Genomic DNA, 57671 nt, shown 5'->3' with positions numbered 1-57671 from the left:
TAATGATGTAGACCGTCGGGAGCGTATTGAAATTATAAATAACTCTATAAACAACCTGGGCGAAACATGCCGGAAAATCTTAACTTATTACTATTTCGATAATCTATCGATGAGTGACATAGCCGAGAAAATGGGGTTTGCCAATGCGGATACTGCGAAGACGAAAAAATATAAGTGTAAAAAAGAGCTTGACGAATTAATTAAATCGAAATACAAGGCCTCGGATTTCCTAGACTAAAATATGAACAAAGGATTAAACTACTCGGAAAAGTTAGAAGCGTACATCAGAAACGAACTTACAGAAAAAGAACGACTGGAGTTGGAAGAACAATTGCGGCAAGATCCCCTTTTGCAAAATGAACTTACCTTGCAGAAAGACATTATTGCCTCTATTAGTGATTACCGGAAAAATGAATTAAAGCAGCGGTTGAATAAGATTGATGTGAGTAGCAAAAGTTCACCAGGCGACTTTACTGTAGGAGGTGCTATTCTGGGAGGTATTGCCATTGTTGGTGTAGCCGGCTTTCTAATTTTTAAAGACTCAGGGAAGGATCTGTCATCTACGCAGCTTTCCGGTGCCGTTTCTCAAATGCCTGTGGATTCACAACATGCAACCAACCCTAGTGAAGTAACTTCTGAAAATACTATTGCTTTAGCAGACACTTACGACACAGCAGACAGTAACATGCCTGAAACGGTAACAAGTCCTGCAAATGTTAATCCTGCGCCAAAAAAAACAACACCTGCAAAAAATACACAAACAACCATAGCTCCAGTAGTAGTTGAAGCTACCCAGGCTATCGTTGAAGAAGAGGAAATCCAAAAAGATGATAAACTAGTACTCCCAGAAAGTGGTGTAACAAAACCGGCTGCCAGTGCCGAACCAACATTAATTATTGTTGATAATAATACATCCAAATATAAATTGCAGTATAAGTATACCAACGGCCAGTTGTTTTTATATGGCTTTGAAAAACCTTATAAAATTATTGATCTACCAGACCAGACTCAACGCTTTTTGCTATATGATGGCAAATTTTATAAGCTAAACCGCAATCAGCCTCAGATCTCTCCTATACAATTAGTAGATGACCAACAGGAGATAAAAGCACTTGAGTCTTATAAGTCAAATAATCCATAAATGTCATGCGCTCATACACCTGATCCAATAATAAGTACAGGCATTGAGGTAAAAAGAGTATACATATTTTAAAAAAACCTTTCCTCGAATCAGGAAAGGTTTTTTGCTTTTGCCCCATCAATGGAAATAACAATAGAAATAAATTCTTACCTTTGCTGCCTGATTTTATTCAATGCAAGTACAGGAAATAACATATAAGCGAAAAAAAAGATTAGGCAGTTACCCGTTTTTTACTGTTGTTTTTAGCCTCACCATGGCTTTGTTTGTGATTGGGTTAGGCGGTCTATTACTTTTACATGCCAGCAAACTTTCCAGTATTGTCAGGGAAAGTATAGAAATTCAAATCTACCTGGACAGATACCTTTCGCAAGAAGAAACAGCTAATGTGGAGAAAGCTTTACAGAAGCGGCCTTATCTGGAAAAAAAGGAGAATACCCCTCAGATTCAATTTGTGCATAAAGACGAAGCAGCCAAAAAATTTATAGAAGCTACCGGAGAAAACTTTATGACCTTGCTAGGTGAAAATCCATTAAGAGATGCGTATTTAATTAAGATTAAGCCGGAGTTTTACGACAACCGTAAAATGCAACTGATTAAGCAGGATGTAGAGAAAATACCAGGTGTTTTTGAAGCTACGTATGTAGAGAACCTAGTAGAGGAAATTAATCGCAATATCTACCGGATATCGTTTGTCTTGCTGGTTTTTGCGGCCTTGTTGCTTTTTACCATAACCATCCTTATTAACAATACTATTAAGCTGGCTTTATTCTCGCAACGATTTCTCATCCGCAGTATGCAGTTGGTGGGCGCCACCTCCTGGTTTATCCAGCGTCCTTTTTTATTCCGCTCGTTGGGGCAAGGTTTTCTCAGTGGGATTCTGGCTGCGGTTTTACTGTATGTGTTGCTGCAATATGCAAATACCCAGATAAAAGAATTGGTAATGTTACAGGTACAGGAGCAAATATTCCTTCTTCTGGCTGGGCTCTGTATACTCGGGCCACTTATCTCGTTATTCAGTTCATACAGATCCGTAAACAAATACTTACAGATGTCTCTAGATGAACTCTATTAATAAGGCTGCTTGCAGAAATAACAATTTAATAAAAATATAGCTATCTAACATATAATTCAATCGGTGTATTTTTGAACAATAACTTTTAGCTTATTACTCCTCATTCCGCTCTTCATTTCAACCATCAAACACGTGTATGGAAAATAAAAGTAAAATGGCCTTTGGCAAACAAAATTACATACTTATGCTGGCTGGCATAGCTGTACTAATTCTAGGCTTCATCATTATGTCCCTGGATAAAGAACCTTTCGGTTTTGGTGTATTAGGCTTAACGGTTGGCCCCATCATCGTCATGATCGGATTTATAATTGAATTTTTTGCCATCTTACGTAATCCAAAAAAATGAATGTAATAGAGGCCATTATTATGGCAATAGTTGAAGGACTTACCGAGTTCTTACCCATTTCCTCTACCGGACATATGATTATCGCCTCTGCAATGATGGGGATCAATGAGGAAGAGTTTACCAAAATATTTACCGTTAATGTACAATTTGGCGCCATACTTTCAGTGGTTGTGCTATACTGGCGGCGTTTCTTTCAATCTTTTGAATTTTATTTAAAACTATTTATTGCTTTTATTCCATCGGCCATTTTCGGACTGCTGTTTATTGATATAATTGATGCCTTGTTAGAAAATGTGGTGGTAGTTGCGGTAATGTTGTTAGTGGGAGGTTTTGTATTGATTTTCATTGACCGCCTGTTTAATAATCCGGAAAATGAACTAGATCAGGTAAATCACAAAAAGGCATTTACCATTGGGTTGTTTCAGTGCTTAGCTATGATCCCCGGCGTTTCGCGCTCGGCTGCTACCATTATTGGTGGCATGACTCAAAAATTAAGCAGGAAAGCAGCAGCAGAGTTCTCTTTCTTTCTAGCCGTGCCTACGATGTTTGCTGCCTCCGGATACAAGCTGTTAAAAGATTACAAATACATAACCATACAGAACATTGATACCTTACTGATTGGCAATGTGGTAGCATTTATCGTAGCTATGCTGGCTATCAAGTTTTTTATCTCTTTTCTAACGAAATATGGATTTAAGGTATTCGGATATTACCGGATTGCCCTTGGGTTGCTGCTGTTGATCTTATTTATGATGGGGGTAGACTTAGAGGTCTGATCCGGCAATAGGCTGCAGGGACTAGTCCTTTCATCCTAGAACTATTTTACTTTACACGTATCAACTGAGCAAATCCAAGGCTCAGTTGATTCAACTTATTCCCTTTCCATATGCCTTATCACTTTGAAGAAGGAGAAGTGCTGCTGATTGATAAGCCCTACCGCTGGACTTCCTTTGATGCAGTGCGAAAAATCAGAAATACCATAAAAATAAAGAAGATAGGACACGCCGGCACCCTGGACCCCCTGGCAACCGGCCTGTTAATTCTTTGTACAGGCAAAAAAACAAAGAGTATAGACCTGTATCAGGCGCAGGAGAAAGAGTATACCGGCCAACTGGTACTTGGTAAAACCACGCCATCTGTAGATCTGGAAACAGATTTCGATCATTCCTATCCCATTGAACATATTACTCCGGCCATGCTTCAGGAAGCAGCCAGTTCGTTAACTGGTATGCTTCAGCAGGTTCCTCCTGTATATTCAGCCATACAGGTAAATGGACAGCGGGTGTATAAAAAAGCCCGTAAAGGGGAAATAGTGGAGTTAAAAGCGCGTGAAGTGTATGTGCAGGCATTTGATATTACCCATATTGACTTTCCTGTGGTACATTTTCGTATTATTTGTTCTAAAGGTACCTATATTCGCAGTTTGGTACGGGACTTCGGACAATATCTGCATTCGGGTGCCTACTTATCTGAGCTGCGCAGAGTCAGAATTGGAGAGTTTACTGTAGCAGAGGCATTAACCATCGAACAATTTATACAATCACTTGGGCAAACACATGAAGGTACACCAGGGACTTGATCATTTTACCAAATTACCTTTTGCAGTCGTTACCAGCGGCACATTCGATGGCGTACACGTAGGTCATCAGAAAATACTTGCCCGTTTACGGGAGGTGGCCCGGTTGCATCAGGGAGAAACCGTAGTGATTACTTACTGGCCACACCCCAGGCTCATTGTATCTACAGATAGTGCAGACCTTAAACTACTTTCTACCATAGATGAAAAAATAGAACTTCTGGACAAGCATCAGATAGACCATCTGGTTATTATTCCTTTTACCAAAGAGTTCTCACAACTAAGTTCTAAAGAATTTATTACCCAGATTCTGGTTGAAAAGATAGGCACCCAAAAACTGGTGATTGGCTATGACCACCGGTTTGGAAAAAACAGAGAAGGGAGCTTTGAACACCTGATCCAGAACGCCTCTACCTATGGGTTTGAAGTAGAAGAAATTCCCCGTCAGGATATTGATGATGTGGGAGTTAGCTCTACCAGAATCCGCCATGCACTGATGGAAGGCAATATTCATATCGCTAATGAATACCTGGGGAGTCCTTATACACTGAGTGGCAGAGTTGTCGCAGGAGATCAGATTGGCCGCCAACTGGGATTTCCCACAGCAAATATTCACCTTGAACAGGCATACAAATTAGTACCCATGGATGGCATTTATGCAGTTAAAGTGGCTCACCTTGATAAACTTTATCAAGGAATGCTGTATATCGGTAGTCGTCCGACCATAGATGGCAAAATGAGAAGCATTGAAGTAAATATCTTTGATTTCAATCAAACCATTTATGGAGACAGGTTGGCTATTTATTTTATGGAACTCATCCGGAAAGATCAAAAGTTTGACAACATGCATGCTTTACAGGTACAACTTCAGAAAGATTACCACCAGACGGTTGAGCTTTTTAAAACTATCATCTCCTAATTTCTGCTTGTTGTATGAAAGATAAAGTTGTTATTATAACCGGAGCATCCTCAGGCATTGGCTCAGCCTGTGCTGAAGAATTTGGTAAAAACGGGGCGAAAGTAGTCATTACTGGCCGGAGCCAAACGAGCTTACTTGAAACCGCAGATTACCTGCGTTCATCCGGTATAGATACTCTTCCTATTGTAGCCGATGCGAGTTTACAGGAAGACAATAAACGCATGGTGGAAGAAACCATTAGGCACTATGGCAAAATAGATATATTGATCAACAACGCCGGTATCTCTATGCGAGCCCTGTTTGCTGAACTTGATTTGCAGGTATTTGAAAAAGTAATGGACATTAACTTTTATGGTACAGTGTATGCCACTAAGTATTGTCTTCCGTATATTCTTGCCACCAAAGGGTCTGTTATCGGTATTTCTTCTATTAATGGATACAGGGGCACACCAGCCCGCACCGCTTATACGGCTTCTAAATATGCTATGCAAGGCTTTCTGGAATCGCTACGGACAGAAGTAATGAAAAGCGGAGTACATATATTAGTAGCTTGTCCGGGTTTCACAGCATCTAACATCCGGAATGCTGCCCTTCTGGCCAATGGTCAACCTCAAGGCGAGTCACCACGGGCAGAAGAGAAGCTTATGAGCGCTGAGGAAGTTGCCCGGCATATCTACAAAGCTACCATCAGCCGGAAACGCGATCTGATTTTAACCACACAAGGCAAACTGGCTGTATTCCTCAACAAATGGATACCAGGTATCATGGATAATGTAGTGTATAATGTAATGGCTAAAGAAAAAGACTCTCCTTTTAAATAAAAACTATTCCACCAGCCACACATTTTGCTTCCGGACATAGGCAATTTGACCGTTCCATTGCACCTGCACCCAGATATCCTGTTGCTGTTGCACATCTAACCGGTGTCCCTTCTGAGCAATATACACTAATTCGGCTCCTGCTGAGGGAGCACTCATCAGGTATACATTATCCTGCGAAATAATTGCCTGCTGGTCTGCCTTTTGAATATTGAGAAAAAGTAATACTAGCACCAAAAAAAGCATGCAACCAGCCAGATGCCGGGCAGGTAAGTACTCTCTCCGGACTTTTCGGACAATTAAGGATACTATCCAAATAATGCAAATTACTAATATGGCCGCTGCCAGATAAGTATAATACCGCTGATAGAGAATTAGAAAAAGGTCAACGTCCCTGAATTCATAGCCTTGCAAATTATAGGTGGCAGCTATTTCCTTCATTTTATTAACAACTTGCAGATTGGGCCGCTGTAAGTAATACAGGCTAAGAAAATATAAGGCTTTGGTATAATTGCCGTTCCCTTCCTCCACATACGCCATTTTCAACAGCATAGCAGGGGAAGCTTGCCCGGTTTGAGAAAAAATTTGTTCATACTGATGCAGCGCCTGCGTATACTTTTGCTGAACAAACAGTGTATCTGCCTGAGCCAATAACAATTTAATATCCTGGCTATAAGCCAGATGGCTTAAAACAAGGCATCCCCATAAAAAAAAAGCTATTTTTTTTAAATCTATATTTTGCATTTAAAACCTGAACATCTATATTTGCAACGCAATTAAGGAAACACCTTAGACACTTGCAAAAGTACAAAAAGATTCCGTAGCTCAGTCGGTAGAGCAATACACTTTTAATGTATGGGTCCTGGGTTCGAATCCCAGCGGGATCACTGAAAAGCCTCTAATTTTAGAAATTAGAGGCTTTTTTCTATTAGGGGGAAATTATAGGGCAAGTGCATTAATAATTCTAATATTTAATTTATGTCAGAGACTATATATAAATTACTTCGAAGAGTATTTAGATAAAATTCAGTCTATATTAGAAAGTAAAAAAACACTTTCTAATATAGAGGTCAAAGAGAAGAATCTTGGCAACTTGTGCCTAGTCCAATAACTTAGCTTTGCTTAAGACAGAAACAGGATTATTGGCAGATTTTAAAAGAAGGATGTTGCCTTTCTTGCCCCGCTTATTAAATATAGATTTAAAATTAGAATTACTGGCATTAGCTCAACATCATGATTTACCCACAAGGCTGTTAGACTGGAGTGAAAATCCTTCCTATAAGAAAGGTTTATACAAGTTTGTCTGCCCGGACAATGTTAGAAATTCAGTATTAAATAGAGTAGATTCCTACGGAATAAATATATATGCTATATATCCAGATTTGGTTGGCTTATCTAACTATTTAAAATGGAAATATATTGAATCCATTAAATAATTTGTGTCGCATCCTCCCCCACTTCCAAATCTTCCTGCAAGGAATGGCTCAACATTCACCTACTTGGCCAGCCAGGAAATACTGGATAAAAAGGAATAGAAAAGAAAATAGGTATTAGGAATTAATTTGCCTCAGAATTATCTTCAGGCTTTTCAACCGCTTTATATGCTTACTATCTTCCAGCTTCAGCATCTCCCCTTACACGATCAGGTTCAATATGTTTTGGAGAATGGGGAGTTCTTAGCTACTCAAATTAAAGAAGATTGCATAATTAACCTATATTGGGTAGGCAGCGTTCATGCAAAAGTTTTCCTGGGTGATGAAGCCGATAGTTATGTTGAAGTTATATTTAGTGAAGAGTCCTTTACTGATTATTTATGACTATCTTCTTACTTGCCTCGAATTAATACATGCTTAGGTATTTTGCAGATGCCAGCATATTGTGGAAGTAAATATAGTTGGCTCAAGTAATAACCAGTAAAACAGTAAGGCCAGAGAATATTCTCTGGCCTTACTGTTTTACTGGTTAAGATCTATATTTAGTAGCAACCTATTTGTTTCGACAAGTGAATTCCCTGTGATCCAACTTTGTTGAGGCGCTTATTTGCTGGCGGTTTCAGATTTGCCAGCCACCAGTTTCAGATTAATAGTAAAGGTATCGTCAATAATTTTGTCTGCTGCAGTGCCAATAATAGCTGCCCGGTATTTAATATCATACTTTGTCCGGTCTACGTCAATCTTGGCTGTAGCTTGCGCACTACTTGTAGTCAGATTTACAACGGCAGGGAAGGTTACCGAATTGGTAATGCCTTTAATGCTTAAATCTCCGGTAATTTTGTAATTAGCCTCTCCTGCTTTAGCATTGGCTATAGGCTCTGCTTTGGTAATTTTAAAAGTAGAAGCAGGATTTTTCTCTACGGAAAAGAAATCTTCTGACTTTAAATGGTTGGTTAATTTGGCGTTCATGCCTTCATCCGTAATATCGGTAACTGAGATGCTGGTCATGTCCATAGTAAAGGTGCCTCCGGTTAGCTTGTTTGCATTGACTGTCAAGCTGCCTTTGGCTACTTTAACTTTGCCGGTATGTTCTCCGCCTACTTTTTTCGCATTCCAGGTAAGCTCACTTTTTGCAGGGTCTACTGCCAAGGTTGAGGCCTTAGCTGCCTTAGATTTGCCAGGGTCCTCACCTGCTACCAGGTTTACCTGATTGAACAACAAAGTGAATACGATTACGCTTAACAAGATTTTTACTGTTCTCATACTGTTTTCGAATAAATAAGTAAATGTGATGATAATTTATACCTAAACTAGTTTAAATAAACAGGGACTGGTTATACCTATCCACTATTCATTTCTATCCAAAGATAGCATAAGAATTTGAAGCAATCTTGAAGAAAAGTATTTTAACAAACGGGTATTGATGGCATTACAAAACACGCTAGCCAGTATCTGGCAACCGATTGTGAAAGGATAATGCTACTTTTATTGCTCTATCGCGGAAAAAATCGCTACTTTACCAAGTAGCTTTTATCCATTTTACCAAGAACTTTCCATCATTGCAGTTTCTACACTTCAAGATTACTTCAAAAAGTACGTATATTTTGAAGGGTATGATAGATAGTATTGATAGTAAAATGCACGGCGACCTTAAAATTCATTTACCTATACCATTATGAAAAACTTCATTTTTTTTCTTCTGTTTTCAAGCCAGCTAGTGTCGCTGGCTGTAGCACAAACCCCAAGCGGGACAACCAGTGGCATAAACCGCGTTACAATAACAAACGGCACCCTGGAAGGTGTTATTGAAAAAAGTGGCATCCGCGCTTTTAAAGGAATACCCTTTGCTGCTCCACCCGTAGGTGAACTGCGTTGGAAGGAACCGCAACCGGTAAAAAACTGGCAGGGAGTGCGCAAAGCTGACAAATTTGGACCCATGGCTATGCAGCGGGCAGTTTTTGGAGATATGAACTTTCGTTCTGATGGCATGAGTGAAGATTGCCTGTATCTGAATGTATGGACGCCAGCTAAATCAAATAAAGAGAAGCTGCCGGTACTGGTCTATTTCTATGGAGGAGGTTTTATGGCCGGAGATGGATCAGAGCCACGGTATGATGGGGAAAATATGGCCCAGAAAGGCATAGTTGCTCTTACCGTGAACTACCGCTTAGGTGTATTTGGTTTTATGGCACATCCGGAACTTACCAAAGAATCAAGTAAGAATGCCTCTGGTAATTATGGCCTACTAGACCAGTCGGCTGCGTTACGCTGGGTTCAGCAGAATATTACCGCTTTTGGTGGAGATCCTAAGAAAGTAACTATTGCCGGTGAATCAGCCGGTTCATCCTCAGTTTGTGCCCAAATGGCCTCTCCATTATCCAAAGATTTAATTAGTGCTGCTATTGGAGAAAGTGGATCGTTGTTATCCTTATTACCAGCTACAACGCTTGCCCAGGCAGAAGAAGCAGGCGTAAATTTTGCTAAAATCGCAGGTGTAACTTCCCTACCTGATTTACGAGCCATGCCAGCTGAAAAGTTGCTGGAAGCTACAGCTAACCCGGAAAGCCCGCGGTTCAGACCTATTGTGGATGGGTACTTCTTACCCAAATCTGCAATGGCAATATTCCAGGCCGGAGAGCAGGCAAAGGTACCTTTACTGGCTGGCTGGAACTCGGAAGAAATGAATTACCGGTCCATTCTGGGAGAGGAAGCTCCTACCCCGGAAAACTACCAGAAAGCCGTAGAGAAACTCTTTGGTGACCATGCGGAAAAAGTACTGAAACTGTATCCGGCTTCTACCCAGCAGGAAGTAATGCAGTCAGCTACGGCCTTAGCCGGCGACCGGTTTACAGGCTACAGTACCTGGAAATGGATAGATGTACATAGTAAAACAAGTGGCAAATCTGTATACCGCTACTACTATACACGGCCACGACCTCCTATGACTCCCGAAATGGGCGATGCAGCTCCAGGGCTAGCTGGAGGTGTAGTACGAGGCACGGATGCAGAGGCTATGAAAGTGCCTCCAGCACAAGGGGCAGTACATTCAGCGGAAATTGAGTATGCCATGGGTAATCTCGCAACCAATAAAGTATACGCATGGGCACCAGAGGACTACAAAGTATCCCAGCTGATGCAGGAGTACTTTGCTAATTTCATTAAGTTGAAGAATCCCAATGGCAAGAACTTACCTGACTGGCCAGCTGTCAGTGGAGATAAGCCGGCTCAGGTAATGCACATTGATGTAAAATCCGGCGCCCGGCCTGATCAGCAGCGGGAACGTTTTCTGTTATTAGAGCAAGCAAATATGAAGTAAGCAATTACGAACAGAAACGAACATGGACGAAATCAAAAAAGAAGCCATTAAACAAGAAGTATTTGACCTCTACGATGACTATGCCCATAACCGGCTAGACAGACGTGAGTTTATGCAAAAGCTTTCTACGTATGCGGTGGGAGGCATTACGGTAGCTTCACTCATGGGTTTTCTGATGCCAGATTACAAGGGTGGTATTCAGATTAAAGCAGACGATCCTCGATTAAAATCAGAATATGTCAATTACGAATCTCCCAAAGGCGGCGGAAAGATGAAAGGTTTATTATCTATGCCTGCAGACTCGAAAAAGAAGCTTGGAGGCATTGTGGTGGTTCATGAAAACCGGGGACTAAATCCCCATATTGAAGATGTAGCCAGAAGAGCTGCCCTGGCAGGATTTGTATCGTTTGCACCAGATGCCTTAACCCCTTTGGGCGGCTACCCTGGAAATGATGATGAAGGCCGTACACTGCAAAGTAAACGGGACAGAAACGACATGCTAGAAGATTTTATTGCTGCCTATGACTTTCTGAAAAGCAACAAAAGCTGTAATGGCAAAATTGGAGTAGTAGGCTTTTGCTTCGGTGGCTGGATTGCTAATATGATGGCTGTACGCATTCCAACGTTAGCGGCATCTGTTCCATTTTACGGAGGGCAGCCTGCCATAGAAGATGTTCCCAAAATAAAGGCTCCACTCCTTTTGCACTATGCAGAATTAGATACGCGGGTAAATGAGGGTTGGCCGGCCTATGAGAAAGCATTGCAAGCGAACAAAAAAGACTATAAAGTTTATATGTATGCCAATGCCAACCATGGCTTTCATAATGATACAACCCCCCGTTACGACAAAGCAGCGGCTGAACTTGCCTGGAAACGCACCGTCGATTTTTTTAATGCAGAATTGAAGTAGCAAACTACGAGTAGCATGCTTCTTTAAAAGCTTTTATTGTCTGATGGCTGGCAGCGTATGTGTACAATAGAAACAGTGTACACATACGCTGTCTTCGTTTTCAGCCTTATTCCTTGTATTATTGACTACTAGCCTGCTATGTTTATTTGTGTATTCTGAGTACCGGATGGTTAAAATCAATATTCGAGACATTGAATACATAGAAAGCCTGGAAGACTATATCCGTATCCACCTGATGGGCTCTAAGCCGGTAATGACCTTGATGCCTATAAAAAAAGCAGTAGAAAAACTTCCATCCGGAAAACTTAAATGGATACACAGAAGCTATGTAGTGAGAATTGATCAGGTAAAAGCCATCGGTAAGCGGAAGGTAGTGCTCGCTTCTGGCAAAGAATTACCTGTAGGCGAAAGTTATGAAGGCTTTAACAAAGAGTGGATGCACGCCTAATGATTTTTCAAATTTCAATGCCTGATTGCAAGTACCAGTAAGTTAATATTTCTTGGAAGAAACACGATTTCGCCCCCGTAATCCGTTTTACAAGAAAGAGTTAACTGTCATCCATGACAATCTATGAAATAAATGTATTGTCTACCCCTTGTGGTCGGCCTTCGGAAGTTTTCTCAGCGTGGGTGCATTTAACGGTTTCAATAAGTATCTATAGCAGATTTGTCGATTGATTTTAACTTCTTATCGAGAACATGCATAGTTCGGCAAGGTTTTTACAGGATGTATGTAGGTGGCCATTGCACAATCAAAGGTTACACGTTTACTTAAGCAATCTAGCATATGAAGACAGCGAAACGAACCGGCATCCTGGGCATACTGCTCCTATGGATGTGTATACTAGCAAGTTATCAACAGGCCAAGGCACAAGGGGGAGGCAGCATTTCTTTCCAGACGTTTTACGACGAACTGGCTCCTTATGGACAGTGGGTGGTGCATCCTCAGTATGGCTCCGTATGGATTCCTGCCGTGGAGCAAGACTTTCGTCCGTATGCCAGTAATGGCCATTGGATTATGACGGAATATGGCAACACCTGGGTATCAGACTATGTATGGGGATGGGCTCCTTTTCATTACGGCCGCTGGTTTTATGACGACTATGATGGTTGGGTATGGGTTCCTGGCGACGAATGGGGACCTGCCTGGGTTGCATGGCGATCGGGAGGTGGGTACTATGGATGGGCTCCCCTTGGTCCGGGAATGAATATTAATGTATCTATAAATATTCCGGCTATACACTGGGTATTTGTTCCGCAAATACATATTGCCAGCCCTTATATTTACAGATATTGTGCACCCAGACCACGGATCGTTCATATCTACAACAGAACTGTCTATATTCGGAATACCTACCGCTACAACAATCGTGTATATGTCTGTGGACCTTACCGCCACGAAATAGAAAGAACTACCCGAAGAACTGTACCCGTTCACCGGATAGAGTCTACGAGTAGGCCTGGCCGTCCGCTCTCTCGCAATGGTTCTATTGCGATGTACCGCCCGGAAGTTAGTTCACCCCGGCAAGTATCCGGCAGAGAAACGGATCATTCGCAAGGTAACAACAGGCAAACACCAGGCAGGGCAGATAGAAATAGTAGAATAGAAAGCCAGGAAACTCCTTATACCCAACATACCCCTGCTAACAATCCCAGAGGAAATAGCGCGAATCAACCCAGAGAGAATAGGGCTAGTAATTCAAGAGAAGAAAGAAACCAGGGTAATGCCGGAAGGACAGGCGCTACTTCCTCTAGCCCTGATTTTACCAGAGAAAGCCGGTCAGAAAGCCGTTATGAGCAACCCACACGACAGCCTTCTACCGCCAGCCGGCAACGAACACCTGAGCCAGCACAACATCGGTCTCAGGTGAGCAGTGAAAGCAGATCTCAAAGACAGCCGCAAACTCACGGGGAAACATCACCGCGGCAGAGGTCTTCCCGGACAGAAAGCGAAAAAGCCAGAAGAAATGAGTAAGGGCCTGCGGTAAAATAGCTTCCTGCACTATAAGTCATAAGTTCCTACAAACGGGAGCTTTCTGAAGCAACCTTTCAGAAGGCTCCCGTTTTAAGTAAAACAGGCTTAGGGATGGATAACATAGGTTGATAGTAGCCCAAAGGATTCCTGAGAAAAAAGCAAGCAACTAGTTTCCCATGAGTGGATTCAGAGTCAAAATTAGCCGGCAGCGATTTATAATATTGCAAAGTCGTATAATACACTGAATGCGTATTTAGAAACTGCCATCAAATGCCTTTAGCGGCTCCCTACAGCGTTTTCTAACATCTGTAAAAAAGCGGGTTGTTCCCATGCCTCCGCTTGATGTCCCATAGACGTGTAAAAAGTCCGGCCACGGCCACTTGCCCGGTACCAGCTAACCGGATGATCTTTCCCCATACCAAAATCTTTATCTATTATCCAGAGAAAATTTCCTCCGGGAATAATCTTTTCTCCATCTATGGTATAGAGCACCTCAAAACCTTTGGTACGGGGATTTTCAAAAAACACGTACCATTCATCGGTATGGGTCCATTGCTTTGGCAACCCCTGTATAAGTAAGGTGTCGGGAACAGCGTTCAGCATAACCGTTGTTTGCTGTAGCTGCGGGTCAATCGGATGATGAGAAAACCGTACACCAGTTAAATTTTGCTCGTACCATTCCCAGTGATGCGAATCGTCGCCCGAGCCATGAATGCCAATCAGGCTGCCGCCTTGCTCCACATAATTTTCCAAAGCCCTTTGCTGAGTATCGTTTAGCACCCGGCCAGTAGAATTATTGAAAATCACCACATCAAAGTTAGCTAACTGCTCAGGGTTAAATACCCCTCCTTCTTCAGTGCTGTACAAAAACCAGTTATTCTTCCGGGCCAGTTCAGCGAAGGCTTTTTTACCTGCCTCTATAGATTCTCCATGACGAAAACCGGTAGCTTTAGAAAATAGCAGCACACTAGTATGGGTGGACGGAAAATCAATGCTAGGAACTTGCGTTTCGTAAGAAACCGGAAAGCCATGCTTGACTTTGTACAGGAAACCGGCAAGTAAAATGCCTGCCACAGCAATAATGCCTATACCAGACCATAAAATTATTTTCAGCATTCGTTTCATCATAAACACTTCCGTTGACTAGTTGCAGGCTCCATTGGAATACAAGGCTTATGTTATAATTTACAAGCATTTTCAGTTGTCCCTACTATCTATCATTGTTATATAATACAGCAAGCCTATCGCCCGATTCAAGATACTACAAAATACTATCCGTATCCCCCTTTCTGCTTCCGTATTGAGGTTGTAGTACCTTGCAACACCAGGACAACCATGTAGCATACATTAACCAGCTTAATTAATCCAGGATAATTCTCAAAAACAGATAAATTTTTTATGAATAAATCATAAATTGTCAGCCGGTTTACTAGCTGATCATTATCTATTAAATTTAGTAATACAAACCTATGCAATACCGGAAACTGGGAAGAACAGCATTAAATGTGTCTATGTTAAGTTTTGGCGCCTCCCCCTTGGGTAACGTTTTTGAGGTAGCTGATGAACGCGAAGGAACTCAGGCCGTCCATTATGCCATCGATCATGGCATCAACCTTTTTGATGTTGCCCCTTTTTATGGCGCAGGCCTTGCCGAAGAGCGGCTCGGAAAAGCCTTAAAAGGCAAGCGGCAAAACATTTTTCTGGCAACCAAATGTGGCCGCTATGGCCTGAAAGAGTTTGACTTTTCCTACGACCGGATCTTGCGCAGCATCGACGAATCGCTTATTAGACTGCAAACAGACTATGTAGATATTTTCCAGCTGCACGATATTGAATTTGTGGATAAACAGCAGATACTTGAAGAAGCCATTCCTGCCATACATAAAGTAAAGGAAATGGGAAAAGCCCGCTATGTAGGCATTACTGGCCTGCCGGTACGGTATCTGGCGCATATAGCACGGCAAGTAGATCTGGATACGGTGCTTTCCTGGGGACATTATAATTTACTGGAAGATGAAATTAACGATGAACTCGTGCCGCTTTCCAATGAAAAAGGCTTTGGATTACTGAATGCCTCTCCCCTGCTCCAGCGCATTTTATCCGATGCTCCCTTGCCTGCCTGGCACCGCTCTCCACAAGAAGTAAAGCAGTTGCAGCCTAAACTAATAGACGTTTGCAAACGGTATGGCGTAAATGTAAGTGAAGTGGCCATTCGCTATGCACTGGACCATCCGGACATTGCCTCCACTATTGTGGGTATTTATACAATGGATCATATTACGCAGAATTTACGGGCAGTAAATCTTGAGATACCCGATGGCCTGTTGCAGGAAATTGAACAACTCGTAGCTCCTGTCAAAAATAACATGTGGTATGAAGGGAAACCTGAAAATAATATTCCCCAAAAACAGAATTAACCTACAATGAAAGCATTATTTCTAACAGAACCGGGAAAAACCGCAGTACGCCAGGTAGATGAACCTCAGATAAAGCCAGAAGAAGTGCTGTTGCGCATAGGCATGGTAGGATTTTGTGGCGGAGATTTGAATGGATTTAGAGGATTATTTGAATTACAAGAATACCCGAATATACTTGGCCATGAGGTAGGCGCAACGATAGAAAAGGTAGGCAGCCAGGTTCCGGATACATTTACCCCAGGCATGAAAGTCACCTTATCCCCGTATTTGAACTGCGGAGAGTGTATTTCCTGCCGCAAAGGCCGCCCGAATGCCTGCCAGGATAACAAGACGATGGGTGTTAGGCGCCCTGGAGCCATGACAAAATACCTGGCTGTACACTGGAGCAAGTTATATGCTTCACAAAAATTATCTCTCCGGGAACTTGCCCTGGTAGAGCCTCTTACGGTAGGATTTCATGCCGTCACCAGAGGCCGTGTGACCGCCCAGGACAAAGTAGCCGTTATTGGGTGCGGCATTGTAGGCATAGGAGCCATTGCCGGGTCAGTAAGCCGCGGAGCAGAGGTAATTGCCATTGATATTGATGAATCTAAAATGCAGATAGCCAAAAAAATAGGTGCTCAACATACTATCAACACTTCTCAGGTAGACTTGCATGAGGCACTGATGAAAATTACCGGTGGCGATGGTCCGGATGTGTTTATTGAAGCAGTGGGAAGCCCTGCCACCTACCGCACGGCCGTAGAAGAAGTAGCCTATACTGGCCGTGTAATATGTATTGGCTATGCCAAAAAACCGGTGGAATTTAACACGGGCATCTTTGTGCGGAAAGAAATAGAAATCCTGGGCTCCCGCAATTGCCAGGGAGAGTTTACAGAAGTAATCCAGTACCTGGAAGCCGGCAAGTTTCCGGTAGAGGAAGTAATCAGCAAAGTTGTTTCGTTAGATGAAGCAGGGGCAGCGCTGGCGGCATGGGCAGAAAATCCTGGCCCCATTACTAAAATCATGGTTGAGCTCGACAAATAAATGGCTATGATCAAATCGAGTGTAACCATTGCATTAGTGCCCCAAATAAAAACCGGTCCCTGGATTTACTGGGAAGATCTGGAAGGAAGTATAGCCAAAGCCGCCAAGCTAGGTTTTGATGGCATAGAGTTATTCACCTCTTCAGCCAGTGCCATAGATTCAACCCATTTACAGGCTTTACTTGCTGACACCGGACTTGCCTTAGCAGCAGTAGGCACTGGCGCCGGAAAGGTAATTCATGGATTAACACTTACCGACCCTGATCCGCACATCCGCAAAGAAGCTATTTCTTTTATTACAGAGATGATTTCGTTTGGAGCTAATTTTGGTGCACCTGCCATCATCGGTTCTATGCAAGGAAATGTAACGTCTGGCCTGGCCAGAGAAAAGGTGTTAACATGGCTCGCCGAGGGATTAACCATACTAGGTAAACATGCGGAGGCAAACCAGGTGACACTGATCTATGAACCACTCAACCGCTATGAAACCAACCTGATAAATACATTAGAAGAGGGGGCATCTTTTATCAGTTCTCTACCGACTCACGCCATACGTTTACTCGCCGATTTATTTCACATGAATATTGAAGAAGCCTCCTTGCCAGAGAGTATCCGGAAAAACAGCCTGTTGATTGGGCATATTCACCTGGCAGATAGCAACCGGCGGCCAATGGGTATGGGGCATACAGGGATGCCAGCTATTGCCGCTGTCTTGCAAGAGGTCGGATACCAGGGATACCTTTCTGCTGAAGCCTTTCCCTGGCCTACCCCGGATGAGGCAGCCAAACAAACCATAGCATCTTTTAAGCAGCATTTTGGCAATAAATTATCCATGTAAACTGTAATTTAATTGTATACCCACCTTTATAATTGAAACCTATGAAAAGATTTTGCCTGGCCCTTGACCTGATAGACGACCCAGAACTAATCCGTGACTATGAAAAATGGCATCAACCCGGAAGTGCCTGGCCTGAAGTAACCAGACATGATGTGGAAGCAGGAATTACCAACATAGAAATTTACCGCACCGGTAACCGGATGTTTATGATTCTGGAAACCAACGATGATTTCACTTTTGAGAAAAAAGCAGCTATGGATGCTACCAACCCAAAAATAAAGGAATGGGAAGATCTGATGTGGAAATTTCAACAACCCTTACCTTGGGCAAAACCAGGCCAGAAATGGGTATTGATGGATAAAATTTTTCAACACAACCCTGATAAGTAAGCAAATCATGTGGCAGGATACGAAACAAGCCTATCGGGAAGAAGACACCCTTCTATAGCCTAATACCCGAATTTGGGTATCTATGATTATTTATTGCCAGCTACTTAAATAGCGACAAATAACGTTGCCAGAATAATACTATTTTAAAACCCAGCGGCTAGTTGGGTTTTTCTGCGTATACTCCCTATAGCGAAAGTTCTTTAGTAATTCCTACAAGCATTATTCATTATACCTACCTTTTGCTGCTACAAACTTAAAGCCATACCTTTCATTTTTCATCCTCGTAGCTCATTCATCTGCATTTAAGTAACTTAATTAACAGCCAATATTACTTCCGTAAGTAAAAAAGTCACACTTCATATTCCAACACAGACAGAATATATAATTTGTGCCATGCTACTAGCCTAAAAACAACCGCTGGCATATTTCCCCTAACTAGTTAAGAATAAAATCTATGCTCATTTCCTTACAGAAAAAAGCTGCATTGTGTATTTCCTTGTTGCTCCTATTATACTGCCAAGTACAGGCACAGGTAGAGCCAACCCAGTCAGACTCCTTGGATATTTATTCGATGAGTTTAGAAGAACTCACAAATTTAAAAGCAACCGGGGTATCCAGTGAACTTGAAGAGATGATTAATTCCTTAATTGGGGTAGCTTCTAAAAAAGCTGTTTCTGTGCGGAAATCACCCTCCATTATCTCCCTTATTACACAGGAAGAAATTTCCCGCTCTGGTGCCAGGGATTTACTGGACGTCCTCCGGCTGGTTCCCGGATTTGATTTTGGTGTAGATGTACAGGGTGTAATCGGAATAGGCATCCGCGGCAACTGGGCGCATGAAGGAAAAGCATTGTTGTTACTGGATGGCCAAGAGTTAAATGAAATACTCTATTCAACCATACAGCTTGGCAATAATTTTAACGTAGATCAGATTAAAAGAATAGAAATAATCCGGGGGCCAGGCTCGGCCATTTATGGAGGATATGCAGAATATGGCGTAATAAATATTATTACCAAAGACGTTGAAGACCTTCATGGCATTCAGGCATCGGCTACCTACAGCCACCTGGGCAATACCTATGGCAGACGGATTATTAATGTATCTGCTGGCAAAAAAACAAAAGATTTTGCTTTTACCCTATCTTCCTTTATAGGACAGGGAAGACGAAGCACCGGGGAGTACACCGATTTTGATGGCAATACCTATACGCTTACCAACAGCTCAGCCCTTAATCCTACCAATATAAATCTAGGCTTGAGCTACAAAAAGCTTAGTTTCCGAGGCATCTATGATAGTTATCAGACTACCAACCGGGATAATGTAGGACAAGTATACCAACTGGCCTATAACAACTTCAAAAGCTATTACGCAGACCTAAAATATGATCTGGAAGTAGGCAAAAAACTAACCATTACGCCCCGCATCAACTTTAAACATCAGATTCCCTGGCAATCGCCACCCTTGGCGGAAGGCAGTACAGATTTTAACATTGCAGCTGACCGCTACCGGGGAAGTCTTACAGCCTTATACGAGCCCAACCGCTACCTTAACCTGACCATAGGAAGTGAGTTTTTTAATGATAGAGCCAGAAACCGGATAGATTCTGTCGTGTTTGTGAATGGAGAACCTACAGTCGCTTACCGGAATACAGCTTTATTTGCTGAAGGCATCCTGAAAAACCGCTTGGTAAATGTAATTATCGGAGCCAGATATGACCAGAACAATTCGTATGGTTCTGCATTTGTGCCTAGAGTGGGCCTTACTAAAAAACTAGATAAAGCTAATTTTAAATTGCTTTATAGTTCTTCCTTTCGGGCACCGGGCATTGAAAACATTGAACTAAGCCTGGATGGAAACATTAAACCTGAAAAGACCCACGTCCTGGAATTTGAAGCAGGCTATCAGTTTACCAGTAAGATGCTGCTCACGGCAAACGTGTATGATATTACTACCTTTCATCCCATTGTGTATTTTGTAGATGAGGAAACGGCGGCTGAGGGCTATGCTAATTTTGCCAGAACCGGCACCAGAGGTATTGAACTGGAGTATAAAGTAAAAGACCAATGGGGATATATAAATTTAAACTATTCCTTTTATACAGCAGCTAATAAAAATCGCATAGATACTTATGCAGTTAGTGGACAGCCAAACCTGATGCTCGCTTTTGCCGGACACAAACTGAATGTAAACAGCAGTTTTATTTTGTATAAAGGCCTGAGTATAAATCCTTCCGGAACATTTATGAGCAAACGGTTCGGCTATGCCTACAATGCTGAAAGTAATAGTGGCATGCTGCAAAGTTTTGATCCGGTAGTATTGGCTAACCTGTTTGTACAATACGAAAACCTATGGGAAAAGCGGGTAACGGTAGGTGCAGGTGTGTACGATCTACTCAATAAGCAATTCCAATTTATTCAGCCGTATAACAGTGGCCATGCACCTCTGCCAGGGCCAGGAAGAGAATTTGTGTTAAAACTATCTTATTCTTTAAATTTTTAACAGAGCCTAGAAATGACATCCTTCCTGACATATACTTCCTTGTCTAGAAAATTACTTTTTATCCTGCTAAGCAGCATAATTATCACGCTGGTAATGCGGCCATCTTGCCATGCACAGGAAGTAAACGAGAAAATAGTGCCTGTTTTCATTTATAACTTTACCAAGTATATTGAGTGGCCTGTCAATACCGGATCTGAATTTATTATTGGCGTTGTAGGGAATACCTCTACCGAGCATTTTGATAAGATGTCTACTGCCAACCAAATGAAAGGACGCAAAATCATTATCAAGAAAATACATGATGCTTCCGAAATAGATAATTGCCAGGTAGTGTATATTCCTACCTCAGAGGCCGGGAAGCTCAAGCAATATGTAGAAGCTTGTAAAAACAAATCTATTTTGCTTGTTTCCTGCAAAGCCGGATTAATTCGCAAAGGAATAGATATTAACTTGTTTGTGGATGAAGAAGACAAAGGCAAAACCAAGTTTGAAATTAATAAAGGAAAAATAGAAAGCCAGGGCATGAAAATCAGCAAAGATTTATTGTCATTAGCCTATACCATTCTAGATTAACTAGATAACCTTCGTCTCCTTTCCCATACGTCTGTTTTAAAATCAGCTATATTCTCTGAGAAAAACTCTTTTTTAGCGGATATTCTTTTCAGGCACTTAAAACATTGCTATATTATCCCCTGCTCTGCTAAGCACAGTCAATCAGTATCCATATTCCTGTGCGCTTATCTAGCATACATTAATAGCTTAAACCTGATGAAAATAATATTTGTAATTGCTTTTGTTTGCCTATTGAATGCCTGTACTACCCATGAGAACAAATTCGGGGAGACTGAAATAACCAAATGGGCACATGGAAAAAAAGGAGCCATTTCTCTCACCTATGACGATGGGTCCATTAATCAGTTCCGGCAGGCCTTACCTATTATGAACCGGCTGAAATTACCTGCTACCTTTTTTATCATCACCGGGCATATTCCTGGTTCACAATATCAGGGCAAGTTTATTGGCAGGCCAGTGAAAGAAATTATTGCGGAAACAGCTACCACTCCTACCAATCAAGCAAACTTTTTTGAACGGGCCTCAGCTGTAGGGTTCCTCGGCTATGAAGGAACCGTAGAATACCATACCAGAGCTGGCAGCTTGTTTGAAGCAGGTAAAATGGAAGAAGCATACAAAACAATAGACGAAGGATACCAGAAGGTGCGAAAGGGAGAAATCAAACCCGGGCAAACCAACAAAAATGAAGTAGCCGAATCAGAGGATCTTACCTGGGACGATATCCGGAAATATGCTGCACAAGGGCACGAATTTGCCAGCCATACCGTTACGCATCCCCGCCTGGCTGTGCTGGACGAAGCTAACCTGCTATACGAGCTTGAAAAAAGCAAGGAAGATATTCTTAAACAATTAGGCCCGGCCTCTACTTTTTCAGCTGAAGGTCCCTATGGTACAGAGGATGAACGGGTAATGTCGTATGCCCATAAAATTTATCCGGCCTTGCGAAACCGTATGCCCGAACCATTTCTGGAAGAATTAAACAGGAGCAGCAAAATTCAGCCTGGCACGGCCGGCAAGGAATATGTGCAATGGCAACGAGGAGCACTCTCCAAAACTCCCATGGATTTAATGAAATCCTGGGTTGACACCGTGGCAGCACATGATAATATCTGGTTGGTGTTGGTTTTTCATGGGGTAGATGGCATTGGCTGGGAAGCTATTTCGCATGAAGTGCTCGATGAATATTTTCAGTATATTAAAAAGCAGGAAAATGAACTATGGGTAGCTACTTTTGCAGATGCAACAAAGTATATGCGTGAACGGATGAATGCGAAAGTAGCGCTTACCGAGCAAACCAATAAGCTTCTTGTAAACCTGACCCACTCTTTGGATAAAACTATGTATACCGTTCCTCTCACCTTAAAAACCTATGTGCCCGATAATTGGAATACTGCGCAGGTAAAACAAGGAGAAACTGAGCAAACAGTTTCTGTACAAAAGGATGCCAAAGGAAGCTATATTCTTTACCAGGCAACACCCAATGCACAGCCTGTAGAAGTAGCCGAAGCGCAAGGATAACCTAAGAGAAGATTATTATTCTAGCGTCTAGTGGGCAGTATTTTTACCTGCTCGTCCAGTTCTTTTTTCTGGTGTTGTATCTTTTCCTAGATAGCTAATCGATTTAAGGTGTAGCAAATAATTTTGTTGGCTATAGGCTCTCCTGTAGCAGCTTGAATATCTCCTAACTGAAGTTCGTATACATAGCCAGGCTTTAAACTCTCTAAGTCAAGAGATACCTTCCTGCGGTCTGCGGAGAGGCTGACATGGGTTACCGCTACTGCCTGCACATCCGACTGGTCAGAACCATATTTGGCATGGTAAGCATACCTATATCGTCGAAACTTATACGTATTGAGATCAGTAGCTGATTTTTCGTCTACTGGCTGAGTAAACGTTAACTCAAAGCCAGTGTTAGTTAGCTTCATGGTGTACACGTCCATTGGGGTTTTGCCGGTAAACACAATCCGCTGAATACCTCTATCTCCTGCCCAGCCATGGTCATTCTGCCCGACCCATAAGCTGCCATCCGGTGCAAAAGCCAGGCGATTGTTACCCTTCCGCAAACCTTGATCGTCAAGAAAAGGAATACAGGCTCCTTGCCACTGCCCCCCTACTTCTTCCAGCATTACCCGTACAATCCGCCCCTGGTTCATTTCACCTACAAATAACTGGCCGGCAAAAGGCCCAAACTTGCCCTGTGTTTTATCCCAGACCGGTTGTGTAGGCGAATTAGCCATAATGCCATGTGGAAAGAGCACACTGGCTTTTGTCCGCATCTGGTCCAGCTCAGCCACTGGCAATTTTAGCGGATTACCTTTATTCCAGCCTTTCTGCCACACCAGGCTGGAAGGATGCCCATAGAATTTACCCTCCTGAACATGATATAATGGACTTGTACCTACCCAGTCTCCCTGGTTATCGGTGGCAAATAAATTTCCTTGCAGATCGAAACCTAGTCCATTGGGGGACCGAAAGCCACTCGCATACGGCAGCAATGTTCCATCAGGGGTTAATTTCATAATCCATCCGCGGTAAGGAACCGGAGAAAACATTTGCCCTTTAAAACCAATCGTTAACGTATCGAGCCGCCCACGTACCTGTTTCCAGACACTTCCGTTGGGAGAAGCAGTATTAAATCCGACAAATAAATTTCCAGCCGTATCTTTTACCGGACCATAATTGTATTCGTGGTAATTGCCGGAAATGCCAAAATCATCGGTCACCTTCTCATATACATCGGCTTGCCCGTCGCCATCGGTATCTTTCACCCGTGTCAACTCCGGACGTTGCATAATTAACAGTTCCGTATTACTCACCACCAGTATGCCAAGCGGATCATGCAAGCCCTCTGCAAACAAGGTCCACTGCTTGGTTTTGGGATCATAAATGAGGATTTCTCCCCGGTGGAATCCGGCTACCAGGCGTCCATCCGGCAAAAATTCAATGGCTCCGGTTTCACTCACTAGCCCTTCTGGCATTTCTATAGATTCTACCCGGTATGAAGGCTCCGGATCTGAGGTAGGCAATGTGGCACCGGTGAATAGGGCTATAAAGGTTATGAAAAGTAGGTGTAATTTTCCTTTCATAAGCCTGGTTCCCCCTTCTTTTCCATATAAATGGTAAATGTTCTGGCCTGTTTTGGGGAGAGCTTTAATCTGTTATCTACCCATTTTCCACCAGACGACCTATAGACAACACCATCTCCGGGATGCGTAATAAACCATACAGTGCTTTTTACGTCAGGAATTCTAAAGGTACGGATCAGGCCATTCCCCTCCTGGGTAGGTTTTATTAACTCATACACATCTATGCCATCTACCTGGTAATGAAACTCCGGATACCGTTCACTTAATTTGTACCCGATAAACGCAACGTCAGGTTTACTATCCGTCTTTCCCATTTGTAAAGGGTACGCTGTTTTGTCCCGGAAAAAAATTGGACCGCCTGGCTTACCAAAGGTATCTCCCTTGCCTTGCCACTGGTCTGTATTGGCCAGAAATTCGCCTTGCCAGGCATACCGCAGATAACACGTACCTGCATCCCAGCAATACGATACCTTTTGTGGAAGGTGCACAGCAATAGTAGCCGGACTGGCATCCGGCATAAAAATACGGTAGAGATACGGGGCGGCCGGCTGATAGGGATGATAGGTTTGGAATGCTTGTGTGGTGTGTTCTGCATGAGAAACGCCAGAGTTAGCCTGTGAATCGGCTACTTTTCTACTTGGTGGAACATGCCTATCCATTTTTAGATCCGGCATAGGTTCGGTAGATACATACATGGCTCCGTACATGATGACTCCATGGCCGGGATAGGTACACACATAGGGGTAAACTCCTGTTGTTTGAGGAGCAGTAAAGGTGATAGATTGTGTTTGTTCTGGCAAAAGCACCGGAATATACCATAGCACGTTAGGAGAATCCGGCACATAGTCTTTCTTAGGGCCATTTTCTCCCAGGTTCATGGCTGCCTGTACGACCGCTTCTCTGGCCCCAGGCTCTGTAATCAGTAAGTTATGGCTCATGTCATCTTCGTTTGTTAAGACGAGCGTTACCCTGGTGCCAGGTTTCACCTGAAAACGTACCTGATCAAATTGTAAACCTGGAATAGCTTTTATGGCAATCAGTACCGCAGAATCCGCCTGCGAATAGGCTAATCCAAGACTATTAAATAGAAGTGAAACAAATAGAAAAAGCCGTTTGATTTTCAGCACCACATGCATGAGGAGTTAATTACTATTATCCTTTTACCGCTTCTGTCCAGGCCTGCGCCATCAGTTTGGCACCTGCCAGGGTTGTATGCACCCCATCATATGTCCAGTATTCCCTGGGAGCCGACTTGATGGCTTTGTCAAACACACGTTGATAAGGTATAAATACTGCGCCAAAGGTACTGGCAATATCCTGGGCAGCTTTCTGATAATCGTTGAACAGGGATTCCCAGATTTCATAATTCCCTTTTATGCCAGCCACGCCAAACGGTTCGCCGATAATTAGTTTTATATCCGGAAGTTTTTGTTTGGTCCGGTCTAGTAATGCCTTGTAATCGTCCTGATAAGTTTTTAGGGTGCCAGTGTATCCATTTCTTTTTACGTGCCAGTGGTCGTTTACCCCAATGAGTATGCTTAATACGGTGGGCTGTATAGCCAGGCAATCTTCCTCCCAGCGTTCGGCCAGCTGGTATACTTTGTTTCCACTTATCCCTCTGTTATAAATTTTCAGCTGCTTACCCGGATATTTATGGAGCAGTTCGGCAGCCGCCAGAAACGCATATCCAGAACCTAAGGCTGGGGCAGAATTAAAATGTTTCTCTTCCTTTTTCCTGCCAGCATCCGTTATGGAATCTCCCTGAAAAAGGATTGTATCATTGGTTGATAAGGTTACTTTATTCACTTTTTGTTCCTCAAACACGTCTTTTACCATGTCAGGAATACTGAGAGCCAGCACACTTCCCAGAGAAGCTGTTTTAATAAAACTTCGGCGGTTGCTCGTTTGTTTGTCTTCCATAAAGAATTAGGCTTGTAATATGCTGCCAGGATGCCAGCGAACACTTGGTAATTTATAAATTTCCGGTAAAAAATGCTTAACAATGCTACAACCGAAAGAATAACTCTGCCTTGCTGCAAGAAATTACTTTCTTAGTCAAAGGCTACCTTTTCATATATATCCATCAGACTCAGGTTGCCGGCAGATACCGTTATAGAGCAGCCCAGTTACGGTAATGTATATAGCCTTGACTTTAATTATTTACTATACAAAGCAGATGAATAGTAGTTAGTTTATAGCAACTTGTTGTGCCAGCAATTCCCTCACAAAGGCATCATCAATCAAATGCGGATACATGGCACACACCCGGTCTATCTCTTCCAGCTGGCCGGGAGACAGTTCTTCCATAGGGTTTAAGCACCACCTGCCTTCCAATAAGCCTTGCCTGCGCAATACTTCATGGATACCAGGAATACACCCGTGAAAATGATGGCTAGGATCAAAAATGGCTGCATTCATGTCAGTAACTTCGATGTTGCGGGTAAGCAGTTCAGCCATCCCGGCATTTCCATTATTCCGGCATTGTTTAATTTCTGCGAGAAGTTCTACGGCTTTTTTAGTCCAAACGGCCCAATGGCCCAGTAAGCCGCCGACAAACCCTTTTTCTATCTTTTGCCCACCGATAGTAAAACGGTAGGTAGTTAATAAATCTGCTACTATATTGTCATCATTTCCAGTGTATAAAGCAATATCATTTCTTCTGTCTGAAGCACACACCGCCCTCACGACATCCAGGGTCTGGTAGCGGTTGAAAGAAGCCACTTTGATGGCATAAATATTTGGAATATCGGCAAATGCCCGCCAGAAATCATAGGTAAATATGCGGCCGCCCACAGAGGGTTGCAGATAAAATCCAAATACTGGGATAACGTTGGCTACAGCTCTTACCCGCTCCAAGATCTGCTCTTCGCTCCAGCCTTGCAGGCCGCCCATGCTCAGCAGCCCCAGATCATAGCCATATGTTAATGCCAGATTAGCTTCTTTTAAGGCTTGCTGAGTGGGGCCAACAATGCCAGCTACTTTAATAAACGGACGGGTAATTTTGGACTGCTGAATCTCGTCAGCCGCTAGCTGCAATACCCGTTCATATAAATTAATTTTTGGATCTCTGATTTCGAACTGCGTTGTGTGTACTCCTACGGCCACGCCACCGGCTCCACTCGCCAGATAATACCTGGTAAGTCCGCGCTGCCGCTTTTCATCCAGCTGCCGCTGCTCATTAAGTGCCAGCGGATGTGCCGGTATGACGGTTCCCTGCTGTAGTAATGCGTTAATTTCCGGACATAAGGCTAGGTTGTTCATCTTAAAATTGACCGTTTCTTTCCTGAAAATGCGTAGGTTTATTAATAGTTTTTCCTCCTTGAGTAAGCCAGGCTATCGTGAGTTCTATCATTTGCCGCAGGGTTACTCTCGGATACCCAAACAAGCGATGTGCCTGCGAAGCATTACTCAGTAAGGCCGTAGGTTGCACCTGATTGATAAATACTGGTGTTTTTCCTAACAACTTGCCAAACTGCTCTGCCAGCCATTGTATAGAAACGGTTTCCGGGCCTGTTACATTCAGTAGTTTAGCTGGCACTTCGCAGTGTCTCAAAGCCCGGAGGGCTATCTCATTGGCATCTCCTTGCCATATTACATTTACATTGCCGGTGGTTAGATCTATAGGGCGCTGCTCGTTTACAGCTTTGGCTACTTCAAGTAATACCCCATACCGCAGATCAATGGCATAATTCAGCCGGTAGATCAGCGTAGGAATGTTATAGTGGGTGGAGAAATATTGAAAAACCCGCTCGCGGCCAAGGCAAGACTGCCCATACTCACCTATTGGGCCTGTGGGATGATCTTCCGAGGGGCCACCTGATGCCACGGATGTAAAAGGATAGACATTTCCGGTAGAAAAGGCTACAATTCTGGAATGTTTATACCGCTCAGCTACCCGGCCTGGCAAATAGGTATTCATAGCCCAGGTAAACGATTCTTTTCCGGTGGTACCGAATTTTGTTCCCGCGAGGTACAATACATTGGCAGCCTCTGGTACCTTTGCCAGCTCATCCTCGTTTAACAGATCTGCCGCGTGAGTTTCGATGCCTGCTGCTTCCAGCTCTTCCTGTAAGCCTTTTTCTGAAAAGCGGGAAACCCCAATGATCCGCTTATGTATGCCTGCTGCCTCTGCTGCCCGTTTGGCAAGTTTCGCCAGGCTCGGGCCCATCTTCCCTCCTACACCTAAAATGACTATATCGCCTGCTATCTCCCGCAAATCGTTTATCAAGGCCTGAGAGGGTTTTACTAACTCCTCTTCTAATTCACGTAAACTTTGCATCTATGAACGGTTATCATCTATTTAAAAAACAATTCTTTTACATTACTCAATGCCAGGGTAATGATGAGCAGCAAGCCCAGGCCACCAAAAACTTTTACAGCTACAGAGTTTTTCTGCGCACCCATAATGCCGGCATCGTTGGCAATAGCATACAGGGCAATGCCAATAAAAGGAACCAGAAAAATAGTAATACTCTGGGCAAATACAATTAATTGCAGTGGAAGTTTTCCAAATAAGATAGCAATGGTTGCTCCAATGATCATAACCAGGGCAATCAGGATTTTTACAGGTTTTGCATGTAAGCTACTGCCATACCCCAATGCATCGCCCAATAAGGTACCCCCTACGGTTGCATTGCCCACCAGAGAAGAGAAAGAGGCCCCAAATAAGCCGGTGAGAAATAAGGTAGAAGCATAACTGCCGAAAAGAGGCTCCAAGGCTTTGGCCATATCGGAAGCACTGCTAACTTTAATTCCTTGCCGGTTTAAAACAGCAGCTGCACAGATCATGACGATGGCACTCATTACTCCCAGGATGATAATGCCTGTTTTACTGCTATCGGTGGTTTGTTGGCTTCCAGGATTGGCTTTTATTCTTTCCTGCACCAGATACGATTGGTAAAAAGCACCTACAATGGAAAAACAGGAAGCAGTAAAGGCAATTACCAATCCCAGCGAACCAACAGGTAATGAAGGAACAAATCCACTGGCTACTCCGGCCAGGTCGGGCTCGGCTAAAAATAGGGTAGTGACAAAGGCAAAAAGCATTAAGCCCACCAAAAAAATCATGAGTTTTTCTAATACTTTATAAAAAGCCCTGAAAAAAAGAAGGCCAATTCCTACTATATTAAATAAAACAACCCATGTAGCAGGCGATGTATCATTTGCTTCTGCAATAGCAATACCCACACCGATCGAATTACCCGCCTGGAAAGAAGTAGTAACAAAAAAAACACCCAAGCCAATAGCCACCGCTGCCCCCCTACCCCATTTTTGCCGGATCGTACTTAGCAAAGATTGGCGGGTAGCCATGCCTATGCGGGCCGCCATAGCTGTAAAAATGACCATAAAAAAGATAGCCACCACCACTATCCATAATAAGGCATAGCCATATTCTGCCCCCAGTTTAGAAGTTATCGTCATTTTGCTGGGGCCAAATACGAGTGCAGCCGTAATAATGCCCGGTCCCAGCGATAGTAGCCATTGTTTTACCTGCGAAATAACCCCTCTTTCCTCATACGTTTTCTCTTCTGTAGGTATAGACGAATTTTTAATCGTTTTTGGCGTCATAGATTTACATTAAATGAAGGCAGCATTCAAGATAATGCTTCTGGTGTTCTGGTGAAATACTCCCAACCGAAAATATTCTGTCATCCAGGTATTCGCCTCTTCTAGAATCTATCATTCGGCAACAGGCAGCACATCTGCGTACAGGTTTTAACTACCTAAACCTAGCAACCTCATATATATAGGATTTCTACTTCGCCTTTTCATCTATTAAAATACTCCTGCCACCTGCACAAGTATTGCGCTTATCCAGGGGCAGGACTATTTAACCAAACCAATTATTAATAGGTAACCTTAAACATTCAAACAATGAAAAACTTCAGGCTTAGCCCAAACATCTGCCTTTAACTAGCTTAGGCAAGTATTTATTTACACAGGTAACATACCATGGCCGGTCTAGCACTTTCATTCTTGTGTCTGGCATGTAGTGGTTTATTGCATTACGCAAGCATGAAAAAATTTTGCTTAGCAGAATATAAGCTAACTGCAATTTTTAGCTCCGGTAACGTACACGAAATTTACAATAAAATTAACTACGATAAAAGACTTTTTAATATTTTTTAATTTCGATAGGAGTTTGATAGGCAAATGTTCGAGACTATATCGGCGAAATACTCAGCTGAAGCTATGTTGTAGAAGGTTAACGGATTTCAACAGCCCTGCACTATCTTTGTCAATAAAAAGAGTAGCCTGAGTATGTTTACGCAGGATGGTAGAAGGGTATTTTTCATTGATTTGCTCAGTTAATGTGTAGTGTACGGCCTGTGCTTTAGTAGGTCCTGGCACCATGCAATACACCGTAGTTGCCTGCATTAATGCCGGAATGGTTAAGGTTAAAGCAAAAGCAGGCACCTCTTTAAACGCATGAAAACATCCGTCATTGACTTGTTGCTGTCGGCATGCATTGTCCAGGTTTACTTCCTTTACCAACCTGGGATCTTCGAACCTGGCTACATGCGGATCATTAAAGGCAATGTGGCAATTTTCCCCGATCCCCATGCACACAATATCTGTCGGATAGTTCATTAGCAGCGCAGCATAACGGTTGCATTCCGCTTGTATATCAGTGGCATTTCCATTCAGGTAATGAACAGACCTAAGCGGAACCCTAGAAAAAAACCTCTCTTTCAGGAACGTACCGAAATTTTGGGGAGCATCAGCCGGTAAACCTATGTATTCATCCATATGAAAAGCATTTACCCGGCTCCAGTCAATCTCCTTTTCCTTAGCTAAAGCAGCCAGAAATTCATTTTGGGAAGGAGCTGCTGCAAATATGATGTTTACTGATTCTTGCTTTTCCAGTAGTTCTTTAATCTTCTCTCCTACCTCACTGGCCGCAGCGTTGCCCATTAAAAGCCTGTTTTCGAAAATCTTTACCTCCAGCTTGTCTTTCTTCATCTGATCATGCATGTTAAAATAAATGGTTATAAAACTTTCGGTTGAGAAGTATACCTCACACTAGTAAAAATTGCCGGTTATAGACTACGTTTCCATTCACCATGGTTAGCTCTATCTGAATATTCTCATCAAAAATGACAATATCTGCATCTTTGCCTGCCACCAGGGAGCCTTTCTTTTTATCCACGCCCATAATTCTGGCAGGCGTAGTGGTAATCATTTGTACAGCTTCAAGTAAGGGCACCCCTGCCATCCGGATCATATTGCGAACAAGGCGGTCGGCAGTAGCTACACTGCCAGCAAACGAGGTACGGTCTGGTAATTTTGCCACACCATCTTCTACAATTACTTTCAATCCGTTTTTGATTGGACCCAGAATGCTTTCGCCGGGAGGCATACCAGCAGCCCGCATGGCATCGGTAACTAAGGCTGTCCGGCCCGATCCTTTAATCTTATAGACGAGTTTTAACAGGGGTGCCGACAGATGTATACCATCGGCTATGATTTCCACATCCATTTCATCAATCAGGTAAGCTGCCTCAATGGTGCCGGCATAGCGGAAAGCATTTCGCCTGGTTACCCCAGACATAGCCGAGTATAAATGCGTGGCCAGACTATAGCCATGCTCAAAAGCTTCCAATACTTCTTCATAAATAGCGTCTGTATGGGCTACAGCGGCCAGTACGCCTTTAGAACGAAGGTATTTGCCAAATTCAATGGCTCCATCCAGCTCAGGGGCGGCACTCCAGCGCAAGATGGAAGAAGACTTTGCCAGCACTTCCTGATACTCTGCCGGATCTGGTTTGCGGATGTAACGTGGGTCCTGGGCGCCCCGCTGATTCATGGCAAAATACGGACCTTCCAGGTGCATACCCAGGAGATGGGCACCTTTGGTATTGTTCCTGTTAGCTTGCTCGTATATGTTGAGTGTTTGCAGCAGGTTTTCTTTTTCACTGGTAAGGGTGGTAGGCACCATGGAAGTAGTGCCATGTTGGGCATGGATTTCGGCTATTTTCAGAAATGCTTCTTCGCTGCCATCCATAAAGTCGTAGCCGCCACCCCCATGAATATGTATATCCATAAAGCCAGGCGCAATGTATTTGCCACCAGCATCTATTTCAAACGCATGGGGCACTTCTATCTCTCCTCCGCTTACCTCAATGATGGTATTACCAGAAATAACTACCGTTCCGCCCTCGATGATGCGGTATGGGGTAAGTATTTTGCCATTATGTATCTTTATGTAGGTAGGTTGCATGGTTTGCTGGCTAATGTAATTTTATAATTTCCACCTTCTTACCTGGTGCCCATAGAATGCATAATACACCAGGTACAGATAGCAAGGAAAAAGCACCCAATAGGCAGTTCGCACATCATATAAATCGGCTACATATCCATAAGCAAGTGGCATCAGGGCATTGCCACACAAACCCATAATTAAGATAGAAGCCCCTAATTTGGTAAAACGGCCCAGACTATCTAGCGCTAGTGGCCAAATACCTGCCCATATCAGAGAATTAGGCAGGCCAAGCAGCACTACAAACCAGATAGAAACATCCGTTTGATGTCCCAGCAAGTTTACTGATCCGCTGGTGAGAATAATCATCAGTGTAAAGAATGTTCCGAGCAGTGCACAGATACGAAATACATTTACCTGCCGGATGTATTTTGGAATAGTAACAATGCCTAGTAGATAGCCACAAATAGTAACAAACAAAGTATACGACGGAAATACTTTGGCTTCCAGCAAATCTATACCCATCGAGTTGGCATAGCCAATAATGGTATCGATAGCTATTACCTGGGTGCCCACATGCAGAAAAATAGCCAGTGCTCCCAGAATTAAATGAGGGAACTGGAAGATACTGGATTTTCCGGCATTGGCCGTAGCCAGCTTCTCATCTTCCTGTTCGGTATTAATTTCCGGCAAGGGAGATTTATACACCAGTATTCCCAGTACAAAAAGAAAAGTGCCAACCGTTGCATAGGGAGGAATCACTCTGCGGATAAGTTCATCTAATGCGGCACCTCTTTCCATTTCACTCATGGTAGCTAATTCCTTAAACAACTCAGTATCGGTTGGCCGGAGGATAACCGCGGCAAATAGAATAGGCGCCAGAATTCCGGCTGCTTTGTTGCAAATGCCCATCATACTGATTCGTTGAGCCGCCCGTTCTTTGGGGCCCAGAATGGTAATATAGGGGTTTGCCGCTGTTTGCAAGATGGCTAACCCTACGCCAATCGTAAATAAGCCAAGTAAAAAGATTTCATAGGTACGTACAAGCGCCGCCGGAACGAAAATAAATGCCCCCAAGGCCATAGCCCAGAAGCCAAGCATCATGCCTTTTTTAAAACCTACTTTTTTCAGCAGGTAAGAAGCAGGCACCGACATAATAAAATAAGAAATATAGAAAGCAAAAGCCACCAGGTATGATTGAAAACTGGTGAGTTCGCAGGCAATCTTAAAATAGGGAATCAGAATGGCGTTTACCCAGGAAATAAATCCAAAAATAAAAAACAACACACCAATAATCAGGATAGAAACGACCGTATCCCGTTTATTTAAGGTTTGTACATCGACAACGGCTGCTGAGTGGCTCATGAAAAAGTTGTTTTTAAAACAAAGGACTACTTCCCACAAAAGGGTACTGACGAATCACAATTGATGACTGATTATATCAAATTCCTGCAATCCATAGTCATTCGTCAGTAATCCATTACACGGTGGGTTCCCAGCCCTGATGGTAGTCTCTTTTCCAGTATTGTAATGCACCAGGATTATCTTTGATATGGCCATTACTTGCATCAATATTCAACGTACCACCTGAACGCAGGGCAATGTTACCCAGCTGACAAAGCAACGTGCTCTGGTGACCACCCACTATTTCAGCATTCAAGGCTGTTCCTTTGCTGATAGCTTCAAAGAAGTTTTGAATATGCAACGCATCCAGCAACTGGGAAGGGTTAGTCCGGTCGAGGGCATTCACTTCTATATCATTCTTTACATCTTTTACTACCTTATTGTCGAGATCAAAAATCTTGTAGGAATTTCCGCCATCCAGTAGCATGGAACCATTTTCTGCATAAAACATCACCCCTGCACTGCTTCCTTCCACAGTTCTGCCATTGCAGCTTCTTCCCTCCCAGGTCATGGCCGTATTATTGGCAAACTCCAGGTTGATCACCTGCGTATCCGGGGTTTCCCAGTCATCTTTATAGCGGTAGCGCCCTCCGGAAGAAGTAACACGCGTAGGATATTCCACACCCAGGCCCCAGCGCATTAAATCCACCATATGTGTCCCATTATTTAATGCCTCGCCGGTACCCCAGTTCCAGAACCAATGCCAGTTGTAGTGCACCACATTGTCCTTATACGGCATACGGGGTGCCGGCCCCTGCCACAGCTCATAATCCAGCCAGGTGGGTACGGCTGCTTCCTTCCCTGTTCCGATAGAAGCCCGGTTGTTGGTATACCAGCCTTTGGCAAAATACGGGCGACCAATGACACCGCTTTTCAACTCAGCAATGGCTTCCATGACTTTAGGCCATGAGCGCCGCTGGTTACCCATCTGGATTACATTTTTGTATTTACTGGCCGTAGCCACCAGTATTTCGCCTTCGTTAGGATTGTGGCTGCAAGGCTTTTCCAGGTATACATGCTTGCCAGCTTTGGAGGCAATAATGGCTGCCGGAGCATGCCAGTGATCAGGAGCAGCAATAACTAATGCATCTACATTTTTATCTTCCAGAGCTTTTCTGAAATCTTTCTGGGCTTTCGGCTTTTTCTTCTGAATGCTTTCTACACTCGCTATACATTTTTCCGCAGCTCTGGAATCTACATCAGAAATATACGCTACTTCGCAATTAGGCTGTGAAGCAAAGTTGTTGGATAGTGCCAGACCCCGGCTATTTACGCCCATCACAACTACCCGTATTTTCTCATTGGCTTTCCAGATGCTGCCATAACTTTTTGCTGTAAAAGCTGGCAAAATGCCACCTACGGATAAGGCAGCAGCCCCGGCGACTGTTTTTTTGATAAAACTCCTGCGGGAATCATTCATGGTTGTCATAATTGGTATAGGTTAATTTGTTAAGATCTTCACTTTACTAGTCATTACCTTCAGGAAGCATGAGCTTATTCACGCTTTTCTTGCTTTATTAAAAAGAAAGTAGCCATCTTGCCATACTCGTAATCCTGTAACATGTTTCAGAAAATATATCAGCTGACTAATCGATCATTGAGTGTAAGGAAATGTACAAAAAACCTGTCAAATGTGTAATCCTAAGAGGGGTTATCTTTATAGTGGAAGCCATTATTGCAGGCTGCTGCCAGAAGAAGCCCAGGATTTACTTTCGTTTATTGTTTTTTGCTTTCTCTAACACACTGGCCAGGGTTACTGAGGCCCCGTTTTTGCGTTTGCTCTCATCAGCTGCTTCCATAAAGGCAAATATTTCCAGGGTTTCTTCCGGGCTTACCGGTACCTGGCCTGTTTGAAAATAGGTAATAATATTTTCCAGCAAAGGCTCATACCCAGCATACGGCCCTAATACAATATTTCCATTTTCTCCATACACGGTTCCTCCGTATTCATGCTTGCCGGTACGGGTTCCACGGAAAGTGCCTACCCGGCCATCTTCCCAGGTGCCAATTACCACATCGGTGCCTTCGGTATGCACCCTAACTACACTTTTGCATCCTCTGCCCATCACAGTAAATAAGGTTTCTACCCCATGAACGCCATACCAGAACAAATCCGGGTGTGTTTTTTCAATGGTAGCCGGGCTAAAGGTATCGGCACCCAAAACCTTGCTTTTATCCAGGCCTTCAACCCCTTTAATGTAGCGTAAAGAAGAAGCAGAAAACACCGGGATGTTATATTTTTTAGAGGCATCGTAAATGGCTACAGCATCAGCCAATGATCCGGCAACCGGTTTGTCTATAAACATCCGCTTACCGGCCTTAAACACCTGTAAGGCTTGCTCCAGGTGCAGACGTCCGTCGTTGGTTTCCAGCAGCACTACATCTACCTTATCAAGCAGTTCTTTAATGGAACCTACTATTTCTACCTTATACGTTTTTATTTCTTCAATATAATCAGGAATCCGTTTTGTACTGGATTCTATGTCTTTACTGCCATAGGGATAGGCGGCTACCACTTTATAATTTCCAAACTGTGGCCCGGCATCTTGTGCATTCAATACTTTAGTAAACGCAATACTATGGGAAGTATCCAGGCCGATAATGCCTACCCTTTTTCCGGCATCTGCTTTTCCGGCTGCCGGCAGATTTCCGCTTAGCCCTAAACCAATACCTGTGGCTGCCATGGCTTTTAAAAAGTTTCTTCGATTATGCGTCTGTTTCATATGCTTATTATACCCTTGTAAATCAGATGGGTAATCGTAAATGTATACTATGTACAAACTTATTCGGGTACGTACCCGAAAGTAGGCAAACTTCTTTTTATAAACAACTTTTTCGTTTAGTTTCCATATACTTTTGTTGCTAAGTAAAACTGGCAAATAAAAAGTTGTAATGACCGCTGAATGCCAATTTTGCAGACAGTACTGGAGTTAAAAGTTAGTTCCGGTAAAACTCATAGTTCTCTTTCATAATGATGTCTATAGGCATATAATACTCTTTTTCTACTGGAGATGCGCCCAACAGCCGTTGATAAAGGGCCATCACTCCGCGGTAACCTTGCTCTTCAGGCTTGTGGCAAATTAAAAACTGGATGGTGCCTTTCTTAAGTTGTTCAATATTATCTTCCAGAAAATCGTAGCCGATTAACGTGATATTGGTTTCTTTGCGGGATTCCAGAAAGTTAGCTACCGAAAAGACTCTGGAATTGGTTACAAAGATTGCTTCAATGTCTGCATGCGTATTCAGCACCTGAGTAAGACTACTGGCGATGGACGGGTAATCTGTTTGCCGGATATCTACCCGTACAATTGTATGTGTATGCGAATGATCGGAGAAATAGGCCCGGAAGCCTTCTTCTATCTGCAGGTAATTGTAATTGTCTATCTCTTTTGAGATATTTACCACCAGCACTTTACTTTGGTTACTTATTGCATAGGTTAGTAATTTGGCGCCAACGTAGCCGCTTTTGAACAAGTGAGGACCTATATAGCAGAGATTTTCCTGGCCAGGTATATTGGAATCTATGAAGACATACGGGATAGCCAGTTGCTTACAAATGCTGGCCACTTCAATGGATTCTTCTAAAAAAGACGGAGATAGCAACACGCCATTTGGCTGTTTATCGAGCATCAAGGTAGCTTGCTTTTTAAAGGAATCTTTATCATTAAGATCAAAAAAGTAAATTTCCGTCATAAACCCGTACTGTTTAATTTCGGTTGCCGCCCGCTGAATACCTTTCAGGGGAGCTTCCCAGAATACGGTTTCTGCCGATACCCCAGGAATCAGGATGCCCAAGGTAAATACTTTTCTGGAAGCCAGGCGGCTGGCCAGTAAGTTGGGCTGGTAATTTAATTCTTCAATAATCTTACTGATCTTATTGCGGGTTTTCAAGGAAACGCCGGTCCGGTTATGAATTACCCGGTCTACCGTTGCTATGGATACATTTGCCCGCCGGGCTATCTCTTTTACGCCAGATTCATTTAAACTTTTTTTCATCGGATACAGTACGGAAAATTAAAATCAACAGCGAAGCGCAGCTTTCTAAAGGGATTAACCATGTTATTTTCCTGGAGGTACTTGTTGACTGCAAGCAATAATAGAAAAAAGCTCCATCGGAAACAAACAAAACACCCTTTTCTGCCCGGCTAACGCATGAGTAGTACAAGGAAATAACCAACAGCCAGCCTTTACAAGAGGAATAATCCCAGATTGGGTACAGACTCTTCTAAGCAGAAAGTTTATTTACAACTCAATATTGACTTTTTGCCCGATTGACTCTAACTAGCAGCTGGTAAACTTTACGCATATGGAAAACCTGCAATACCCCATTGGCCGCTTTGGAGTGAAGCCCACCTATACCGACGGGGACATGGAAAAACTACTGGCTGCTATGGCAACGGCCCCTACACGGTACAAACAACAGGTAGCCTCTTTAGCAGAAACTGATCTGGAAAAAACCTACCGGGAGGGCAGCTGGACCATCAGGCAACTAACGCACCATGTAGCCGATATTCACCTGCTTAATTTTTTGCGGGTGAAAAAACTACTAACTGAAGAAGGATACATAGCTACTACTATAGACATGGATGCCTGGGCGGCTACCAAAGATGCCACGGATGCACCAGTTTCCGATTCCCTGCTGATGCTGGAAGGAATAACTAACCGGTTTCTGTACTTGCTCAAGCGAGTGGATGAACAGGCATTTAGTAAATCGTATTATCATCCGGTGCGGAAAATCCACTTCAGCCTGAAAGCCGCTTTGCATATGGCAGTATGGCATCTGGAACACCATCTGGCACATATTCAGCTAGCCTTGGGCAAGCAGCCTCATGCGTTTTCTCTCACTTAAAAAGCAATAGTTGCCAGGAAAAGGAATAATCAAGCAGAAATATCTCTTAAAAGTCTTTTGGTTCACCAGTACATATGGAGAAAGAAACACCTGTACATTTTATGGCTACCCTTACCGAACAGGAAAGCCCCATGTTTACTTCTTCCATTCTGCTTCCGGCCCAGGTAGCTGAGCAATTCAGAACACCTAAGGGAGCTATCCGGGTATTATGTTCTATAGAACAGGCGGAAGAATTTCCTTGTGCACTCAACCCCAGAGGAAACGACTACATCATTATTGTGAGCAAGGCCTTAATTAAGCAACATAAACTAACCTATGGCAACCCATTTAAGGTGGCAATCCGCCCCGATCCGGAAAATGGGTTACTGTTACCAGAAGAGCTACAAGAAGTACTGGCACAAGATGCCTGGGGCAATTCTCTGTTCAATACTGTGTTGCCGGGCAGGCAACGAGGCTACATTCACTATGTACGGTCAGCTAAGACGGTAGATACCCGCATAAAAAGGGCACTGGAGATAGTAGAAAAATTAAAACGTACACCGCGAAATCCAGGCTAGTCCGGCTGCTGCACCGGTACTCCTCTATGTAAACAGCTTTCAATCGCCTGCTTTTGAGGCAGTTCACCGAATAGTAATAGATCATGAAAGCTTGTTCCCTTCACTGGCTTTATTCTACTGTATTACATTTATAAGCAACTAGTTTTTTCTGCGTTGGGAGGTTTTGCTTAGTAGAAAAGAAGGGAACTATCTATCTCCTTCTCGGTTTCTAGGTACGTATACCTGCCTGTTATCTTTTAGGAAAAGATGATAGGTTAATAAGGCATACAAAGAAAAACAATATTCCGTAGAAATAACTTAAACGTATGAAAGTAGAAATATGGTCTGATGTGGTTTGCCCGTTCTGCTACATTGGCAAACGCCACTTTGAGAATGCATTAAAAGATTTCGCAGCCAAAGAATCTGTGGAAATAGTCTGGCGGAGTTTCCAGCTTGACCCGTCAATTAAGCCCAACTCCGGACAAACACTGAACGATTACCTGGCCAAGCGTAAAGGAATTACCCTGGAGCATGCCCGAGAAATGAATGAGTATGTTACCCAAGCGGCCCAGCAAGTAGGCCTATCGTATAATTTAGACAAGGCTGTAGTGGCGAACACCCTGAATGCCCACCGGCTTATTCACCTAGCCGCCAAACATGGCCTGGCTGACCAGGCGGAAGAACGTTTGTTTATAGCCTACTTTACCGAAGGCAAAGACATTGGAAACACTGATATTTTGCTACAGCTGGGAATTGAAATTGGGTTGAATGCAGAAGAAGTAAAACAGGTGCTGGAAAGTGACAGGTATACACAAGAAGTGCAGGAAGATCAATACCTGGCTGGGCAGGTTGGGGCCAGAGGGGTACCTTTCTTCGTGTTCAACAACAAATATGCGGTATCTGGGGCACAGCCAAGTAGTGTATTTGCCAAAGCCCTGCAAAAAGCCCATGAGGAAGAGCAGTTAACCCTTACAGCAGATGGGGGATTCTGTACGCCTGATGGTATTTGCCAGTAACGCTGCTTTACCTCTCTACTACCCTATTTCATTATCTATAAGTAATTAGCTCTTTTCAGGTGCATACGCAAACTTACGTATGCACCTGACTGTTTTCTTTCCCTTCCCTTCCAGGGAAACTTTCCCATCCAACATAGTAAAGGCTTTTATCCGGTTATTCAGGAAAACCGGCACACGGTCAGTTCTGAAAACAATTGGCACGTAGGCTTGTTACAAAGATAGCTGTAAACAACCACCGGATTTATCATTTTCACTGAATTGACTGCTGCCTATCCGCTTGTATTGAGTAAAAGCCGCCCTTTGCGGTTAGTTACTTTCTTTTACCTGTATTTTATGCAAGGCTTGCCAGCCGGATTTGCACTAACAGCCCTTGCTAACTTCTTACTGGCTGAAGAACTATCAGCTCAGCAGGTAGGTACCTTTGTTGCCCTGGTGGGTTTACCTTGGACTGTTCAGTTTATCTGGGGTCCCTTCATCGACCGTTTTCAGCATACAGCTATGGGCAGCCGCAAACCCTGGGTAGTGGTGTCGCAACTCTGTGCCTGTTTGGCATCCCTGGCTTTGCTGCTGGTAGTGAACCCGGCACAAGAAATCTATCTTTTATCTGCCTGCTTTTTTCTACATTCTGTGTTTGCCTCCATTCAAGATGCCAGTGTGGATGCTATGGCAATAAGTGTAACGCCAGTAGCCGAAAGAGGTAGGGTGAATGCGTGTATGCGGGGAGGGATGCTTATTGGTAGTTCGTTGGGGGGAGCAGTAATGGCCCTGTGCTTACGAAGTTGGGGCTTTCAGGCAGCGGTACTCATGCAGGGGCTTATGTTACTTGCATTCACTTTGCTGACGTTTTTTATCAAAGAAAATGAACAAGACGCACTCCTGGCTTTCCGTTTTGTCCGGAATGATCAGCAAGCCACGAATGAACAGCCTACCCTAACATCCATCTTTTTGAAATTATTTACTGCCCTGCTCAGTAAGCTGAGTTTACGTACGTTTGGTGTAATTGCCCTTGTTTACATCTGCCTGAGTATATTTGTCCGCTCCTTAAATGTCTATCTGATTCAGGAATTGCATTGGACAGATACATATCTTTCTACTCTCAGCAGCTCGTATGTGGTGGTAGGGGCTACGCTGGTGATGGTGGCCGGCGGCATCCTTTCCGACAGAATGGGTGCAGGCAAACTCTTATGTATTACTATTGGCCTGATTGGTGGCTTTCTGTTGCTTTTTAACCTGATGGCCCCTTTGTGGAACAATCAGGCTGTCTCATCTACTGGTTTACTGGTCTGGTATATGTTTGATCCTAGTTTTAGCATAGCGGCCATGCCTATTTTAATGAATATCAGCCAGAAAGGGATAGAAGCAGCCCAGTTTACGACCTATATGTCCCTGGTAAATTTTAGTGATGTGGTAGGGTCGTATGTTTCCGGGTACATATTGTCGTGGCTATCGGCACCAACCATCGGTATTTTATGCGGGTTGCTTATGCTTGCCCTGCTGTTTTTTCTCCTTTTCATAGCCAGACCAGCTATTCAGAAAACAGGAATGACGCTGTAAGCTTTTGTTAACATGCTAGATACGTATCCCTGTTTACTGTTGATTACAGGAATCTATACTAGGATTTATAAGGTGATTTATTAACTTTTGAAATATAGCTTAAACTGGGCCCTACCCTGCTTTCTACTTCCATGCTGCGCCTGGCATTTTCTATCATCTTTGTTACAATGTACAAACCAAACCGATACCTGTACTCCATACAAGAGTATGCATGCGTTTAAAACTAGCAAATAGTTCATCCTACTGTGTTATATCCATCCCGAAGCCATTATCTTCTACAGTAATTTTTGTATGCCCCCTTCTTCTGGCAACTGATGCTGACAAGGGCTTGTCTGTACCGAGACATAGTTTTAGACAACCGGTCATACAAAATACTTTTCAAGGTGTGCCTGGAAAAATTTACAAACCGGCATTTCTACCTGGCAAATCATAGCCGACCAGCTGAATGCAGCGAAAACACCGGTTTTCTGCCACCCCAGCGTCCTAATGATTCGGAATAAAGATATGGACTACTACAGTAGATATATGTTATTTGGCCTCTACTTCCGTGCCCCCAATATAGATATCAGCTATTTTCCGGATATTGGCAATATCTGCCAGCGGATCGGCATCTAATACCAGAAAATCTGCCCTGTAGCCTGGTGTTAGTGTACCTATTTCTTTCAACCCCATATAGGCGGCAGCATTTTTAGTTGCCGACTCAATAATCTGCTGGGGGGTAAGTCCGGCTTCGGCCATCATTTGCATTTCCAAGTGTTCAAAGTAGCCCATAAACCTGGCAGGCATGCCACTGTCTGTGCCAAAAACAATCGGTACGCCTTGTGCAGCCAATGTTTTCAGATTTTGCATAGCCACTGGTAACTGACGTTTATAGGTCTGGGCAACCGGGTTGTTTTGTATTTTTTGCTGGTATGCCGGATCTTTTAACGGGCTGATGGTTGCCAGATCATACGCTTTAGTAAAGAAAGGATCTGTGAAAAATGCAGCCGTATCTTCATACACAAAAGTAGAAAGCTCTCGGGTAAGGGTTGGGCAATAGCCAATGTTTCTCTCCTTGATTAGCCGGATAAATTCATCATCGACCGGCAAATCCCGTACACTATGGGCGAGTAAGTCTGTACCTGCTTCAAGTAATTTTTTGGCATCGTCCAGGTAATACATATGCGTGGCAATTTTGTACCCCAGCTCATGCGACCTGGCAATGACGGCCCGGTACACATCCTCCGGCATTTTGGGAGATGTTCCTACATTATCGTCCACCCGGATTTTCATAAAATCTACGCCCATGGTATGATTTTGATCTACCACAGCCACTGCTTCCTGCGGCGTATTGCCGTTTATTACCTCCCCGGCAATATATAACCGGGCTCTTCCATGAGATGTGGTATCCCTAACAGCACGCAGAGCTACTGATTCCTCTTTATCGCCTCCCAGGCTGACAACGGTAGTTATTCCATAGCGGGCATATATAGCCAGATTATCCTGCACATTTTCGGCAGAATAATGCCCAGGCTCAATACCTTTTACATCCCCCACATGTCCATGTGCATTAATTAAGCCTGGAATAATTGTTTTTCCGGAAACATTGCGCACCTGGGTATTCTCAGGAATGGTAACCTGGTCTCTGGTACCTACGGCTACTATCCTCCCTTGCCGGATCAGCAATACTCCATCTGTAAGGGGGCTAGCGCCAGTACCATCCAGAATGGTTGCCCCGGTAAAGGCTATATAAGTGGGCTGGGTAGTCTGGCGGCTCTGGCAGGCAACTAAACTAACAAGCAGCAGGGGTATAAGTCTGATCCATTTCATGACCTGAAAGTAAGAAAATTCTGCTATACATACACCTGTACCCCATCTGGCAGATTAACCAGGCGATAGATTGCAATAATTCATTTTGATGCTTGCCTGAAGCCCTCTTCTTTGGCAAAGTGGCCCAATTTTTAAAATCTGAGTCTTTTCAAAGAATTTTGAAAAAGTTTATTCCCTTGCAGTTTACTAATCAAGCTTTTGTACATAAACCGGTATCTCAGCAGAATAGATCTGACACTTACAGAACAAGCTGAGACTTAATACTATTGGTTTACTGCCGGCTACTATTTACGCAGAATGGGCAATACCTTTTAACAGAGATAGTTTTCCGCTTCTGGGCTATCTTTTTGTAGGTAGCCACCCACTAAGCTTGCCGGGTAAGTAATCCATGACGATAGTAGAATATATAAACAAACCATCTTACTACTTAAATAACATGTTTAAACTCATTTCTAACCCGGTTCAGTTGGTAGTAATTCTGTTTTTTCAGTTTTGCTCTCTTTTTTCAACCATGCAGGGTGTACCGCATACGGGAATAATTAGAAATATCAAAACTACCAGGACAAGCAAAACAGCTTCTTCCAACAGAACTCGGAAAAGATCGCCCCTGACAAGCAAAAAACTTACGTTGCTGGTAGATGGCAGTTTGTATAGTCATTCTTTTTTTAAAGGCGATTTAATGGGTATGGAGTACGAATTGCTTAACCTGTTTGCCAAAGAAAACAACCTGGAACTGGAGGTAAAGGTAGTAAAACACACCGCACACCTGCTCGACAGCCTGGAATCAGGTGCCGGAGATATAGCCACCGGAAGCCTGAACGTAACACCAGAACGCTTGCAAAAAGTTGATTTTACGCATCCAGTAGTAGAGAGCGGCCACCGGCTGATACAACGTGCAGGCGGGAAGCAGTTAGTTTCTCAACCTTCCCATCTGGCAGGTAAAACTGTGCTGATCCGCAAAAACTCTTCGTTCCGGTCTACCCTGCAAACCTATGCAGAAACAAATAATATTTCGTTTACTATCCAGGAAGCGGCGGACACCTTAACCGATGAAAACCTGATAGAAATGGTGGCCAAAGGGAAAATAGATTATACTGTTACCAATGGCACCGTGGCTAAAACCATGGGGGTATTTTATAACAAAATTGATTATTCTTTTACACTTTCTGAAAAGCAGCCGGTTTGCTGGGCTACCTGCAAACACTCGGAAGGATTACTGGAAACATTGAACACTTGGTTAACCAAGCGGCGCAGAACTCTGGACTATAACCTGATAGTGAACAAATACACCCAACTTTCTGAAACTAAGAAGCAAACCCTCCGGGAAAATTTTCCATTAGCAAAAGCCGGCCATATTTCTCCTTATGATGAATTAATTAAAAAGAATGCCAAGCAGCTTCACTGGGACTGGAAATTAATTGCCGCAGTCATTTTTCAGGAATCACGGTTTAATCCGGCGGCTAAATCGTGGGTGGGTGCTACCGGGCTTATGCAATTGATGCCGGCCACTGCCAAAAGTTTAGGCGTTCAGCCGCATCAGCTTACCACACCAGAGAAAAATATAGAGGCAGGCATTAAATACCTGAAATGGCTGCAAAAGAGCTGGCGGCCATTAATTAATGACGAAAATGAGTTGATAAAATTTGTACTAGCCTCTTATAACGTAGGAATGGGCCACGTAATGGATGCCAGAAGGCTTGCCGAAAAAAACCACCTGGACGCCCAGAAATGGGAGGAAAATGTAGAGAAAATGTTACTGGATTTGTCGCTGCCTAAATACTACAAAGACGGAGTAGTAAAATATGGCTACTGCCGCGGAAAAGAACCCGTATCCTATGTACAGCACATTCTGGAATATTACCAATCGTATAAAACTTTTGTAAACTAAAGCTAGTCCGGCTTAACGCAGGTTCATCAAATGCTACCCCTTCTGCATGCCAAAAGCCCGGCTAGTATAGCCGGGCTTTTGGCAGTAAATAAACCATCTTTTATGGTGTGGTATAGGCCACCCGGTAAATAACGCCATTCGTATCATCAGAAACTAATAAAGAGCCATCTGTATGTACAGCTAAGCCTACCAATCTGGCAAAATGAGCTTTGTTATTATTGACTAAAAAGCCAGAGAGAAAATCTTCAAAAGCAGCAGGTTGCCCGTTTTCAAAGCGGACGCGCACCACGTTGTAGCCTACCGGCGCACTGCGGTTCCATGAACCGCGCATAGCCACAAAGGCATTATTCTGATAGTCTGCCGGAAACTGGCTGCCAGTATAAAATACCATACCCATAGGAGCACTATGCGCCTGATACGTCAGGCTGGGAAGGGTGGTTTTAGCCAGATACTGGGCATAGGTAGTGTCGCCTTTTGGCCTGTCGGATGGGTTGTATTTGCCCTCTCCAAAAATATAAGGCCATCCATAATCGGCATTCTGGGTAATTTTATTTAATTCTTCTTTTTGCTCATTGTCTCCCAGCCAGTCAATTCCGTGATCCATGCCCCAGAGTTCACTGGTTTGGGGGTGCCATCCAAAGCCAATGGTGTTCCGTAAGCCTTTGGCAAATATTTTCCGGTTAGTGCCATCGGCATTCGCCCGCAGAATGGTGGCATTTTCCGGATTAGGTTCTGGACACGAATTACACGTGCTGCCAACCGTAATATACATGAATCCATCTGGCCCGAAAGCAATCGTGCGGTTGGGGTGCTGCCCCGCATCCGGTAAATCGTTGATCAGCAGTTGTGGTTGGCCCAGCGTTCCATCCGGATTCATTGCCGCCCGGTATACTTCCCTGACAGCTACCATATAGGCCATGTTGTTATACAACGTAATGCCATGCACTTGTTTAATGTTTGCTACTATACTGCTATTCTCAGCTATGCCATCTCCATTTGTATCCATGAGCATGGTAACCGTTCCGGCTTCTCTATCGGTAACATATACTTGCCCCATGCTGCCAACCGCCAGAATTCTGGGTTTACCGAGTCCTTCGGCAAATTTATTTACAGCAAAGCCGGCAGGTACTTTCAGCTGAGCAACATTTTCGGCGGTAGGCTCTGCCAGGGCCGGTTTAAATACGTAGCCTTGTACCTGAGAAGTAGTCGGTTGCTCGTTTGTCTCAGGAATTAATTCATTAAAAATATCATCTTTGTTACAGCCAATAGCGATGGCGAGAAGTACGCCCGTACCAATAAATAGTTTGTGTACATTTTTCATAGACAGAAAGAATAAGTATAGGTGGTAAAAGGTGGTTTATGTTGGTAATTAGTTGCCTGGCAATTGGTTGCTTGGCTATGGATACAGGTAATAATCTTGTTAATTCACCCATACATACAGCCAGTGAAGTACAAGTACCGATTGTTTTTTCTTGAGAGAATCTTCTTTTGAGAGAATATTTCGTAAACAAGTTGTGTATCAGAGGCTAAAGCAACCTAAGTTCCTGGCCATACAAGAGGCTAGTACTATTTTCCGGATAAAAAACCGGGCAAGCAGCTATCAGAAATTTGTTTGTGCAATGAATATTCTTAGGCCATAGACTGCTGAACTACAGAAGGTTTTGCTATTGCGGGGTGGCAGCACGAATTTGCAGAGTAAGAGATTTTTTCATGTTCATAGCTGGTTAGGTGTATTTGCTAATATTTAATTTATAAGGAGTAACGTGACAAAACAAAGATTTTTTACACAAATAGTATATTTTTAGTATCAATTTCAGGAATACATTGCCAGTCTTTTGCAACAATCAAATAATAAATCATTATTCCCGTCAAACATAACAGTAAAACATGTATATAGGCAGTAAACGACAGAAGGATCAGTAGAACCTTTGTGCCTCTTTTACGATGGCAGGCTAGTTAGCTCGCCTACAGTAGACACCTTGTAAGCCTTCTCAGCTAGCTGGCAACATTTGCATCATCTCAGGCTGCCTTTGAAACTAATATTCATAGGTATGTAACCTTCACTTTACTGTTTATCTCCCAGCTTTCTGTTCCAATCTGTAACCCATAACCAGGCACAACGGCCTACTTATCCACTATACAGGCAGGAGCACAAATGGCATTGGGTAGGGTACAGAATGGATGAGCTGTGGTTTTGCCGGTACAAGCCAAAAGTATTCTTATCAGATTTTGGTAGTATGCCTGCCAGTTCCTTTTCTTTTTGACGATCTTATATTAACTTACATAGCTGTATCAGTGCTTAAGTACGGGAACATCGGGGCTTTTATATTGTCCGCTTCCTTAGCTTACCGGATGCTGATTTTCTACTCTATACAGCCCATGTAGAAAAGCCTGTTAGGTTTCATTTATCTGCCGTTTATGATGAAAAGGGTGCTTTTATTGGCTTTGCTGATGCTGATTCCCTGGCTTGTACAGGCTACTCACATAGTTGGCGGCGAATTGAACTTGCTATACACCGGCCGTAGCTACCAGTTTACCTTATCCCTGAACTTATATTTTGATGATATAAACGGGGAACGTGACGCAGAAGATGAGCAGATATTTGTGGCAGCCTTCAGCAAACGGACAGACAAGCAAGTAGGTACCTTCGCGCTTCCCAGACGTTCAGCGTCCCTTGTAGAATATACAAATTCAGCTTGTAAAAATGGCCGCTTGCAAACCAGGCAAATCCGCTATTTTGATGAAGTGACGTTAGATCCCAATATCTATACCGAAGCGGAAGGCTATTATTTTTCCTTTGAAAGATGTTGCCGGAACTGGGCAATTGTTAACATTACCGATCCGGGCAACAATGGAATGGTTTTTTACCTGGAATTTCCAGCTGTTTCCCTGAACGGCACCAGATTTGCCGACAGTTCTCCCACCTTTGACAGGCCAAAAGGCGATTATGCCTGCGTAAATGAACGGTTTTTCTTCGACTTTGGTGCAACTGATGCGGATGGAGATGAGTTGAGGTATTCGCTGACTACTCCCAAACGTGGAAATAGTAATGGTTTTGGATCGCCTTTTAGCGGAAGCCCTAACCCAGGCGCCATGGATATCTTTTATGCGGCCCCGTATGCTTCTGTAAACTGGGCAGCTGGCTTTAGCCTGGCCACCCTAACGGCTGGCCCCGAACCTTTGCGGATAAATCCAACTACCGGCCAGATCTCTTTTATTGCTAACCGCCTTGGCTTGTACGTTTTTTCGGTACTGTGTGAGGAATACCGGAATGGGAAAAAAATTGGAGCTGTGCAGCGCGACTTTCAGCTGCTGGTCATTGATTGTCCGGTAAATACAGCCCCCACCCTCCAAGCTAAAAAAGCAAATGAACCTATTTTTTTTGCGGAGGAGGAGACCATTCAGTTATCCTATGGAGGGAAAGCGTGCCTGGATGTAATCGTTACTGATCCTGACCCAAATTCAACCATCAGTCTACAGCTAAATCCCCTGAATTTCTCAGCAGAAAGTGTTTCATTATCCAACAAACAGGGCTGGACGAATAGAATTACCGATACCCTTCGATCGCAGATATGTTTTAATGCCTGTATACCCCATACACCTGACAAACCTCTGTTACTTCAGGTGATTGCCAGCGACAATAGCTGTCCGATTCCCAAGCGGGACACCCTGCTACTAAGCGTCTATATTGCACCACTACCTACCATTTCTCCGGAAGTATCGACCAGTTTACCCAATAATGAAGTTGCCGTACAGACAGGACAGACTCTTACTTTTGACGTAAGTGCCTTTGATCCCGACAATGATCAGCTAAAACTCTATGCAGTAGGTGAGGGATTTTCTCTGGAAGAAGTAGGCATGCAGTTCGTAAACAGCACTGGCACTGGCAAAATTACGCAGCCTTTCTCCTGGACTCCAAGCTGCGAAGTGCTTGAGAGCAGTTCCAGGTATGTTATCCATTTTATTACCGAAGACAACAGCTGCTCGCTTAACCGTTTTGATACGGTAACTGTGCAGTTGTCGGCAGAGAGTTTCGAACGTGTACTCAGCCGGTTTTCTCCGCCCAATGTGTTTACTCCCAACAATGACGGGGCCAACGACTCCTTTCAGATTCCCAACTTGCCCCCCGATAATTGTGAAAATATTTTTCAAGGTATAAACGTATATAACCGCTGGGGGCAGCCTGTGTTTTCTGCTCATGAGCGGGAATTTCAATGGACCGGGCAAGGCTACCCGACTGGCACCTATTATTACCTGATCAATTATGGAAACCGGGTATTTAAAGGTACAGTATCCTTGCTCCGGTAAGCAAGGTATTACCTTTTATCCACCTAATGTCTGACTTGTATAAGCCTACTACCAATTGATGCTGAGTATTCATACATTAAGATGCGCTTTAGCAGCCTGGTAGCCGGATTAGGTGTTGTTCTAGCGTGTTTATTCAATTTTTTCTTCTTTCTTCTCTTTTAATTCTTTTACTTCTTTTTCCAAGGTTTTTACAGATTTGAGAATTTCCATTAAAATAGGATTAGACTTAGAAATATTACGTTGTTCCTCCTCTTTAAAGCCTAACCTGGAATCTAGATAGCCAAGAACCAAGGAAAAGAGAATAAAGAGAATAAACAGTATAGGAATTGAGATATAGATGTATTCGTATACTAGCTGGCCAATGGCTTTATCTTTGAATGACTCAAAGAAGACAATGCCAATCATGAAGAATTGGATGTAGCCTATGTACATACGGGCACGGTCAATATAAATTTTCCAACGTACAAAAGTTGGTTTATTTAATTTTATTCTTGGCATTTCTTCATGGGATTACTTTATCCACTATAATTTAAGAATAGGTACGGCTTATTTCTTAAACTGGGTAAGAATAAATTCATAAAATGAGGCTATATCCACACCTGTTACCCTGGTTGCTGTCCATCCATGTTCATCTACATAAGTCTGGCCGGCATTGGGTGGCCTGGTACTTACGTTAACCTGAACTGGTTTAGTCGTAAACGCCTGTGGAATCAGCAGAAAACTGGTAGCTAATATATCCCACATATAATACACATAGTGGTAACTGGGAATAGTATCAATGGTCATGGCCCACATCTGGCCGGCTAAATGAGACAGTGGATAAGATAGCTGTGCGGCTAATCGGGAAAGAAAGGATTTAGTTACCGGCACATGATTGGTTACATCCAGAGGAACAAATACCAGGGGCAGTTGCAGGGCTACCAACTTCTGTGTACTTATAGGGTCCCAGAAAGCATTCCACTCGGCCGTTCCATTATGCTGATAGGTTTGTACATTGCCAGGCACATCAAAAGCACCAGCCATCCACACGACCTGGGCAATTTTATTTTTCAGCTCAGGTTGCTTCTCCAGGGCAAACACCAGGTTAGAACAAGGACCGGTTAACAGTATTTGCACCGTACCGGAAGCCTGCATCAGCTTCTTCACTATCAGATCAACAGCCGCCGGGTAGGTATATGGATCAGGAGCCCGGGGCAGATTAATCAGCATGGGAAGGGCGTTAATTACCTCTGGTCTTGCCCGCCATTCACTGGGAAACGCATTGATGCCATAATACTCTCCCCTGCCCAACGGAATATGTTCTTTCTGCGTGACCTGTAAAAGTTTGTAACTAGATTCCAATGCAGGCTCAATAAAACAATCTGCCGGTGTTACCGTAATGCCTAGCAATTCTATTTCCTGCATGGTCAGCAGCAATAACTGGGAGAGCAGGTCATCAACGCCTCCATCGTGATCCATTAAGACTAGTTTACGCATAGGTTTGCTTGCTTGTACATTCTGCCAAAAATATACGGATTTATCTGGCAATGCCATACAGCCAGCTTCGAATGCAGGGGTTCTATTCTTTCTCTTTCAACAAGAAACGCGTAGGATTTTCCAAATCTGGCTGTACTCCCCATTTTAGTAACATAGGCTCTTCCAACGTTTTTTCCCGGTATTCATCCGGTGTCATGACCGGAACGCCATATACCACTGGATAGTACCTCCGGCAAAGCGGACAGGTAAAGATTCCCTCTATCAGATTATCTTCACTATCGGTGCGGAATATTTTTAAATTCAGGGCATGCTTGTCTACGGGGCAGCATAATTTTTCGGCTAAGGCGAGTTTCATAGAGTAAGATTGGTTAAGGCGTGTTTATACTGAATAGTGGTTTGTTTAGGATTGTCTGCATTTACTATTCCGGAGATAAGGGCTATTCCAGCAAAATCATATTCTTTCAGCTTGTGTATAGTATCCAGCTTGATTCCTCCGGAAAGAAAGATGGGCATCCGGGTAATTTCTCTGGCCTTATGAATAGTCTGTGGATCTACCAGCTCACAACTTTGGACAGAGGTTGAAGGAAACACGGAGCAAAAGGAAACATAATCCAGTTGGTTTTTATCCGCCCAGCGAATAACCTGCAGATCATTACCACAGGTGATACCTGCCATAAACTTTCTGCCAATCTGGGATTTTATTTGTTCATAATTCTGGGGTATCCGGTCAAAATGTACGCCGGAAAGTGGGGTATCTCTGATCAATTGCCATTCTTCGTTGATCAGCAAAGGTACCTGATAAGCCGCAGCCAGGTGAGCTACCGATTCGATCAACTTGATCTTATCCTGGTAAGTATACGATGCCGGCCAGTTGTTCCAGAGTTGCAATATGTCTACTCCTCCTTCCAGCGCTTGTTCCAGTTTGTTGAGCAGTATAAGCCGGGGTATATCCGGATTTAAGACCAGATAAATACCACCGGTAATGACAGGAAGTGTGCTCATGTTAACCCTGCTTTTATAGCCTTAAAAAAAGCTTCCCAATACGGATCTTTTTCATCCACGTGTATATGGCTGGCTTCTCCATTCTTTATTAGCACAAAGCCCTCTTCTGCTGGTGTCATCTCACCAACAACCACTGCTGGAATGGATTTGCTGTGCAGATGAGCCGTCAGCTCAGATTCCAGTCCTTTTTTTACCGCCATAATCATGGCACCGGCACCTACGGCAAAGCGGTAGTCAATGTCGAACAGGCGGCAGATTTGCTTTTGCACTTCACTAACCGGAAGTTTAGCATCATCAATTCTGAATCCACAACCAGAAGCCATGGCCATTTCGCAGATAGCTCCAACAACCCCTCCTTCCGTTACATCGTGCATAGCTTTTAACTGGCTGTTTGGTTCCAGCCGTTCGCTTGCTGCCAGGGCATCGGCCAGAGAGGAAGTCTGATAAAAACTCTCGCAGGCTTTCAGGTAAATTTCGGTGCCGGCTTTATTTTTAACCGTTTTAGGAAAACTCATGGCCAAAATAGCCGATGCGGTAAGTGCACTTTGTTTAGTTACCACCAATGCATCTCCCGGCTGGGCACGGGTAGAGGTAAGGATGCGGTGCGTAGGCGCTACTAAAAACATGGTACCGCCCCCTGAAATAGTCGAGTGCATCCCTTCTATTTGGCCGGTATGCCCACCGGATATGGATACACCAATCTTTTTACAAAAAAGATGAATGTACTCCCAATATTCTTTAAAAGACCGGGCAGAGAGCTCCGTTGGCAGATTTAACACAAATTGGGCATACATAGGGGCTAATCCGGTAGTGGCCATATCGTTGGCTAGCAAGTGTACGGATAGCCAGGCAGAGGCTTCCATTCCAATGGAGGGAATCAGGGAAAGAGGATCACTGGAAACAGCCATTGCCAGCCCGTTTCCTAGCTCAATAACAGCAGTATCTACACCGAAACCAGGCCCGGTTAGCACTTCTCTACGGGAGGCTCCGCATTTAGGCAGCAGCATTTCTTTAAACAACTTGCTGCCTATTTTTCCGGAAGTATCGGTGAACGCACTCATTGTACATCGGTTAATTTTACGTACAACCCAAAAAAATCGCCGTAGGGTACCTTCCATTGCTGCACTGGAAACCATTCAGGCAAGCCTGTAGCCATCCATTCCAGCGTATACTTTCTTCCCTGCAAGGCCTCTTCAATGAGTGCGGTAAGTTTGGAAGGTGTATAAAAGGTGGCGGTCACATAAAAAGGATTTTTTCCGAATAGTTGCTGCACCCGCCTTCTGGCTACTTTAGGGGAATTCCGGTTCATCATGCCAAATACCACTCCATATTTGGCCACCCGCACAGCTTCCCGGATTACCTTAACCGGATCTTTATAATATTCGAAAGTGGTAATAAAGGCCAATGCATCGAAGGTATGGTCTTTAAAAGGCATATAATGGGCATCTGCCAGCACCAGGTCACCTTCAAACAGATGTACGCCCTGGCCAAGCATAAACGGTGAAAGATCAGCTCCGCTGGCTTCAATACCTAGTTGATGCCACCACCTGGTAAATCTGGTGGTACCACAGCCAAACTCAAGTAAGGTACGCACCCGTGGATCTTTCTTAAGGAGTTGTGCTATGGTTTTCTTTTGCCAGATTTCGGCCCGTTTGTATCTGCCTTCGTACCATAGTTCATAGGTATCGGTGTGGTCTCTGTTGAAAAACCACTCTTCGCGGCCTTGCCATTTCCGTAAATTCTGGGTGATAAGTTGAAAATTTTGTTTTTCCAGATTGCTCATATCAGGTAGTTTGGGTTAGTAAACGCCTGACCAGGTAAGCAGATAGGGAGGGGCAGAAAAGCCCAGAAAGACATGCAAATAGCCTTACAATTCCTACGCTGGCATTATCCAGATCAGGTTCCGGGTATGTTCTCAGCCTAACGTTTGGTTAAGCACCCCGTGTAATGTTGGCAAAGGTATAAAAAAAATAGAAAGTCCCTACAAAAACGTAAATTTTGTCAAACTCCTTGCTAGCGGATCAAAAGGCGTCTAAAAATCAGCGTTGGAAAACTACAACAATTTCAGTAAACCGGTCTTATTAAAGTAAAGCCTTAAGATTGGGCAAGGTCCGTTAAAAGTGAATGAGTGTTATGATGTAAATTTATTAATCATGAAATTCATGGAATTCAGCAATCAAAGAAATTGTATCAATTTTTGCAGAATAACCGTCTCTATCAGAATCATTTTGAAAAATATAACCTGAATCTGATCTTGCCCAAACAGCTTTATCCTCCCCATGCTCAACAAGCATCTCGCGTGATACGTAATCATTACCAAAAGCTTGGGGATTATAAAATTTTGACTCTCTTATACTTTTTGTCAACTTTAACATTGACTCATCTGTCAATGTTATCTCGTAAGTGACTGCAAAATCTTGCCAATTCTCCTGATATTCATCCTTAATAACTTTAAAATCATCTGGGATTCTGATGTCCAGTGCTTGTGAAAATCTCCTATGACTTGATGTTCTGTAATTACACTTTGTTATCAATAGGATCATTCCAATTATCAATCCGTATTTTATAAGACCACGGTTAATTAATTTCATAGCTGGCTTTTTGAATTCCTTCAAGTTAGCACACAATAGGCGACCAATCGGTAACCTGGTCATAGTTTCATCCACTCTTCTGATACTTTTGATGGGTAAAACTTCACAAGAAAATATATTTTCTTTTTTACACAAAAATTTAACCGTTTGGATTAAAAATTGCACTACAACTTTTCATAATGCAAAAGTGTATATTTATAAAGGCCTCTATCCATGATAGAGGCTTTTCTATTTCTAGGCAACCTGTATACAGTATGTTTATAATAAGTATTTACATCTTTTACAAAGAAAGCTGATCAAGCTCAAACCGGTTAGGTTTTCAAAAGCTAACCGGTTTGAGCATAATTCTTAGGAAATTAATTACTAACAATGTGAGTGGCGGTGATGCTATGCGGCAACAGGCCTTTTAGAGAAGTAGCCTTTGTTCCATGGAACGGACGAATGCCAAAATCTTACCAGGCGACTATTTTCTGCTGCATGACCATACCCTTGCCTCCAGCCATAAGCTTCGTAATGGAGCCTTTACTGGTTTCGATGTCTACTTGTATAAGGCTCGGAGAAGGTGGCTCCATCAGATAGCCTTGTTCTATGAAATAGGTACTTTTACGGATGTTTAAAACATCATGCAGATAGCAAGCAAGCGGCCCGGCGGCCATACCTGTGGCAGATTCTTCCTGTATGCCATATAGCGGCGCAAACATTCTGGCTGTAGCATCTCTCTGTGCTTGATTTGTTTGTATACTGAAAGGATAAAAGCCTATTAAATTTCCTAAAACCCGGCTCAGTTTTTCTATCTTCTCAAAGTGAGGTTTTATGTCACCTACAATTTCTTGGGTTTTTATAGGGATCAGCAGAAAAGAGTTTCCAGTATTTACCACTAAAGGGGCAGCCCCTTGTATCAGCTGATCTTTGGTTAGTTGCAGGGATTCCAGAATTTGATCTTCCCATTTATTAACCTTTGTATAGACAGGCGGTTTTTGCTCCATAAAAGCTAATTCTCCCCGCATGACTATGGCCCTTACACCGTCTATCGTCTCTTTGGAGGTGTGGGAAGTAGGGATCTGGCCTAATTGATGCAAATAGGAAAACGTAGCTATGGTGGCATGCCCACAATGCGGAATTTGTTGGGTGGGTGTAAAAAACTCCAGTTTGAAATCGGCTACCGTAGATTCGGAAACAAAGGCTGTTTCCGAATAGCCAAGCATAGATGCTATTTTTTGCTTTTCTTCCGTAGAATAATTATCTGCCCCTAACACGACACCAGCCGGATTGCCGCCAACATTTCCATCAATAAACGCATTTACTAATTGAACCGTCACTTTCATACTAAACTTGGTTAGACTTCTAAAAGAATTATTTTGAGTAATCACTTACTTTTTTGACGATTGCCTTTGCAATTGCTTGTCAAAGCCTGTCCGGTCAAGTTGTATCCAGTACTCTACAATCTTGCCATTTTCAAGCCGGTAAACGGCACTGGCTATTTCAATCAAAGGTAAACCGGTAGGCGGATATCCATCTATTTCCGTCAAATGCTTTCCGGTTTGCTTCCACCTGGCATACACCTTATCGTCCTGTGCAATCAGCTCGGTAATTTCAAACTCAAACTGACCGTACATCTGTAAAAAATCTTGTACATGGGCTGTATAATTTTGAGGCGTTCTTTCTACCGTCTGCGGATTTTCAGCATTCATCTGGTGGGCAAGCACTTTTTCTGCCATATACTTGCTGGCTTGTCCAGGGTCTTTTCCTGAACGTACAGTTAGCAGAAATTCTCTAACAAGTTGCTCAGAAGATTTTGTCTTGTTAAGGTGAAAAGTTTGTTGCATAATGGGAGATTCGTTAATGAGCCCCAACATGCCTGTTATAGTATGTTGAAGCATCAGAAAAAAGAGTATTAGGTGAATCATGATAATAAGGTAAAAATATAAGACAACTCGGTTGATGAAAAACCCAGCCAGGGTTTACTTTATCCGCTGATCGAAGAATGTTCCAGGCCCCATAAGTTAAAAGCTATGCGCGGATAGTTGCCTGCTTTTAACGACAACTCCCTGGAAAGTAGGGTCATCCGTTCAATAGTACGGTTGTTTTTTAAGGTGCCTGCATCCAGAATGCGAAAGGGCAAAGGCTCCAGCAGCCTCATTACTTTTTTCCGTACCTCTTCCTTATTGGCCGTAACATATACATCACTTTTGAGTCCTTGCAGAACAGGATTATCAAACACTACCCAGTAGGTATTTTTGAATGCCCCTACCACATACGTATGAGGAATAAGCTGCTGAATAATTTCGGCTGACGAGGTATCGTAGGGAGTTGTAAAATCCTCATAGGTTTCATTGAATGGATTGGTAATATCTATCAGAATTTTGCCTTGTAATGCCATGGCTCTCTCCTGTACCCAGGGTTGCACATCGGCAAACCATAAAGTAGGTATAATCACCTCTGCCTGCATGGCTACTTCCAAGCTCACCGCTTGAAGATTCAATCCAAGCTCATTAATAACTTGTTGGGTATGTGTTATGTCGCGGCCTGCAAATAAAATTTCGTTAGGATACACTTTATAGAATGTGTTGAGCAATGCTTTGCCCATGCGGCCAGTACCAATAATAGCTATTTTCATATATTGTTTTCATTTAACAAAGTTGACTTATTGAAGCTGTTTAAAGTTATTATCTAAAAAGGAAGCACTGGTTAAGAAGTAGTACTT

The 57671-nt window shown here is 43.3% G+C and carries 54 protein-coding genes, 1 tRNA gene and 1 riboswitch (1 of these 56 running past the window's edge); of the genes, 27 read left to right on the top strand and 28 right to left on the bottom strand.

From position 1 onward, the window contains the following. The 8 genes from Q0590_RS31910 to Q0590_RS31875 form a co-directional block, all read left to right on the top strand. On the top strand, positions 1–238 hold the final stretch of the coding sequence (locus tag Q0590_RS31910) for an RNA polymerase sigma factor (protein WP_302041722.1). The gene continues 302 nt to the left of window position 1, outside the view; only the last 238 of its 540 coding nucleotides appear in the window; its start codon lies off the left edge, out of view; its stop codon occupies positions 236–238. A 3-nt stretch (positions 239–241) separates the two neighbouring features. Further along, positions 242–1141, top strand: coding sequence for a hypothetical protein (locus tag Q0590_RS31905; protein ID WP_302041721.1), 900 nt, complete (start codon positions 242–244; stop codon positions 1139–1141). Positions 1142–1394: 253 nt separating this feature from the next. Then, on the top strand, positions 1395–2213 hold the full coding sequence (locus Q0590_RS31900; protein WP_302041720.1) for a cell division protein FtsX: 819 nt from the start codon (positions 1395–1397) through the stop codon (positions 2211–2213). 136 nt (positions 2214–2349) lie between these two features. Beyond that, complete coding sequence (locus Q0590_RS31895; protein ID WP_302041719.1) at positions 2350–2559, top strand: DUF3098 domain-containing protein; 210 nt, start codon at positions 2350–2352, stop codon at positions 2557–2559. Continuing rightward, positions 2556–3335, top strand: coding sequence for an undecaprenyl-diphosphate phosphatase (locus Q0590_RS31890; protein WP_302041718.1), 780 nt, complete (start codon positions 2556–2558; stop codon positions 3333–3335). Before Q0590_RS31895 ends, Q0590_RS31890 begins: the two co-directional genes overlap by 4 nt. Positions 3336–3445: 110 nt before the next feature. After that, positions 3446–4138, top strand: a complete 693-nt coding sequence (gene truB, locus Q0590_RS31885; protein ID WP_302041717.1) for a tRNA pseudouridine(55) synthase TruB — start codon at positions 3446–3448, stop codon at positions 4136–4138. Beyond that, on the top strand, positions 4116–5054 hold the full coding sequence (locus Q0590_RS31880) for a bifunctional riboflavin kinase/FAD synthetase (protein ID WP_302041716.1): 939 nt from the start codon (positions 4116–4118) through the stop codon (positions 5052–5054). The genes truB and Q0590_RS31880 overlap by 23 nt, the downstream gene beginning before the upstream one ends. Before the next feature lie 14 nt (positions 5055–5068). Next, positions 5069–5875 (top strand): SDR family oxidoreductase, encoded by an 807-nt coding sequence (locus tag Q0590_RS31875; RefSeq protein WP_302041715.1) that lies wholly within the window; start codon positions 5069–5071, stop codon positions 5873–5875. A 3-nt stretch (positions 5876–5878) separates the two neighbouring features. On the opposite strand, the gene Q0590_RS31870 is transcribed toward Q0590_RS31875, so the two are convergent. Continuing rightward, a complete protein-coding gene (locus Q0590_RS31870) occupies positions 5879–6616 on the bottom strand; it encodes an SH3 domain-containing protein (RefSeq protein WP_302041714.1) in 738 nt (245 codons plus the stop codon). Positions 6617–6686: 70 nt separating this feature from the next. Here Q0590_RS31870 and Q0590_RS31865 point away from each other — a divergent pair. Both Q0590_RS31865 and Q0590_RS31860 read left to right on the top strand, forming a co-directional pair. Then, a tRNA-Lys gene (locus Q0590_RS31865) sits at positions 6687–6759 on the top strand. 231 nt (positions 6760–6990) lie between these two features. After that, complete coding sequence (locus Q0590_RS31860; protein WP_302041713.1) at positions 6991–7308, top strand: FRG domain-containing protein; 318 nt, start codon at positions 6991–6993, stop codon at positions 7306–7308. 600 nt (positions 7309–7908) lie between these two features. On the opposite strand, the gene Q0590_RS31855 is transcribed toward Q0590_RS31860, so the two are convergent. Continuing rightward, positions 7909–8568 carry a YceI family protein gene (locus Q0590_RS31855; protein ID WP_302041712.1) on the bottom strand — a complete coding sequence of 220 codons (660 nt, stop codon included), beginning with the start codon at positions 8566–8568 and terminating at the stop codon, positions 7909–7911. Positions 8569–8980: 412 nt separating this feature from the next. On the opposite strand from Q0590_RS31855, the gene Q0590_RS31850 reads away from it, so the two are divergent. From Q0590_RS31850 to Q0590_RS31835, 4 genes are all read left to right on the top strand, one after another. After that, on the top strand, positions 8981–10621 hold the full coding sequence (locus tag Q0590_RS31850; RefSeq protein ID WP_302041711.1) for a carboxylesterase/lipase family protein: 1641 nt from the start codon (positions 8981–8983) through the stop codon (positions 10619–10621). A gap of 22 nt (positions 10622–10643) precedes the next feature. Further along, positions 10644–11531 carry a dienelactone hydrolase family protein gene (locus Q0590_RS31845; protein ID WP_302041710.1) on the top strand — a complete coding sequence of 296 codons (888 nt, stop codon included), beginning with the start codon at positions 10644–10646 and terminating at the stop codon, positions 11529–11531. Positions 11532–11697: 166 nt separating this feature from the next. Further along, entirely contained in the window at positions 11698–11979 is a 282-nt protein-coding gene (locus Q0590_RS31840) for a LytR/AlgR family response regulator transcription factor (RefSeq protein ID WP_302041709.1), read from the top strand. Between the two features lie 339 nt (positions 11980–12318). Continuing rightward, complete coding sequence (locus Q0590_RS31835) at positions 12319–13506, top strand: DUF6600 domain-containing protein (protein WP_302041708.1); 1188 nt, start codon at positions 12319–12321, stop codon at positions 13504–13506. Positions 13507–13782: 276 nt separating this feature from the next. Here the strand turns inward: Q0590_RS31835 and Q0590_RS31830 are convergent, their stop codons facing one another. Continuing rightward, positions 13783–14622 carry a ThuA domain-containing protein gene (locus Q0590_RS31830; protein ID WP_302041707.1) on the bottom strand — a complete coding sequence of 280 codons (840 nt, stop codon included), beginning with the start codon at positions 14620–14622 and terminating at the stop codon, positions 13783–13785. 353 nt (positions 14623–14975) lie between these two features. Here Q0590_RS31830 and Q0590_RS31825 point away from each other — a divergent pair, with 353 nt between their 5' ends. From Q0590_RS31825 to Q0590_RS31795, 7 genes are all read left to right on the top strand, one after another. After that, a complete protein-coding gene (locus Q0590_RS31825) occupies positions 14976–15923 on the top strand; it encodes an aldo/keto reductase (RefSeq protein WP_302041706.1) in 948 nt (315 codons plus the stop codon). Between the two features lie 6 nt (positions 15924–15929). Next, the gene (locus Q0590_RS31820; protein ID WP_302041705.1) at positions 15930–16949 is read left to right on the top strand and encodes a zinc-binding alcohol dehydrogenase family protein; all 1020 of its coding nucleotides are present in this window, start codon (positions 15930–15932) and stop codon (positions 16947–16949) included. A gap of 6 nt (positions 16950–16955) precedes the next feature. Further along, on the top strand, positions 16956–17786 hold the full coding sequence (locus tag Q0590_RS31815) for a sugar phosphate isomerase/epimerase family protein (protein WP_302041704.1): 831 nt from the start codon (positions 16956–16958) through the stop codon (positions 17784–17786). A 41-nt stretch (positions 17787–17827) separates the two neighbouring features. Further along, positions 17828–18175: an L-rhamnose mutarotase gene (locus Q0590_RS31810; RefSeq protein ID WP_302041703.1), complete on the top strand. Its 348-nt coding sequence runs from the start codon at positions 17828–17830 to the stop codon at positions 18173–18175. Between the two features lie 454 nt (positions 18176–18629). After that, positions 18630–20675, top strand: coding sequence for a TonB-dependent receptor plug domain-containing protein (locus Q0590_RS31805; protein WP_302041702.1), 2046 nt, complete (start codon positions 18630–18632; stop codon positions 20673–20675). A gap of 12 nt (positions 20676–20687) precedes the next feature. Continuing rightward, a complete protein-coding gene (locus tag Q0590_RS31800; protein WP_302041701.1) occupies positions 20688–21248 on the top strand; it encodes a YfiR family protein in 561 nt (186 codons plus the stop codon). A 195-nt stretch (positions 21249–21443) separates the two neighbouring features. After that, positions 21444–22766 (top strand): polysaccharide deacetylase family protein, encoded by a 1323-nt coding sequence (locus Q0590_RS31795; protein WP_302041700.1) that lies wholly within the window; start codon positions 21444–21446, stop codon positions 22764–22766. Positions 22767–22852: 86 nt separating this feature from the next. Here the strand turns inward: Q0590_RS31795 and Q0590_RS31790 are convergent, their stop codons facing one another. From Q0590_RS31790 to Q0590_RS31735, 12 genes are all read right to left on the bottom strand, one after another. Beyond that, positions 22853–24334 (bottom strand): PQQ-dependent sugar dehydrogenase, encoded by a 1482-nt coding sequence (locus Q0590_RS31790; protein WP_302041699.1) that lies wholly within the window; start codon positions 24332–24334, stop codon positions 22853–22855. Beyond that, the gene (locus Q0590_RS31785; RefSeq protein WP_302041698.1) at positions 24331–25464 is read right to left on the bottom strand and encodes a plastocyanin/azurin family copper-binding protein; all 1134 of its coding nucleotides are present in this window, start codon (positions 25462–25464) and stop codon (positions 24331–24333) included. Before Q0590_RS31785 ends, Q0590_RS31790 begins: the two co-directional genes overlap by 4 nt. A gap of 22 nt (positions 25465–25486) precedes the next feature. Continuing rightward, on the bottom strand, positions 25487–26254 hold the full coding sequence (locus Q0590_RS31780; protein WP_302041697.1) for an SGNH/GDSL hydrolase family protein: 768 nt from the start codon (positions 26252–26254) through the stop codon (positions 25487–25489). 267 nt (positions 26255–26521) lie between these two features. Continuing rightward, a complete protein-coding gene (locus tag Q0590_RS31775) occupies positions 26522–27595 on the bottom strand; it encodes a dihydrodipicolinate synthase family protein (RefSeq protein ID WP_302041696.1) in 1074 nt (357 codons plus the stop codon). 1 nt (position 27596) lies between these two features. After that, complete coding sequence (locus Q0590_RS31770) at positions 27597–28613, bottom strand: NAD-dependent epimerase/dehydratase family protein (RefSeq protein ID WP_302041695.1); 1017 nt, start codon at positions 28611–28613, stop codon at positions 27597–27599. A gap of 17 nt (positions 28614–28630) precedes the next feature. Further along, positions 28631–29902 (bottom strand): Nramp family divalent metal transporter, encoded by a 1272-nt coding sequence (locus tag Q0590_RS31765; RefSeq protein WP_302041694.1) that lies wholly within the window; start codon positions 29900–29902, stop codon positions 28631–28633. 612 nt (positions 29903–30514) lie between these two features. Further along, positions 30515–31309: a glucosamine-6-phosphate deaminase gene (locus Q0590_RS31760; RefSeq protein WP_302041693.1), complete on the bottom strand. Its 795-nt coding sequence runs from the start codon at positions 31307–31309 to the stop codon at positions 30515–30517. Positions 31310–31352: 43 nt separating this feature from the next. Next, positions 31353–32555, bottom strand: coding sequence for an N-acetylglucosamine-6-phosphate deacetylase (nagA, locus tag Q0590_RS31755; RefSeq protein ID WP_302041692.1), 1203 nt, complete (start codon positions 32553–32555; stop codon positions 31353–31355). Between the two features lie 21 nt (positions 32556–32576). Next, entirely contained in the window at positions 32577–33899 is a 1323-nt protein-coding gene (locus Q0590_RS31750; RefSeq protein WP_302041691.1) for a sugar MFS transporter, read from the bottom strand. Positions 33900–34014: 115 nt separating this feature from the next. Further along, on the bottom strand, positions 34015–35367 hold the full coding sequence (locus Q0590_RS31745) for a Gfo/Idh/MocA family oxidoreductase (RefSeq protein ID WP_302041690.1): 1353 nt from the start codon (positions 35365–35367) through the stop codon (positions 34015–34017). Positions 35368–35644: 277 nt separating this feature from the next. Next, positions 35645–36661: a Gfo/Idh/MocA family oxidoreductase gene (locus Q0590_RS31740; protein ID WP_302041689.1), complete on the bottom strand. Its 1017-nt coding sequence runs from the start codon at positions 36659–36661 to the stop codon at positions 35645–35647. Positions 36662–36875: 214 nt separating this feature from the next. Further along, positions 36876–37934, bottom strand: a complete 1059-nt coding sequence (locus Q0590_RS31735) for a LacI family DNA-binding transcriptional regulator (RefSeq protein ID WP_302041688.1) — start codon at positions 37932–37934, stop codon at positions 36876–36878. Between the two features lie 310 nt (positions 37935–38244). Between Q0590_RS31735 and Q0590_RS31730 the strand changes: the two genes are divergently transcribed. The 3 genes from Q0590_RS31730 to Q0590_RS31720 all read left to right on the top strand — a co-directional run bounded on the left by Q0590_RS31730 (position 38245) and on the right by Q0590_RS31720 (position 40339). Continuing rightward, complete coding sequence (locus Q0590_RS31730) at positions 38245–38787, top strand: YfiT family bacillithiol transferase (RefSeq protein ID WP_302041687.1); 543 nt, start codon at positions 38245–38247, stop codon at positions 38785–38787. A 74-nt stretch (positions 38788–38861) separates the two neighbouring features. Beyond that, positions 38862–39344 (top strand): YdeI/OmpD-associated family protein, encoded by a 483-nt coding sequence (locus Q0590_RS31725; RefSeq protein WP_302041686.1) that lies wholly within the window; start codon positions 38862–38864, stop codon positions 39342–39344. 305 nt (positions 39345–39649) lie between these two features. After that, positions 39650–40339: a DsbA family oxidoreductase gene (locus Q0590_RS31720; protein ID WP_302041685.1), complete on the top strand. Its 690-nt coding sequence runs from the start codon at positions 39650–39652 to the stop codon at positions 40337–40339. Between the two features lie 45 nt (positions 40340–40384). Here Q0590_RS31720 and Q0590_RS31715 read toward each other — a convergent pair whose 3' ends face one another. After that, positions 40385–40540, bottom strand: coding sequence for a hypothetical protein (locus Q0590_RS31715; RefSeq protein ID WP_302041684.1), 156 nt, complete (start codon positions 40538–40540; stop codon positions 40385–40387). Between the two features lie 57 nt (positions 40541–40597). On the opposite strand from Q0590_RS31715, the gene Q0590_RS31710 reads away from it, so the two are divergent. After that, positions 40598–41893: an MFS transporter gene (locus Q0590_RS31710; RefSeq protein WP_366970588.1), complete on the top strand. Its 1296-nt coding sequence runs from the start codon at positions 40598–40600 to the stop codon at positions 41891–41893. A 528-nt stretch (positions 41894–42421) separates the two neighbouring features. Here the strand turns inward: Q0590_RS31710 and Q0590_RS31705 are convergent. Next, on the bottom strand, positions 42422–43702 hold the full coding sequence (locus Q0590_RS31705; protein WP_302041683.1) for an amidohydrolase family protein: 1281 nt from the start codon (positions 43700–43702) through the stop codon (positions 42422–42424). A 436-nt stretch (positions 43703–44138) separates the two neighbouring features. Between Q0590_RS31705 and Q0590_RS31700 the strand changes: the two genes are divergently transcribed. After that, positions 44139–45590: an MltF family protein gene (locus Q0590_RS31700; protein WP_302041682.1), complete on the top strand. Its 1452-nt coding sequence runs from the start codon at positions 44139–44141 to the stop codon at positions 45588–45590. Positions 45591–45690: 100 nt separating this feature from the next. Here the strand turns inward: Q0590_RS31700 and Q0590_RS31695 are convergent, their stop codons facing one another. Continuing rightward, complete coding sequence (locus Q0590_RS31695; protein ID WP_302041681.1) at positions 45691–46911, bottom strand: PQQ-dependent sugar dehydrogenase; 1221 nt, start codon at positions 46909–46911, stop codon at positions 45691–45693. A gap of 1097 nt (positions 46912–48008) precedes the next feature. On the opposite strand from Q0590_RS31695, the gene Q0590_RS31690 reads away from it, so the two are divergent. After that, the gene (locus Q0590_RS31690; RefSeq protein ID WP_302041680.1) at positions 48009–49898 is read left to right on the top strand and encodes a T9SS type B sorting domain-containing protein; all 1890 of its coding nucleotides are present in this window, start codon (positions 48009–48011) and stop codon (positions 49896–49898) included. 129 nt (positions 49899–50027) lie between these two features. On the opposite strand, the gene Q0590_RS31685 is transcribed toward Q0590_RS31690, so the two are convergent. The 10 genes from Q0590_RS31685 to Q0590_RS31640 all read right to left on the bottom strand — a co-directional run bounded on the left by Q0590_RS31685 (position 50028) and on the right by Q0590_RS31640 (position 57584). After that, complete coding sequence (locus tag Q0590_RS31685; RefSeq protein WP_302041679.1) at positions 50028–50396, bottom strand: hypothetical protein; 369 nt, start codon at positions 50394–50396, stop codon at positions 50028–50030. 48 nt (positions 50397–50444) lie between these two features. Then, positions 50445–51374, bottom strand: coding sequence for a nucleoside hydrolase (locus Q0590_RS31680; RefSeq protein ID WP_302041678.1), 930 nt, complete (start codon positions 51372–51374; stop codon positions 50445–50447). A gap of 82 nt (positions 51375–51456) precedes the next feature. Next, positions 51457–51729, bottom strand: coding sequence for a Trm112 family protein (locus tag Q0590_RS31675; RefSeq protein WP_302041677.1), 273 nt, complete (start codon positions 51727–51729; stop codon positions 51457–51459). Continuing rightward, entirely contained in the window at positions 51726–52376 is a 651-nt protein-coding gene (locus Q0590_RS31670) for a thiamine phosphate synthase (RefSeq protein WP_302041676.1), read from the bottom strand. The genes Q0590_RS31675 and Q0590_RS31670 overlap by 4 nt, the downstream gene beginning before the upstream one ends. Continuing rightward, positions 52373–53437, bottom strand: coding sequence for an AIR synthase-related protein (locus Q0590_RS31665; protein WP_302041675.1), 1065 nt, complete (start codon positions 53435–53437; stop codon positions 52373–52375). Before Q0590_RS31665 ends, Q0590_RS31670 begins: the two co-directional genes overlap by 4 nt. Beyond that, the gene (locus tag Q0590_RS31660; protein WP_302041674.1) at positions 53434–54159 is read right to left on the bottom strand and encodes a class I SAM-dependent methyltransferase; all 726 of its coding nucleotides are present in this window, start codon (positions 54157–54159) and stop codon (positions 53434–53436) included. The genes Q0590_RS31665 and Q0590_RS31660 overlap by 4 nt, the downstream gene beginning before the upstream one ends. A 72-nt stretch (positions 54160–54231) precedes the next feature. After that, positions 54232–54329, bottom strand: a riboswitch (TPP riboswitch). Positions 54330–54523: 194 nt separating this feature from the next. Then, positions 54524–55102, bottom strand: coding sequence for a hypothetical protein (locus Q0590_RS31655; protein WP_302041673.1), 579 nt, complete (start codon positions 55100–55102; stop codon positions 54524–54526). Between the two features lie 317 nt (positions 55103–55419). Further along, a complete protein-coding gene (locus tag Q0590_RS31650; RefSeq protein WP_302041672.1) occupies positions 55420–56292 on the bottom strand; it encodes a PhzF family phenazine biosynthesis protein in 873 nt (290 codons plus the stop codon). 45 nt (positions 56293–56337) lie between these two features. After that, positions 56338–56874, bottom strand: a complete 537-nt coding sequence (locus Q0590_RS31645) for an ester cyclase (RefSeq protein WP_302041671.1) — start codon at positions 56872–56874, stop codon at positions 56338–56340. Between the two features lie 59 nt (positions 56875–56933). Beyond that, entirely contained in the window at positions 56934–57584 is a 651-nt protein-coding gene (locus Q0590_RS31640; RefSeq protein ID WP_302041670.1) for an NADPH-dependent F420 reductase, read from the bottom strand. Between the last annotated feature and the right edge of the window lie 87 nt (positions 57585–57671).

It is taken from the genome of Rhodocytophaga aerolata (assembly GCF_030503435.1).
Lineage (GTDB): Bacteria > Bacteroidota > Bacteroidia > Cytophagales > 172606-1 > Rhodocytophaga > Rhodocytophaga aerolata.
The sequence above is the reverse complement of the archived record's forward strand: the minus strand, read 5'-3'. Positions and strand labels throughout refer to the sequence as shown.

What these genes read in the sequence shown, in the direction of transcription:
- Q0590_RS31875 (WP_302041715.1), top strand. Translation starts at nt 5,069, where the DNA reads ATGAAAGATAAAGTTGTTATTATAACCGGAGCATCCTCAGGCATTGGC.
- Q0590_RS31765 (WP_302041694.1), bottom strand. Translation starts at nt 29,902, where the DNA reads ATGACGCCAAAAACGATTAAAAATTCGTCTATACCTACAGAAGAGAAA.
- Q0590_RS31640 (WP_302041670.1), bottom strand. Translation starts at nt 57,584, where the DNA reads ATGAAAATAGCTATTATTGGTACTGGCCGCATGGGCAAAGCATTGCTC.
- Q0590_RS31675 (WP_302041677.1), bottom strand. Translation starts at nt 51,729, where the DNA reads ATGAAACTCGCCTTAGCCGAAAAATTATGCTGCCCCGTAGACAAGCAT.
- Q0590_RS31645 (WP_302041671.1), bottom strand. Translation starts at nt 56,874, where the DNA reads ATGATTCACCTAATACTCTTTTTTCTGATGCTTCAACATACTATAACA.
- Q0590_RS31740 (WP_302041689.1), bottom strand. Translation starts at nt 36,661, where the DNA reads ATGAAACAGACGCATAATCGAAGAAACTTTTTAAAAGCCATGGCAGCC.
- Q0590_RS31820 (WP_302041705.1), top strand. Translation starts at nt 15,930, where the DNA reads ATGAAAGCATTATTTCTAACAGAACCGGGAAAAACCGCAGTACGCCAG.
- Q0590_RS31700 (WP_302041682.1), top strand. Translation starts at nt 44,139, where the DNA reads ATGTTTAAACTCATTTCTAACCCGGTTCAGTTGGTAGTAATTCTGTTT.
- Q0590_RS31660 (WP_302041674.1), bottom strand. Translation starts at nt 54,159, where the DNA reads ATGAGCAATCTGGAAAAACAAAATTTTCAACTTATCACCCAGAATTTA.
- Q0590_RS31670 (WP_302041676.1), bottom strand. Translation starts at nt 52,376, where the DNA reads ATGAGCACACTTCCTGTCATTACCGGTGGTATTTATCTGGTCTTAAAT.
- Q0590_RS31650 (WP_302041672.1), bottom strand. Translation starts at nt 56,292, where the DNA reads ATGAAAGTGACGGTTCAATTAGTAAATGCGTTTATTGATGGAAATGTT.
- nagA (WP_302041692.1), bottom strand. Translation starts at nt 32,555, where the DNA reads ATGCAACCTACCTACATAAAGATACATAATGGCAAAATACTTACCCCA.
- Q0590_RS31810 (WP_302041703.1), top strand. Translation starts at nt 17,828, where the DNA reads ATGAAAAGATTTTGCCTGGCCCTTGACCTGATAGACGACCCAGAACTA.
- Q0590_RS31835 (WP_302041708.1), top strand. Translation starts at nt 12,319, where the DNA reads ATGAAGACAGCGAAACGAACCGGCATCCTGGGCATACTGCTCCTATGG.
- Q0590_RS31795 (WP_302041700.1), top strand. Translation starts at nt 21,444, where the DNA reads ATGAAAATAATATTTGTAATTGCTTTTGTTTGCCTATTGAATGCCTGT.
- Q0590_RS31905 (WP_302041721.1), top strand. Translation starts at nt 242, where the DNA reads ATGAACAAAGGATTAAACTACTCGGAAAAGTTAGAAGCGTACATCAGA.
- Q0590_RS31850 (WP_302041711.1), top strand. Translation starts at nt 8,981, where the DNA reads ATGAAAAACTTCATTTTTTTTCTTCTGTTTTCAAGCCAGCTAGTGTCG.
- Q0590_RS31770 (WP_302041695.1), bottom strand. Translation starts at nt 28,613, where the DNA reads ATGCAAAGTTTACGTGAATTAGAAGAGGAGTTAGTAAAACCCTCTCAG.
- Q0590_RS31855 (WP_302041712.1), bottom strand. Translation starts at nt 8,568, where the DNA reads ATGAGAACAGTAAAAATCTTGTTAAGCGTAATCGTATTCACTTTGTTG.
- Q0590_RS31775 (WP_302041696.1), bottom strand. Translation starts at nt 27,595, where the DNA reads ATGAACAACCTAGCCTTATGTCCGGAAATTAACGCATTACTACAGCAG.
- Q0590_RS31805 (WP_302041702.1), top strand. Translation starts at nt 18,630, where the DNA reads ATGCTCATTTCCTTACAGAAAAAAGCTGCATTGTGTATTTCCTTGTTG.
- Q0590_RS31890 (WP_302041718.1), top strand. Translation starts at nt 2,556, where the DNA reads ATGAATGTAATAGAGGCCATTATTATGGCAATAGTTGAAGGACTTACC.
- Q0590_RS31745 (WP_302041690.1), bottom strand. Translation starts at nt 35,367, where the DNA reads ATGACAACCATGAATGATTCCCGCAGGAGTTTTATCAAAAAAACAGTC.
- Q0590_RS31895 (WP_302041719.1), top strand. Translation starts at nt 2,350, where the DNA reads ATGGAAAATAAAAGTAAAATGGCCTTTGGCAAACAAAATTACATACTT.
- Q0590_RS31840 (WP_302041709.1), top strand. Translation starts at nt 11,698, where the DNA reads ATGGTTAAAATCAATATTCGAGACATTGAATACATAGAAAGCCTGGAA.
- Q0590_RS31880 (WP_302041716.1), top strand. Translation starts at nt 4,116, where the DNA reads ATGAAGGTACACCAGGGACTTGATCATTTTACCAAATTACCTTTTGCA.
- Q0590_RS31900 (WP_302041720.1), top strand. Translation starts at nt 1,395, where the DNA reads ATGGCTTTGTTTGTGATTGGGTTAGGCGGTCTATTACTTTTACATGCC.
- Q0590_RS31735 (WP_302041688.1), bottom strand. Translation starts at nt 37,934, where the DNA reads ATGAAAAAAAGTTTAAATGAATCTGGCGTAAAAGAGATAGCCCGGCGG.
- Q0590_RS31665 (WP_302041675.1), bottom strand. Translation starts at nt 53,437, where the DNA reads ATGAGTGCGTTCACCGATACTTCCGGAAAAATAGGCAGCAAGTTGTTT.
- Q0590_RS31790 (WP_302041699.1), bottom strand. Translation starts at nt 24,334, where the DNA reads ATGAAAGGAAAATTACACCTACTTTTCATAACCTTTATAGCCCTATTC.
- Q0590_RS31845 (WP_302041710.1), top strand. Translation starts at nt 10,644, where the DNA reads ATGGACGAAATCAAAAAAGAAGCCATTAAACAAGAAGTATTTGACCTC.
- Q0590_RS31815 (WP_302041704.1), top strand. Translation starts at nt 16,956, where the DNA reads ATGATCAAATCGAGTGTAACCATTGCATTAGTGCCCCAAATAAAAACC.
- truB (WP_302041717.1), top strand. Translation starts at nt 3,446, where the DNA reads ATGCCTTATCACTTTGAAGAAGGAGAAGTGCTGCTGATTGATAAGCCC.
- Q0590_RS31720 (WP_302041685.1), top strand. Translation starts at nt 39,650, where the DNA reads ATGAAAGTAGAAATATGGTCTGATGTGGTTTGCCCGTTCTGCTACATT.
- Q0590_RS31830 (WP_302041707.1), bottom strand. Translation starts at nt 14,622, where the DNA reads ATGCTGAAAATAATTTTATGGTCTGGTATAGGCATTATTGCTGTGGCA.
- Q0590_RS31825 (WP_302041706.1), top strand. Translation starts at nt 14,976, where the DNA reads ATGCAATACCGGAAACTGGGAAGAACAGCATTAAATGTGTCTATGTTA.
- Q0590_RS31695 (WP_302041681.1), bottom strand. Translation starts at nt 46,911, where the DNA reads ATGAAAAATGTACACAAACTATTTATTGGTACGGGCGTACTTCTCGCC.
- Q0590_RS31800 (WP_302041701.1), top strand. Translation starts at nt 20,688, where the DNA reads ATGACATCCTTCCTGACATATACTTCCTTGTCTAGAAAATTACTTTTT.
- Q0590_RS31725 (WP_302041686.1), top strand. Translation starts at nt 38,862, where the DNA reads ATGGAGAAAGAAACACCTGTACATTTTATGGCTACCCTTACCGAACAG.
- Q0590_RS31760 (WP_302041693.1), bottom strand. Translation starts at nt 31,309, where the DNA reads ATGCATGATCAGATGAAGAAAGACAAGCTGGAGGTAAAGATTTTCGAA.
- Q0590_RS31780 (WP_302041697.1), bottom strand. Translation starts at nt 26,254, where the DNA reads ATGGAAGACAAACAAACGAGCAACCGCCGAAGTTTTATTAAAACAGCT.
- Q0590_RS31750 (WP_302041691.1), bottom strand. Translation starts at nt 33,899, where the DNA reads ATGAGCCACTCAGCAGCCGTTGTCGATGTACAAACCTTAAATAAACGG.
- Q0590_RS31685 (WP_302041679.1), bottom strand. Translation starts at nt 50,396, where the DNA reads ATGCCAAGAATAAAATTAAATAAACCAACTTTTGTACGTTGGAAAATT.
- Q0590_RS31870 (WP_302041714.1), bottom strand. Translation starts at nt 6,616, where the DNA reads ATGCAAAATATAGATTTAAAAAAAATAGCTTTTTTTTTATGGGGATGC.
- Q0590_RS31730 (WP_302041687.1), top strand. Translation starts at nt 38,245, where the DNA reads ATGGAAAACCTGCAATACCCCATTGGCCGCTTTGGAGTGAAGCCCACC.
- Q0590_RS31690 (WP_302041680.1), top strand. Translation starts at nt 48,009, where the DNA reads ATGATGAAAAGGGTGCTTTTATTGGCTTTGCTGATGCTGATTCCCTGG.
- Q0590_RS31705 (WP_302041683.1), bottom strand. Translation starts at nt 43,702, where the DNA reads ATGAAATGGATCAGACTTATACCCCTGCTGCTTGTTAGTTTAGTTGCC.
- Q0590_RS31680 (WP_302041678.1), bottom strand. Translation starts at nt 51,374, where the DNA reads ATGCGTAAACTAGTCTTAATGGATCACGATGGAGGCGTTGATGACCTG.